The sequence below is a fragment of the Enterobacter sp. SENG-6 genome, from assembly GCF_001605945.1.
Classification (GTDB): Bacteria; Pseudomonadota; Gammaproteobacteria; order Enterobacterales; family Enterobacteriaceae; genus Enterobacter; species Enterobacter cloacae.
This window is the reverse complement of the sequence record NZ_LOMM01000029.1, coordinates 1-52,582: the sequence shown is the minus strand read 5'-3', so window position 1 is coordinate 52,582 and position 52,582 is coordinate 1. Positions and strand designations below refer to the sequence as shown.

At 54.7% G+C, this 52,582-nt stretch carries 54 protein-coding genes, 1 tRNA gene, 1 pseudogene and 1 riboswitch; of the genes and pseudogenes, 28 read left to right on the top strand and 28 right to left on the bottom strand.

Annotated features, from left to right (window positions below):
* Window positions 1-84: 84 nt before the first annotated feature.
* Window positions 85-222, top strand: a pseudogene (locus AX755_RS24650) (cytochrome b); the annotation flags it as partial.
* A 1-nt stretch (window position 223) separates the two neighbouring features.
* Entirely contained in the window at window positions 224-802 is a 579-nt protein-coding gene (locus AX755_RS15130; RefSeq protein ID WP_062857018.1) for a YceI family protein, read from the top strand.
* Between the two features lie 41 nt (window positions 803-843).
* Here the strand turns inward: AX755_RS15130 and trhO are convergent, their stop codons facing one another.
* A complete protein-coding gene (gene trhO, locus AX755_RS15125) occupies window positions 844-1,893 on the bottom strand; it encodes an oxygen-dependent tRNA uridine(34) hydroxylase TrhO (protein WP_013097157.1) in 1,050 nt (349 codons plus the stop codon).
* Between the two features lie 223 nt (window positions 1,894-2,116).
* On the opposite strand from trhO, the gene AX755_RS15120 reads away from it, so the two are divergent.
* The 3 genes from AX755_RS15120 to AX755_RS15110 all read left to right on the top strand — a co-directional run bounded on the left by AX755_RS15120 (window position 2,117) and on the right by AX755_RS15110 (window position 4,875).
* Entirely contained in the window at window positions 2,117-3,043 is a 927-nt protein-coding gene (locus AX755_RS15120) for a Kdo(2)-lipid IV(A) acyltransferase (protein WP_062857017.1), read from the top strand.
* A 142-nt stretch (window positions 3,044-3,185) separates the two neighbouring features.
* Window positions 3,186-4,403, top strand: coding sequence for a multidrug efflux MFS transporter MdtG (gene mdtG, locus AX755_RS15115; RefSeq protein ID WP_058651581.1), 1,218 nt, complete (start codon window positions 3,186-3,188; stop codon window positions 4,401-4,403).
* A gap of 97 nt (window positions 4,404-4,500) precedes the next feature.
* Window positions 4,501-4,875 (top strand): MysB family protein, encoded by a 375-nt coding sequence (locus AX755_RS15110; RefSeq protein ID WP_014831418.1) that lies wholly within the window; start codon window positions 4,501-4,503, stop codon window positions 4,873-4,875.
* A 6-nt stretch (window positions 4,876-4,881) separates the two neighbouring features.
* Here the strand turns inward: AX755_RS15110 and AX755_RS15105 are convergent, their stop codons facing one another.
* The 3 genes from AX755_RS15105 to mdoG form a co-directional block, all read right to left on the bottom strand.
* A complete protein-coding gene (locus tag AX755_RS15105; RefSeq protein WP_013097162.1) occupies window positions 4,882-5,109 on the bottom strand; it encodes a YceK/YidQ family lipoprotein in 228 nt (75 codons plus the stop codon).
* Window positions 5,110-5,193: 84 nt separating this feature from the next.
* Window positions 5,194-7,722 carry a glucans biosynthesis glucosyltransferase MdoH gene (mdoH, locus tag AX755_RS15100; RefSeq protein WP_020689626.1) on the bottom strand — a complete coding sequence of 843 codons (2,529 nt, stop codon included), beginning with the start codon at window positions 7,720-7,722 and terminating at the stop codon, window positions 5,194-5,196.
* Window positions 7,715-9,268: a glucans biosynthesis protein MdoG gene (gene mdoG, locus AX755_RS15095; RefSeq protein ID WP_020689627.1), complete on the bottom strand. Its 1,554-nt coding sequence runs from the start codon at window positions 9,266-9,268 to the stop codon at window positions 7,715-7,717. Before mdoG ends, mdoH begins: the two co-directional genes overlap by 8 nt.
* Before the next feature lie 255 nt (window positions 9,269-9,523).
* Here mdoG and mdoC point away from each other — a divergent pair, with 255 nt between their 5' ends.
* The gene (gene mdoC, locus AX755_RS15090) at window positions 9,524-10,663 is read left to right on the top strand and encodes a glucans biosynthesis protein MdoC (RefSeq protein WP_062857016.1); all 1,140 of its coding nucleotides are present in this window, start codon (window positions 9,524-9,526) and stop codon (window positions 10,661-10,663) included.
* A gap of 34 nt (window positions 10,664-10,697) precedes the next feature.
* On the opposite strand, the gene ymdB is transcribed toward mdoC, so the two are convergent.
* The 5 genes from ymdB to csgB form a co-directional block, all read right to left on the bottom strand.
* On the bottom strand, window positions 10,698-11,240 hold the full coding sequence (gene ymdB / locus AX755_RS15085) for an O-acetyl-ADP-ribose deacetylase (RefSeq protein ID WP_062857015.1): 543 nt from the start codon (window positions 11,238-11,240) through the stop codon (window positions 10,698-10,700).
* Between the two features lie 105 nt (window positions 11,241-11,345).
* The gene (locus AX755_RS15080; RefSeq protein ID WP_038985522.1) at window positions 11,346-11,666 is read right to left on the bottom strand and encodes a type 1 fimbrial protein; all 321 of its coding nucleotides are present in this window, start codon (window positions 11,664-11,666) and stop codon (window positions 11,346-11,348) included.
* A gap of 161 nt (window positions 11,667-11,827) precedes the next feature.
* On the bottom strand, window positions 11,828-12,160 hold the full coding sequence (gene csgC, locus AX755_RS15075) for a curli assembly chaperone CsgC (RefSeq protein WP_062857019.1): 333 nt from the start codon (window positions 12,158-12,160) through the stop codon (window positions 11,828-11,830).
* Window positions 12,161-12,222: 62 nt separating this feature from the next.
* Window positions 12,223-12,684 (bottom strand): curli major subunit CsgA, encoded by a 462-nt coding sequence (gene csgA / locus AX755_RS15070; RefSeq protein WP_062857014.1) that lies wholly within the window; start codon window positions 12,682-12,684, stop codon window positions 12,223-12,225.
* 41 nt (window positions 12,685-12,725) lie between these two features.
* A complete protein-coding gene (gene csgB, locus AX755_RS15065) occupies window positions 12,726-13,181 on the bottom strand; it encodes a curli minor subunit CsgB (protein WP_013097170.1) in 456 nt (151 codons plus the stop codon).
* A 744-nt stretch (window positions 13,182-13,925) separates the two neighbouring features.
* Between csgB and csgD the strand changes: the two genes are divergently transcribed.
* From csgD to csgG, 4 genes are read left to right on the top strand one after another with little or no spacing between them, the layout of a single operon-like run.
* Window positions 13,926-14,576 (top strand): biofilm master transcriptional regulator CsgD, encoded by a 651-nt coding sequence (csgD, locus tag AX755_RS15060; RefSeq protein WP_023620195.1) that lies wholly within the window; start codon window positions 13,926-13,928, stop codon window positions 14,574-14,576.
* A 4-nt stretch (window positions 14,577-14,580) separates the two neighbouring features.
* Window positions 14,581-14,970, top strand: a complete 390-nt coding sequence (gene csgE, locus AX755_RS15055; protein ID WP_023620196.1) for a curli production assembly/transport protein CsgE — start codon at window positions 14,581-14,583, stop codon at window positions 14,968-14,970.
* A gap of 23 nt (window positions 14,971-14,993) precedes the next feature.
* Window positions 14,994-15,407: a curli production assembly/transport protein CsgF gene (gene csgF / locus AX755_RS15050; RefSeq protein ID WP_013097173.1), complete on the top strand. Its 414-nt coding sequence runs from the start codon at window positions 14,994-14,996 to the stop codon at window positions 15,405-15,407.
* 26 nt (window positions 15,408-15,433) lie between these two features.
* The gene (gene csgG / locus AX755_RS15045) at window positions 15,434-16,267 is read left to right on the top strand and encodes a curli production assembly/transport protein CsgG (RefSeq protein ID WP_028027948.1); all 834 of its coding nucleotides are present in this window, start codon (window positions 15,434-15,436) and stop codon (window positions 16,265-16,267) included.
* Between the two features lie 43 nt (window positions 16,268-16,310).
* Here the strand turns inward: csgG and AX755_RS15040 are convergent, their stop codons facing one another.
* From AX755_RS15040 to ghrA, 4 genes are all read right to left on the bottom strand, one after another.
* On the bottom strand, window positions 16,311-16,793 hold the full coding sequence (locus AX755_RS15040) for a DUF1097 domain-containing protein (protein ID WP_072200468.1): 483 nt from the start codon (window positions 16,791-16,793) through the stop codon (window positions 16,311-16,313).
* A 96-nt stretch (window positions 16,794-16,889) separates the two neighbouring features.
* Window positions 16,890-17,444: a TorD/DmsD family molecular chaperone gene (locus AX755_RS15035; protein ID WP_013097176.1), complete on the bottom strand. Its 555-nt coding sequence runs from the start codon at window positions 17,442-17,444 to the stop codon at window positions 16,890-16,892.
* A gap of 20 nt (window positions 17,445-17,464) precedes the next feature.
* Window positions 17,465-18,202, bottom strand: a complete 738-nt coding sequence (locus AX755_RS15030) for a phosphatase (RefSeq protein WP_023622347.1) — start codon at window positions 18,200-18,202, stop codon at window positions 17,465-17,467.
* An 84-nt stretch (window positions 18,203-18,286) separates the two neighbouring features.
* The gene (gene ghrA / locus AX755_RS15025) at window positions 18,287-19,225 is read right to left on the bottom strand and encodes a glyoxylate/hydroxypyruvate reductase GhrA (protein WP_062857013.1); all 939 of its coding nucleotides are present in this window, start codon (window positions 19,223-19,225) and stop codon (window positions 18,287-18,289) included.
* A gap of 231 nt (window positions 19,226-19,456) precedes the next feature.
* On the opposite strand from ghrA, the gene AX755_RS15020 reads away from it, so the two are divergent.
* Window positions 19,457-19,544 (top strand) — tRNA-Ser (locus AX755_RS15020).
* A 194-nt stretch (window positions 19,545-19,738) separates the two neighbouring features.
* On the opposite strand, the gene AX755_RS15015 is transcribed toward AX755_RS15020, so the two are convergent.
* The 5 genes from AX755_RS15015 to efeU form a co-directional block, all read right to left on the bottom strand.
* Complete coding sequence (locus AX755_RS15015; protein ID WP_062857012.1) at window positions 19,739-21,244, bottom strand: alanine/glycine:cation symporter family protein; 1,506 nt, start codon at window positions 21,242-21,244, stop codon at window positions 19,739-19,741.
* A gap of 408 nt (window positions 21,245-21,652) precedes the next feature.
* Entirely contained in the window at window positions 21,653-22,444 is a 792-nt protein-coding gene (phoH, locus tag AX755_RS15010; protein ID WP_013097183.1) for a phosphate starvation-inducible protein PhoH, read from the bottom strand.
* 500 nt (window positions 22,445-22,944) lie between these two features.
* A complete protein-coding gene (efeB, locus tag AX755_RS15005) occupies window positions 22,945-24,228 on the bottom strand; it encodes an iron uptake transporter deferrochelatase/peroxidase subunit (RefSeq protein ID WP_062857011.1) in 1,284 nt (427 codons plus the stop codon).
* A 5-nt stretch (window positions 24,229-24,233) separates the two neighbouring features.
* Window positions 24,234-25,361 carry an iron uptake system protein EfeO gene (gene efeO, locus AX755_RS15000; protein ID WP_013097185.1) on the bottom strand — a complete coding sequence of 376 codons (1,128 nt, stop codon included), beginning with the start codon at window positions 25,359-25,361 and terminating at the stop codon, window positions 24,234-24,236.
* Between the two features lie 42 nt (window positions 25,362-25,403).
* On the bottom strand, window positions 25,404-26,237 hold the full coding sequence (gene efeU, locus AX755_RS14995; RefSeq protein WP_013097186.1) for an iron uptake transporter permease EfeU: 834 nt from the start codon (window positions 26,235-26,237) through the stop codon (window positions 25,404-25,406).
* 250 nt (window positions 26,238-26,487) lie between these two features.
* On the opposite strand from efeU, the gene AX755_RS14990 reads away from it, so the two are divergent.
* On the top strand, window positions 26,488-27,672 hold the full coding sequence (locus tag AX755_RS14990) for a NupC/NupG family nucleoside CNT transporter (protein WP_020689647.1): 1,185 nt from the start codon (window positions 26,488-26,490) through the stop codon (window positions 27,670-27,672).
* 70 nt (window positions 27,673-27,742) lie between these two features.
* Here the strand turns inward: AX755_RS14990 and AX755_RS14985 are convergent, their stop codons facing one another.
* Window positions 27,743-28,162: a DUF3574 domain-containing protein gene (locus AX755_RS14985; protein WP_029882759.1), complete on the bottom strand. Its 420-nt coding sequence runs from the start codon at window positions 28,160-28,162 to the stop codon at window positions 27,743-27,745.
* Window positions 28,163-28,279: 117 nt separating this feature from the next.
* Window positions 28,280-29,788: a sodium/proline symporter PutP gene (putP, locus tag AX755_RS14980; RefSeq protein WP_029882760.1), complete on the bottom strand. Its 1,509-nt coding sequence runs from the start codon at window positions 29,786-29,788 to the stop codon at window positions 28,280-28,282.
* A 422-nt stretch (window positions 29,789-30,210) separates the two neighbouring features.
* On the opposite strand from putP, the gene putA reads away from it, so the two are divergent.
* On the top strand, window positions 30,211-34,173 hold the full coding sequence (gene putA / locus AX755_RS14975) for a trifunctional transcriptional regulator/proline dehydrogenase/L-glutamate gamma-semialdehyde dehydrogenase (protein ID WP_040023863.1): 3,963 nt from the start codon (window positions 30,211-30,213) through the stop codon (window positions 34,171-34,173).
* A 101-nt stretch (window positions 34,174-34,274) separates the two neighbouring features.
* On the top strand, window positions 34,275-34,664 hold the full coding sequence (locus AX755_RS14970; protein WP_029882762.1) for a lysozyme inhibitor LprI family protein: 390 nt from the start codon (window positions 34,275-34,277) through the stop codon (window positions 34,662-34,664).
* Between the two features lie 68 nt (window positions 34,665-34,732).
* Here AX755_RS14970 and rutR read toward each other — a convergent pair whose 3' ends face one another.
* Window positions 34,733-35,371: an HTH-type transcriptional regulator RutR gene (rutR, locus tag AX755_RS14965; RefSeq protein ID WP_013097192.1), complete on the bottom strand. Its 639-nt coding sequence runs from the start codon at window positions 35,369-35,371 to the stop codon at window positions 34,733-34,735.
* A gap of 242 nt (window positions 35,372-35,613) precedes the next feature.
* On the opposite strand from rutR, the gene rutA reads away from it, so the two are divergent.
* Genes rutA through rutG form a run of 7 tightly spaced genes read left to right on the top strand, consistent with a single transcriptional unit; the run spans window position 35,614 to window position 41,054 of the window.
* Window positions 35,614-36,705, top strand: a complete 1,092-nt coding sequence (gene rutA, locus AX755_RS14960; RefSeq protein WP_062857010.1) for a pyrimidine utilization protein A — start codon at window positions 35,614-35,616, stop codon at window positions 36,703-36,705.
* Complete coding sequence (rutB, locus tag AX755_RS14955) at window positions 36,705-37,394, top strand: pyrimidine utilization protein B (RefSeq protein ID WP_062857009.1); 690 nt, start codon at window positions 36,705-36,707, stop codon at window positions 37,392-37,394. Before rutA ends, rutB begins: the two co-directional genes overlap by 1 nt.
* 11 nt (window positions 37,395-37,405) lie before the next feature.
* Window positions 37,406-37,792: a pyrimidine utilization protein C gene (rutC, locus tag AX755_RS14950; protein ID WP_013097195.1), complete on the top strand. Its 387-nt coding sequence runs from the start codon at window positions 37,406-37,408 to the stop codon at window positions 37,790-37,792.
* 7 nt (window positions 37,793-37,799) lie between these two features.
* Window positions 37,800-38,600 (top strand): pyrimidine utilization protein D, encoded by an 801-nt coding sequence (rutD, locus tag AX755_RS14945; RefSeq protein ID WP_062857008.1) that lies wholly within the window; start codon window positions 37,800-37,802, stop codon window positions 38,598-38,600.
* Window positions 38,601-38,609: 9 nt separating this feature from the next.
* A complete protein-coding gene (locus tag AX755_RS14940; protein WP_013097197.1) occupies window positions 38,610-39,200 on the top strand; it encodes a malonic semialdehyde reductase in 591 nt (196 codons plus the stop codon).
* Window positions 39,201-39,209: 9 nt separating this feature from the next.
* A complete protein-coding gene (rutF, locus tag AX755_RS14935) occupies window positions 39,210-39,704 on the top strand; it encodes an NADH-dependent FMN reductase RutF (protein ID WP_062857007.1) in 495 nt (164 codons plus the stop codon).
* Window positions 39,705-39,725: 21 nt separating this feature from the next.
* A complete protein-coding gene (rutG, locus tag AX755_RS14930) occupies window positions 39,726-41,054 on the top strand; it encodes a pyrimidine utilization transport protein G (RefSeq protein WP_013097199.1) in 1,329 nt (442 codons plus the stop codon).
* A gap of 35 nt (window positions 41,055-41,089) precedes the next feature.
* Here rutG and AX755_RS14925 read toward each other — a convergent pair whose 3' ends face one another.
* Both AX755_RS14925 and AX755_RS14920 read right to left on the bottom strand, forming a co-directional pair.
* Entirely contained in the window at window positions 41,090-41,983 is an 894-nt protein-coding gene (locus AX755_RS14925; protein ID WP_062857006.1) for a DMT family transporter, read from the bottom strand.
* A gap of 120 nt (window positions 41,984-42,103) precedes the next feature.
* On the bottom strand, window positions 42,104-42,274 hold the full coding sequence (locus AX755_RS14920) for a general stress protein (RefSeq protein ID WP_013097201.1): 171 nt from the start codon (window positions 42,272-42,274) through the stop codon (window positions 42,104-42,106).
* A gap of 391 nt (window positions 42,275-42,665) precedes the next feature.
* On the opposite strand from AX755_RS14920, the gene wrbA reads away from it, so the two are divergent.
* Together wrbA and AX755_RS14910 are read left to right on the top strand one after the other, a co-directional pair.
* On the top strand, window positions 42,666-43,262 hold the full coding sequence (gene wrbA, locus AX755_RS14915) for an NAD(P)H:quinone oxidoreductase (RefSeq protein WP_013097202.1): 597 nt from the start codon (window positions 42,666-42,668) through the stop codon (window positions 43,260-43,262).
* Between the two features lie 18 nt (window positions 43,263-43,280).
* Window positions 43,281-43,508, top strand: coding sequence for a YccJ family protein (locus tag AX755_RS14910; RefSeq protein ID WP_008499832.1), 228 nt, complete (start codon window positions 43,281-43,283; stop codon window positions 43,506-43,508).
* A gap of 32 nt (window positions 43,509-43,540) precedes the next feature.
* Here AX755_RS14910 and agp read toward each other — a convergent pair whose 3' ends face one another.
* Window positions 43,541-44,782 (bottom strand): bifunctional glucose-1-phosphatase/inositol phosphatase, encoded by a 1,242-nt coding sequence (gene agp, locus AX755_RS14905; protein ID WP_014831381.1) that lies wholly within the window; start codon window positions 44,780-44,782, stop codon window positions 43,541-43,543.
* Window positions 44,783-44,934: 152 nt separating this feature from the next.
* Here agp and AX755_RS14900 point away from each other — a divergent pair, with 152 nt between their 5' ends.
* Together AX755_RS14900 and AX755_RS14895 are read left to right on the top strand one after the other, a co-directional pair.
* Window positions 44,935-45,378, top strand: coding sequence for a winged helix-turn-helix transcriptional regulator (locus AX755_RS14900; protein ID WP_045902799.1), 444 nt, complete (start codon window positions 44,935-44,937; stop codon window positions 45,376-45,378).
* 125 nt (window positions 45,379-45,503) lie between these two features.
* Window positions 45,504-46,298, top strand: coding sequence for an SDR family NAD(P)-dependent oxidoreductase (locus tag AX755_RS14895; RefSeq protein ID WP_062857005.1), 795 nt, complete (start codon window positions 45,504-45,506; stop codon window positions 46,296-46,298).
* A gap of 1 nt (window position 46,299) precedes the next feature.
* On the opposite strand, the gene AX755_RS14890 is transcribed toward AX755_RS14895, so the two are convergent.
* Window positions 46,300-46,659, bottom strand: a complete 360-nt coding sequence (locus tag AX755_RS14890) for a winged helix-turn-helix transcriptional regulator (protein WP_013097206.1) — start codon at window positions 46,657-46,659, stop codon at window positions 46,300-46,302.
* 100 nt (window positions 46,660-46,759) lie between these two features.
* Between AX755_RS14890 and AX755_RS14885 the strand changes: the two genes are divergently transcribed.
* Window positions 46,760-47,509, top strand: coding sequence for an SDR family oxidoreductase (locus tag AX755_RS14885; RefSeq protein ID WP_062857004.1), 750 nt, complete (start codon window positions 46,760-46,762; stop codon window positions 47,507-47,509).
* A 1-nt stretch (window position 47,510) separates the two neighbouring features.
* On the opposite strand, the gene AX755_RS14880 is transcribed toward AX755_RS14885, so the two are convergent.
* The gene (locus tag AX755_RS14880) at window positions 47,511-48,014 is read right to left on the bottom strand and encodes a DedA family protein (RefSeq protein ID WP_029883255.1); all 504 of its coding nucleotides are present in this window, start codon (window positions 48,012-48,014) and stop codon (window positions 47,511-47,513) included.
* Window positions 48,015-48,170: 156 nt separating this feature from the next.
* Window positions 48,171-48,340: riboswitch (M-box (ykoK) riboswitch) on the top strand.
* A 59-nt stretch (window positions 48,341-48,399) separates the two neighbouring features.
* Between AX755_RS14880 and AX755_RS14875 the strand changes: the two genes are divergently transcribed.
* Entirely contained in the window at window positions 48,400-49,401 is a 1,002-nt protein-coding gene (locus AX755_RS14875) for a magnesium transporter (RefSeq protein WP_062857003.1), read from the top strand.
* A gap of 42 nt (window positions 49,402-49,443) precedes the next feature.
* Here AX755_RS14875 and AX755_RS14870 read toward each other — a convergent pair whose 3' ends face one another.
* Entirely contained in the window at window positions 49,444-50,520 is a 1,077-nt protein-coding gene (locus tag AX755_RS14870) for a LacI family DNA-binding transcriptional regulator (protein WP_038419069.1), read from the bottom strand.
* A gap of 269 nt (window positions 50,521-50,789) precedes the next feature.
* Between AX755_RS14870 and AX755_RS14865 the strand changes: the two genes are divergently transcribed.
* Window positions 50,790-52,055 (top strand): maltoporin, encoded by a 1,266-nt coding sequence (locus AX755_RS14865; protein WP_013097211.1) that lies wholly within the window; start codon window positions 50,790-50,792, stop codon window positions 52,053-52,055.
* 102 nt (window positions 52,056-52,157) lie between these two features.
* Here the strand turns inward: AX755_RS14865 and AX755_RS14860 are convergent, their stop codons facing one another.
* Entirely contained in the window at window positions 52,158-52,400 is a 243-nt protein-coding gene (locus tag AX755_RS14860) for a PTS transporter subunit EIIB (RefSeq protein ID WP_013097212.1), read from the bottom strand.
* Window positions 52,401-52,582 lie beyond the last annotated feature (182 nt).

The window sequence follows — 52,582 nt, the reverse complement described above, 5'->3', positions numbered from 1 at the left end:
GGGCTGGAGAAAGGGTCATTCTGAGAATGAAGATTCCGACGTTACTAACTGAGTGTTGTATCTAATCGTGGGGGCAGGTCAGTGGTGCATCTCTGGCTCGCGTGGAGCGTGGTGATCCTGTCTGTCCTGCACGGGCTTGCCGCCCTTAAACATCATTTCATCGATAAAGACGATACGTTAAAGCGCATGCTTGGCCGTTCGTCAGTTGACTCTGGAGCATAAAATGAAAAAACACCTGCTGGGTATCGCATTAGGTTCTCTGCTATTCACCACCGGTTCTGCCGTGGCGGCTGATTATAAAATTGATAAAGAAGGCCAGCATGCTTTCGTCAATTTCCGTATTCAGCACCTCGGTTATAGCTGGCTGTACGGTACCTTTAAAGATTTTGACGGCACATTCACCTTTGACGATAAAAATCCTGCCGCCGATAAGGTCAATGTGACCATTAATACGAATAGCATCGACACCAACCATGCAGAGCGCGATAAACATTTGCGTAGTGCGGAATTCCTGAATGTATCAAAATTCCCACAGGCGACCTTTACGTCGACCGAAGTGAAGAAAGAAGGTGAGAAGCTGAATATTATCGGTAATCTGACGCTCAATGGCGTCACGAAACCGGTGACCCTGGAAGCCAAATTACTCGGCCAGGGTGACGATCCGTGGGGTGGCAAACGTGCAGGTTTTGAAGCCGCAGGGAAAATTCATCTGAAAGATTTTAATATCACCACGGATTTGGGTCCGGCGTCTCAGGACGTAGAACTGATTATTTCCGTTGAAGGTGTTCAGCAGAAAGCATAATAAACACGCCCGGCAGGGTTTGACATTGCCGGGCGTCATTATCATTCCGGGTCAGGAATACCCAGTTTGGTATTCAGGCGGCCACGGGATTTATTAAAAATCTTATTGCCGTTTTCACGTCCCGCACGACGTCGGCGCTGCTCCTCTTCCGGCAGCATGCTCTCTTCACTGCACAGTTCGCTACAGCAGCCGTTAAATTTCTCTGCGCACGCCGGGCACTGAATAAACAGCAGATGACAACCGTCATTTTTGCAGTTGGTGTGGGTATCGCACGGTGCGCCGCACTGGTGGCAATGGGCAATCACGTCTTCTGAAATACGCTCACCCATTCGCTCGTCAAAGACAAAGTTTTTACCGATAAAACGCACCGGTAACCCCTGCTCACGGGCACGGCGGGCATACTCGATGATACCGCCTTCGATATGCCAGACCTTATTAAATCCGTTATGTTTCATCCACGCGCTGGCTTTTTCGCAGCGAATACCGCCGGTGCAGTACATAACGATTTTCTTATCTTTATGTTCCTGCATCATCTCAACCGCTTTCGGCAGTTGCTCGCGGAAGGTGTCGGCCGGGATTTCCATTGCGTTCTCGAAATGGCCCACTTCATATTCGTAGTGGTTACGCATATCGATGAATACCGCGTCAGGGTCATCAAGCATCGCATTGACTTCCGCCGCCTTCAGGTATTCCCCCACGTCGGCCGGGTTGAAGGCCGGGTCGTCAATGCCGTCTGCCACGATACGCTCACGCACTTTCATACGCAGCACCCAGAATGATTTACCGTCATCGTCCAGGGCGATGTTCAGGCGTAAGCCGTTCAGCGCCGGATCGAAGCCGTAAAGAAAATCGCGGAAGGCGCTTACGTTGCTTTCCGGGATGCTGATCTGGGCGTTGATACCTTCACGCGCCAGATAGACGCGCCCAAAGACGTTCAGCGCGGTGAAGGCTTTATAGAGCTCATCGCGGGTCGCTTGCGGATCGTTGATCGTGAAGTATTTATAGAATGAGATGGTCGTGCGCGGTTCGGTTTCAGCCAACATACGCGCTTTCAACATCTCATTCGATACGCGGTTGTGTAACACTGGCATGGTGTACAAGTCCTGCAATCGTTATTGAGAAAGGAAAATCGGTCGGCATCATATAGCAAACAATAACAATTTACATCCACACAATTTACGCTACATTTCTGTCAGCCTGAACTATGCGTCATAACATTTGCTGCATTAGCGCGCGTTTCGACATCAGACATTTTGGCTATGTAGTAAAAAATGAGACACTAAGACCTTCAGGACGTTAGAAAACAGGACCGACATGACCCAATTACCGAAATTTACCGTCACCCTTTTGCATCCTCGCTATTGGTTGACCTGGCTTGGCATTGGCTTTTTATGGCTTCTGGTCCAACTCCCCTACCCGGTTATTTTCCGTCTGGGCAAAAGCCTGGGTCGTCTTGCGCAAATGTTTATGAAGCGTCGCGCCAGAATCGCCTACCGCAACCTTGAACTGTGCTTTCCGGACATGAGCGAGGCTGAACGTCATGACATGGTGACCAGGAATTTTGAGTCTGTCGGCATGGGGCTGATGGAAACAGGAATGGCGTGGTTCTGGCCGGACAAACGCATGGCACGCTGGAGCGTCGTTGCCGGTACGGGGATGGCGCCGGTACATTCGCTGCAGGCGAATCAGACGGGCGTGCTGCTGATTGGCGTACACTTTCTGACCCTGGAAATCGGCGCCCGTATGTTCGGTATGCAGGCACCCGGCATTGGGGTTTATCGTCCAAACGACAACCCGGTTATTGATCTGATCCAGACCAATGGCCGTATGCGGTCCAACAAAAGCATGATCGACCGTAAGGATCTGAAGGGTATGATCCGCGCCCTCAAATCAGGTGAAGTAGTCTGGTATGCCCCCGATCACGACTACGGCCCGCAATCCAGCGTATTTGTTCCGTTCTTTGCCGTTGAAGAGGCGGCCACCACCACGGGCACCTGGATGCTGGCACGCATGTCCAAAGCCGCCATCGTCCCTTTTGTTCCGCGCCGCAAACCGGATGGTTCGGGTTACGAATTGATTATGCTGGAGCCCGAACTGGCGCCTCCACTGGATGATGCTGAAACCACCGCACGCTGGATGAACGGCATTGTCGAGAAATGCATTATGCTCGCACCGGAGCAGTACATGTGGCTGCACCGCCGCTTTAAAACGCGGCCAGAAGGCACGCCGTCCCGCTATTAATTCCCCCTGCGGCCCTTTGGGCCGCTCCCTGTTTTAGCTTTAAAAGCTCTGCCTCATTGCGGCAATCATAACCCAGGCGCATAATTAGCAGGCTTATTACTTCATGCCTTACGGTGCGCTGCACCTCATTATGCGGATTGTTATGTCACCCTCAGATGCCCCCATAAACTGGAAACGTAACCTTACGGTTGCCTGGCTTGGCTGTTTTCTTACCGGCGCGGCGTTTAGCCTCGTGATGCCCTTTCTGCCCCTGTACGTTGAACAACTGGGCGTGACGGGCCACAGTGCGCTCAATATGTGGTCTGGTCTGGTGTTCAGCATCACTTTCCTCTTCTCCGCCATTGCTTCGCCGTTCTGGGGCGGCCTTGCCGACCGTAAAGGGCGTAAAATCATGCTGCTGCGCTCGGCGCTGGGAATGGCCATCATCATGGCGTTAATGGGTGTGGCGCAGAACGTCTGGCAGTTTCTGATTTTGCGCGCGCTACTTGGCCTGCTGGGAGGATTTATTCCCAACGCGAATGCGCTGATCGCCACTCAGATCCCGCGTCATAAAAGCGGCTGGGCGCTCGGGACGCTCTCAACCGGAGGCGTCAGCGGCGCCTTGCTGGGGCCTCTGGCGGGCGGCTTGCTGGCGGACAGCTATGGCCTGCGCCCGGTGTTTTTCATTACTGCCAGCGTGTTGTTCCTCTGCTTTATCGTTACGCTGATCTGCATTCGTGAAAACTTCACCCCCGTCGCCAAAAAAGAGATGCTCCACGCACGGGATGTGCTGGCTTCACTCAAAAACCCCAGACTGGTACTGAGCCTGTTCGTGACGACCCTGATTATTCAGGTCGCGACCGGTTCGATTGCCCCTATTCTGACGCTGTACGTTCGCGATCTGGCCGGTAACGTGAGCAACATTGCGTTTATCAGCGGGCTGATTGCCTCCGTACCCGGCGTGGCGGCGCTGCTTAGCGCCCCGAGGTTAGGGAAACTGGGAGACCGCGTCGGCCCGGAAAAGATCCTGATTTGTGCGCTGGTGATCTCCGTGCTGCTGCTCATTCCCATGTCGATGGTGCAATCACCCTGGCAGCTGGGCGTTCTGCGCTTTTTGCTGGGTGCCGCCGACGGGGCGTTACTGCCCGCCGTTCAGACCCTGCTGGTTTACAACTCCACGAACCAGATCGCCGGGCGTATCTTTAGCTACAACCAGTCATTTCGCGACATCGGCAACGTCACCGGCCCGCTTGTCGGAGCCGCGGTTTCCGCCAGCTTCGGTTTTCGCGCCGTGTTTATCGTCACGGCGGGCGTAGTGCTGTTTAATGCGGTTTACTCGTGGTTCAGTTTATCCCGGACATTACGGCCGGTGGCGGAATAAGACAAATACGTGACGGCTTATTTTCGCATTCATACTTGCAGAATCAGATATTCAGCTATTCTTTCCCTGAAACCTTCTGGAAAACAGGGAGACACCAATGACCATGTACGCCACGCTGGAAGAAGCTATTGATGCCGCTCGTGAAGAGTTCCTCGCCGATAACCCCGGCGTTGATGAAGAAGATGCGGACGTGCAACAACTCAACATCCAAAAGTATGTCCTTCAGGACGGAGATATTATGTGGCAGGCCGAATTCTTTGCTGACGAAGGTGAAGAAGGCGAATGTTTGCCGATCCTGAGCGGTGAAGGAGCTCAGGCCGTCTTTGATGGTGACTATGACGAAATTGAGTTGCGTCAGGAGTGGCTGGAAGAGAACACCCTGCACGAGTGGGATGAGGGTGAATTTCAGCTCGAGCCACCGCTGGATACGGAAGAAGGTCAAACCGCAGCTGACGAATGGGACGAGCGTTAATTCCCGTTACTCATAGGGGCCGTGGCTGGCATCGATGGGCAACAACAGCGTATCGAAAATCAGCGAGAACGGCAGATCGAGCACCGTCAGGTAGCGCCATGCGGAATCCCGGACATCCCATTTCACGCCCGGATAGTACTGATTCCCGTGGCCCTGCCCCGGAATGGTGCGACTGATGATGCTGCCGCAGCCGCTCAGCAGACATGCCATCATGACGACGATGATTATTTTCATCCGTTACCTCTAAAAAAATACCGGCGTTTAAGCCGGTATTTTATCTGGCGGGTGGCACATTGCTTACCCGCCCTACGTAGCCACTTACTTCGCCTTCAGCGCCAGCGGGTTAAGCTTCAGATCGTTGTAGTAGTTCACCCACGAGGAGTAGCGCTCCGGGGAAGACCACACACGGTAGTGCAGACGCGACATAGTCACCGGATCGCTTAACAGCACCAGACGGCGGTCGCGGTTAAGTTTCTCTGGCGTCTCGTTCAGCGCCTGTTCAACGTGACGATCGCGGGCAATCTCCAGCACCTTACTGGCACGGTGACGCGCGGTAGCCATTGCCGTTGCCAGGGCGTTAAACGACGGGTTAAACACCGCGTGCATAAAGCCATCATCCAGCGTACGACGGCGGTTCTGCTCCAGATAGGTGTCAGTATCCACCAGCACCTTCGGCGGCGAATACTCTTCCGGGATCAGGAACAGCTTCCAGCGTTTGGTACGCAGGCCAACCGTTGAGCGGCTTGAAATGACCGACACAAACGGCGACAGGATCAGCGAGAAGACAATCGGCGCCAGCCAGAACAGGAAGCGCAGATCCAGCCATGCCATCCCAGCAGCCCACACCAGCCCCAGCAGCAGCTGCGAGCCGTGACGCATAAAGGCTTCACCCCACGGCGTGGAGTCATCATCACGCTGCGGTGAGTTCCAGACCACTTCCCAGCCCAGGAACGCGCTGACCACAAATACGGTATGGAACAGCATACGTACCGGTGCCAGCAGCACGGAGAACAGTACTTCCAGCAGCAGTGAAACCGTTACCCGCCAGAAACCGCCATACTCCTTCGAGCCTTTGCACCAGATCAGAATGATACTGAGCAGCTTCGGCAGGAACAGCAGCACCATGGTGGAGGCAAAAAGCGCTATCGCCAGCTCCGGGCGCCACTGTGGCCACACCGGGAACAGCTGACGCGGTTGCAGGAAGTACTGCGGCTCCGTCAGCGCATGCACCACCTGCAGAGCCGTGGACAGCGCCAGGAACATAAACCACAGCGGCGCGGAGAGATAAGACATCACGCCGGTCAGGAACACCGCACGGTGAACCGGGTGCATCCCTTTCACGAGGAACAGACGGAAGTTCATCAGGTTCCCGTGACACCAGCGGCGGTCACGCTTAAGTTCGTCCAGCAGGTTCGGCGGCAGTTCTTCATAGGATCCAGGCAGATCGTAGGCAATCCAGACGCCCCACCCTGCACGACGCATCAGCGCCGCTTCCACGAAGTCGTGCGACAGAATCGAGCCGGCAAACGAACCTTCGCCCGGCAGCGGTGCCAGCGCACAGTGCTCAATAAACGGCTTCACGCGGATAATGGCGTTGTGACCCCAGTAGTGGGACTCACCCAACTGCCAGAAGTGCAGACCGGCAGTAAACAGCGGCCCGTATACACGGGTGGCAAACTGCTGGCAACGCGCGTAAAGCGTGTCCATGCCGGACGCTTTTGGCGAAGACTGAATGATACCCGCGTTCGGGTTAGCTTCCATCAGACGCACCAGACCGCTCAGACAATCACCGCTCATCACCGAGTCGGCGTCCAGCACCACCATGTAGCTGTACTGGTTACCCCAGCGACGGCAGAAGTCATCGATGTTACCGCTTTTACGCTTCACACGACGACGGCGACGACGGTAGAAGATCTGACCTTCGCCCTGTACTTCTGCAATCAGCTCCATCCAGGCTTTTTGCTCGGCAACGCAGATGTCCGGATTGTAGCTGTCGCTCAGGATATAGACGTCGAAATGGGCGGCGTTACCGGTCGCCTTAACGGACTCCCAGGTTGCGCGCAGCCCCGCGAATACGCGGTCAACGTCTTCGTTACAGATAGGCATAATCAGCGCCGTGCGGTGCTCAGGATTCAGGGGTTCATCCCCGACCGTAGACGCCGAAATGCTGTATTTGTCTCGTCCCATCAGCAGCTGCAGGAAGCCCATCAGCGCGGTCCAGAAACCGGCCGAAACCCAGCAGAAGAGAACGGCGAACAGCAGAAGAATGCCACTTTGCAGGATATACGGCAGCAGTTGCATGAAGGAGACCCAGATATCCTGGCCCATCATGTCTGCCGGGTTGATCAGCGCCCAGCCCTGGTAAGGCAGAATCGTCTTCATGTACCAGGTTGCGACAACCGTCTGCGCCAGCGTCAGCAGCAGAAGAATGTAGCGACGGATCGTCCCCACGGTACGCCATTTCTGTTCGGAGGCCTGCTCTTCTTTTGTCAGACGCGACAGATAGCGTGGCGTCACGTCACGCCCGCGCAGGCGATCCCAGAAGCGGCCAACCGGGTTGGTACGCCAGGGGTCGGGGAACATGGAAGAACGCGTTGCTTTCGGCATCGCCTGAAGCTGATCGCGTCCTTCGTCGTCTTTAATCAACTGCCCTTCTGCCAGCGAGTCCGGCCATGCCTGCTCCAGACGTGCCTTCACTGACCCCAGCGGAGAATCGTCATCACGTGAAAACTGACGATGTTCCCCATCCAGCGCGGCATGTACCGCGCGGATGTCGCTCTCAGGCAGTGCCGCTTTTTCGATATCCGTCAGCGGCATGGCATCAATATATTCAGATGTATTATTCATTGGCAGGTAGCTGATAGCTCCAGGTTTCACTCAGCGGCTGATCGTTACTGACCAGCGCAGCGCGCATTTCAGTAGTCTGTTTCGGATCTTTCACTTTCACGCGCAGGGTCAGACGCCACCCTTTCGTTACCGGGTTGTAACGTACGGTGTTCTCAACAATCTCACCGTTATCACCGATGCTGGCCTGGGCGGTCACGGCAGTATCTGGCGCCAGTTTCTTCATGTCCTGACCGGTGAAGTCCACCACGAAAGCGACGGTACCGTCAGGCTGACGGATAAGATTAGACTGTTTCACGTCACCCGTTGAACGGCGAGTCTGCATGACATACGCGTTATCCGGCGCATGCAGTTTGTCTTCGTCACGGCTAAAGGTGATCGTGTATTTGAAGTTCATCTCTTTCCCGGCTTCCGGCAGCTGATCCGGCGTCCAGTAAGCGACGATGTTATCGTTGGTTTCATCATTGGTTGGGATTTCAACCAGTTCAACCTTCCCTTTGCCCCAGTCACCTTTCGGGGTCACCCACGCGCTTGGACGCAGGTCGTAGCGGTCATCCAGATCTTCAAAGCGAGAGAACTGACGGCCACGCTGCAGAAGGCCGAAACCTTGCGGGTTTTCCATCGCAAAGCTGCTGACAGCCAGATGTTTCGGGTTGTTCAGCGGACGCCAGATCCACTCACCGTTACCGGCATGAATAGACAGGCCGTTGGAATCGTGCAGTTCAGGACGGAAGTTGGTCGCCGGTGACGGCTGGTTCGGCCCAAACAGGAACATACTGGTCAGCGGCGCAACGCCCAGTTTACCCACTTTGTCGCGCAGGTAGACTTTAGACTGCACGTCAACCACCGTGTCACGCCCTGGCATGATCACAAAGCGGTACGCGCCCGTTGCACGCGGGGAATCCAGCAGTGCGTAGATAGTCAGACGTTTATCCGTTGGTTTTGGACGTTCGATCCAGAACTCGCGGAAACGTGGGAATTCTTCACCTGATGGCAGCGCGGTATCAATAGCCAGGCCGCGCGCAGAAAGCCCGTACACCTGTCCCGCGCCAATAACGCGGAAGTAGCTGGCGCCGAGCATGCTGACGATTTCGTCGTTTTTATCTTTGCTGTTGATCGGGTAAAGCACCTTGAAGCCTGCAAAGCCCAGATCTTTAACCGTATCTTTGTCGTGCTGCACATCGCCAAAATTGAAGTAATCCGGGCTGTATTTGATTTTACGTACCGCCGTTGCCGTGACTTCATTGATGGCAACAGGGGTATCGAAGTACATACCCTGATGATAAAACTCAAGCTTGAACGGGGTCTTAATATTGTTCCAGTACGCTTTATCGTGATTGAACTGGATCTGCTGATAGTCCGCATATTTCATGTCGCGGAAAACGGAGGGCAAGTTACTTTTCGGCGCTTCGTAGCTCTTGCCTGCCATCGATTTTGCCTGTTTTGCGACATCGTCGATGTTAAAGGCCAGTGCCGATGAGGTATACAGGGATAACACCACTGCAGCACCCAACCAACGCATTTTCATCATCTGTGGTTTATGTTTCATAATAAGTAAGCACTTCCCCCTTTGTGTGCTTATATCGATCCGATCCATTTTAATGGAAACTCAGGCAATCCGACAACATTATCACCGCTTTGTTCAGCTCGCTGGCTCAGGGATTAAGCAAATGAAAGAACCCGCTTTTCACTTTGCGTGCTTATCCTGGAGACAGGGTGTCGGTCTTGGTGTAGGGTTGGCTTCGAATGTAACCATTATGAGTCTTAGGGATAAGGCGAAAAGTCTGAGAATGCACAAAGTTATATGAGCACAACACCTGTAGAACGTGAATACTTCCTCGACTCGATCCGGGCATGGCTGATGCTATTAGGGATCCCCTTCCACATTTCACTGATTTACTCCAGCCACACCTGGCATGTTAATAGTCAAATGCCCTCCTGGTGGCTGACGCTGTTTAATGACTTTATTCACGCCTTCCGCATGCAGGTGTTTTTTGTCATTTCAGGTTATTTCTCTTATATGCTGTTTCTGCGCTACCCCATCAAGCGCTGGTGGAAAGTGCGCGTGGAGCGCGTCGGCATTCCGATGCTCACCGCCATTCCTCTGCTGACGCTGCCGCAGTTCATCATGTTGCAGTACGTAAAGGGTAAAGCGGAGAACTGGCCTAATCTGTCGCTGTACGAAAAATACAACACCCTGGTTTGGGAGCTGGTGTCCCACCTCTGGTTCCTGCTGGTACTGGTGGTCCTTACCACGGTCAGCGTGTTGATTTTTAGCCGCTTTCGCCGCCATTTAAGCGATAAAGCTAACGCCTTTTTCGCCAGTATCACCCTGGGAAAACTGTCGCTGCTCTTTTTGCTGCTGGGCATCGCCTATGCGGCAGTGCGACGGACGCTGTTTATTGTTTATCCGCCGATTCTGAGCGACGGATTATTCAATTTTGTGGTGATGCAGTCGCTGTTCTACATTCCCTTCTTTTTAATCGGGGCGCTGGCCTTTATTTATCCGAAGCTTAAATCGCTGTTTACGACGCCCTCACCGTGGTGTGCTTTTAGTGCCGCCATCGCGTTTGCGGCCTATCTGTTAAATCAGCGCTACGGCAGCGGCGATGCGTGGATGTATGAAACCGAGAGCGTCATTACCATGCTGCTGGGCCTGTGGATGGTGAATGTGGTCTTTGCGCTGGGCCACCGGCTGCTTAATTTTAAGTCCAGCCGCGTCACCTATTTCGTCAATGCTTCGCTGTTTATCTATCTGGTGCACCACCCCCTGACGTTGTTCTTCGGGGCCTATATCACACCGCATATCGCCTCCAACACGCTGGGCTTCTTTACCGGGCTGGTCTTTGTGATTGGAATCGCCATCGTGCTTTACGAAATCCATCTGCGGATACCGCTTCTGCGTTTCCTTTTCTCCGGGAAACCGCAGGTAAGAGCATCATAAAAAAACGCGGCGCACTCAGTGCGCCGCGTGTGTTTCAGATCTCTAATTCCTGTCCGCGCTGGGTCAACAGCCGCTGATAAAGATGCAGTGTCTCCTCATCGAAACAGACAAATGTCACTTTTTCGGGCATCGGTTTAAGCGACAGGTAACGATACACGGTGTCTACCGCAATCGTCGCTGCGGCAGCTTTCGGATAGCCATACACTCCGGTGCTGATGGCCGGAAACGCCATGGTTTTATAGCCATTATCAGCGGCCAGACGCAGGCAGTTTCGGTAGGCCTCTTCGAGGATACTCGCCTCGTGCCGATCGCCGCCATGCCATACTGGCCCCACGGCATGAATCACCGCTTTCGCGGGAAGATCGCCCGCAAGCGTAATAACGGCATGACCCGGTGGGCACTCCCCCTGTTGCTGACGCACAGTCTTGCAGGCTTCCAGCAGTTGCGGTCCGGCAGCCCGGTGGATAGCACCATCCACGCCACCGCCGCCCATCAGTGACGGATTGGCTGCATTGACGATCACATCAACGTGCATCGTCGTGATATCGCCATGAATAACGTCAATTTGCGGTTTCATAAATACCCTCTGCTTCCCGCCATTTTCTTAAGTGTATCGCAGAGGTACCCGAGAGAAAAAACTATCGGGAAAAACCTCTTCCGCCGTAAAGCGGAAGAGCACACATCAGCGGTACTGAATTTGTACCACCGCGAGCGTTTTTTCAGGATTGAGGTACTTCATGCTGAGGGTGGCGAGGCTGGTATCGGTCACATGGCCATTCAGTGCATCTTCATAACTGACCATGCGCGTATGAATCCGGTTATTTTCCGGGCATGACAACGCAAACTGCCGCGTTTGTGCAGTCACTTCACAGGGGTCGGCGACAATCGCGCCGCGAAAATGAATGACCCCACCCTCAACAACCGTCGCCGCAAAAACCGGGGTTACAAAAAGAGAAACGAGCAGACTAAAACCAGAAGCGAGTTGAGCGATATATTTGGTCACGTGTATGTACTCCTCAATGAAAATCGTCCTTGAGGGGTAAAAGCGCTCCATTAAAGCAAACGTAGTTTCACGTTCCGGAACTTAGTTGCTCAGTTCCTGTTATCAGCATAGCTCAACGGTGAAGGCCTGCCACATTGGCAAATCATTGATTTTATGAATGATTAAAGCCTCTTCTCCGGCGGTGACCACTGCTGTGATAAATGAAGCGATTTACCATCAGAGACGGTGACAATAATGTTCACCGTATCCCCCGTACCAATATTTAAACTCAGCCGCGTTAAATCGATCGTCTGATTAGCGGGGATAAAAAGCCTGTTTTGCTGGCGTGATGTACTTTGGCCACTCTGCCCTTCCCGTTCAGCCACGATTTGTACCAGACAATCACACGGCATTGTCAGCGTAACCTGGGGAATAATGGTGGTCATATCGCCCTGCTGCGATGTGTTAAACGTTATTTGACTGGAAAGCGCGGCAAGGAGAATTAAGGTATTCATGATGCTCTCCCGAAAAAAAAACAGGGCCTCAGCCCTGTTTTTTTGTAGCACAGATTTCAGTATTAATACTGATAAGCTGCAGCGTGGTTACCAAAACCAATCTGGGTAACATTGACCGTAGAATTAGACGCAGTCTGATCAACCATTGCGCCGTTAAATCCACCGTACTGGCTCACATTCATTGTAGAGTCGTGACTGTTCCATTGATCAAGCGTTGCGCTGTTGGCAAAACCATTCTGAGTCAGAGAGATAGTGCTGTCGTCAGAACCTTGTCCAACATCTGCGCCATTACCGCCACCGCTTTGGCTAATAGACAGCGTTGAATCTCTGGCATTGGTCTGCAAGGTGACAGCTGAGTTACCGCCACCGTTCTGGTAAATATTCAGGGTTGAATTTGGGCCATTACCGCCTTGACCATGGCCATGACCGTGTCCATGGCCCCAGCCACCTTGATCAATGAGACCGGCCATAGCACTACCAGAAACGACGATTGCTGCAAGAGCTGCCACTTTGATAAATTTCATGGTAAAACCCCCATCGGATTGATTAAAGTCGCCGCGAATAACTAACGTTGAATAACGCGAATTGCCATTTGCGACTGTTTTTGCACTACAACTGCGTTTTTCTGAGTACCGTACTGCGTGATGCTTGCCCTATTACCCGACCCTTTCTGGATAATTTTTGCACTATTACCAAATCCATCCTGCGTAATATCTGCATCATTCGCAAAGCCGCTCTGAGCAATATACGCAATATTATAAGTCCCTGATTGATCAACCCGCGCCCTGTTACCTGACCCATCCTGGGAAACGATGGACAATAATTTTGAACCGTCCTGGCGCACCTGAGCGTCATTAAGTACACCCTGTTGACCAATAATGGCTGCCTGATTTAATGATGTACGGCTTAATTCATTTACCGCAAAGTTATATTCAGAGGTAGCCAAATCTGAATTCGCCGCGGTGACAACCCCAGGCGCTCCCAGTAATGTAAACATCATAAATAACGATGTGTTTTTCATGTTGCCACCCTGGACCTGGCTGTTTTAAAAGACTTCAGGTTAGAACAACGCATATTTTGTTAACGCGTCGTTACGGTGAAGAGTATGTCTGCCGAAACACGTTAAATATCTCACCCGCGCGGCTTATTTTTATTTTTCAGGTCACCTCAAAGTAGTAATTCCTGAACAAAAATAGCGATAAGCGAAGCCATTTAATTTTTATAAAGCCTTATCCCTCGCAAATGGGTGAAACATCGCAGCGGCTGTTCCGACGCGAGAGAGGAAGGGTTAAACGTAACGACAGGATGACATTAACGTTAACGTGTGACACAAGACGCGATTTCTTAAGGCGAAGCGGCATTCATTCCATAGGTTAGATTCCTTTTGAAACTCATACTTTAAAATTTCTGAAAAAGAATAGCATAAAAACATTAAAATCAGTCACATATAAATATTTGTATGATTTTTAAAATCTGTGCATCATTATTTAGCTGTACAACTTTTTCATCAATTAAAGGCTTTCAAGAAGGCACAAATTCATAAATTAATATTGATTTTTACATCTTGTTACATGTTTAACACTTGCTTTAAACTTCGTAAAAGCTAGATTGAAATTAGATGTACGAAATTCGTTTTATATTTCCCTCCCTTGTGGAGGTTATGGTTTGATTCTACACACAGCAGCGCAACATCTGTCAGTACTTCTGGTGTCCTCTTTTCGCAGGAGGACAACTGCCAGGTGTCATAAAAAAGTGGGGTTTCATCATGTATAATGAAGTCCATAGTTTACATGGTCATACATTACTGTTGATCACAAAACCTTCTTTGCAGGCGACCGCTTTATTACAACATTTAAAGCAATCTTTATCACTGAACGGGAAATTGCATAATATTCAACGTTCTTTCGATGATATTGCACCTGGCTGCATTATTCTTTTCGATATGATGGAAGCGGATAAAAAGCTCATCCATTACTGGCAAGATACTTTGAGCAGGAAAAACAATAACATCCGCGTGTTATTATTGAATACGCCTGACGAGTATCCTTTCCGGGACATTGAAAGTTGGCCGCATATCAATGGCGTGTTCTACGTCACTGAAGAAGAGAATCGGGTGGTAGAAGGCCTGCAAGGTATCTTGCGAGGAGAGTGTTATTTTTCGCAAAAGCTGGCCAGCTACCTTATCACGCACTCCGGAAATTACCGCTACAACAGTTCAGAGTCAGCACTGCTAACGCACCGCGAGAAAGAGATCCTGAACAAATTGCGCATTGGTGCTTCAAATATTGAAATCGCCCGTTCGTTATTTATCAGCGAAAATACGGTAAAGACGCACCTTTATAATCTTTTCAAGAAGATAGCTGTTAAAAACCGAACTCAGGCGGTTTCATGGGCAAACGATAACCTCAGGCGTTAATCACATGAAACGCACCATGAGTTGGATTGCCGCAGCGGGCTTTCTGCTCGCTGCCGGGAACCTGAAGGCCGTCGAGGTCGAAGTTCCCGGATTGTTAACGGACCATACCGTCTCTTCTGTCGGACACAATTTTTATCGTGCCTTCAGTGATAAATGGGACAGTACGTATCCTGGAAATATAACAATCAACGAGCGGCCCAGTGCACGATGGGGAAGTTGGATAACAATAACGGCTAATCAGTTCGTTATTTATCAAACATTTTTATTTCCCACCAAAATAGACTTCGATAAAAACGTAGCCTTGGCGCTGGCGCAATCAGAAGACGCTATTAATCGCATGCAAATAGACAAAGCGCTATTAAGCACAAGAGATTTAGCAAAAGACGAGTTCTAGCGAACCTATATCCGGAGGCTGTCATGCGTATTGCATATGCAGTTGTTTCGATAATGCTCATCACCCCATTAAGCTGGGCCGGGAATATGACATTCCAGTTCCGTAATCCCAACTTTGGTGGTAACCCGAATAATGGGGCGTTCATGTTGAATGAAGCCCAGGCGCAAAATTCTTATAAAGATCCCAGCTTCAAGGATTTTAGCGTGGATACGCCATCTGCACTGGACAACTTCACCCAGGCGATCCAGTCGCAAATTTTGGGCGGTTTGCTGACCAATATCAACACCGGCAAACCCGGCCGCATGGTGACCAATGACTTCATTGTCGATATCGCCAACAGGGACGGGCAGCTCCAGTTGAACGTTACCGATCGTAAAACCGGAAAAACCTCAACCATTCAGGTTTCCGGTTTACAAAATAACTCGACTGACTTTTGAACAACCCCAAAATAAGGACAACGATCATGCAGCGCTTCCTGATACTTGTTGCAGTGTGCTTATTGAGCGGTTGTTTAACTGCTCCACCTAAAGAAGCTGCAAAACCGACATTAATGCCTCGGGCTCAAAGTTATCGTGATTTAACCCATTTACCTGCCCCGACAGGTAAAATATTTGTCTCTGTCTACAACATTCAGGATGAAACCGGGCAATTTAAACCTTACCCGGCAAGTAACTTCTCTACGGCCGTACCGCAAAGCGCCACCGCCATGCTGGTGACCGCGCTGAAAGATTCGCGCTGGTTTATTCCACTGGAACGTCAGGGGCTGCAAAACCTGTTAAATGAACGAAAAATTATTCGTGCGGCGCAGGAGAATGGTACCGTTGCAGATAATAACCGCATGCCGCTGCAATCTCTGGCTGCGGCGAACGTTATGATTGAAGGGTCGATTATCGGTTACGAAAGTAACGTGAAATCTGGCGGTGCTGGCGCACGTTATTTCGGTATCGGTGCAGATACGCAGTATCAGCTCGACCAAATTGCCGTTAACCTGCGTGTCGTTAACGTCAGTACCGGGGAAGTGCTCTCTTCGGTAACCACCAGCAAAACCATACTCTCTTATGAAGTGCAGGCCGGGGTGTTCCGCTTCATTGACTATCAGCGTCTGCTGGAGGGTGAAATCGGTTATACCTCTAACGAGCCGGTGATGATGTGCCTGATGTCAGCCATTGAAACCGGAGTTATCTTCCTGATAAATGATGGTATCGACCGCGGGCTGTGGGATCTGCAAAACAAAGCAGACGTGCAAAACCCGGTACTGGTGAAATACCGCGATATGTCGGTTCCTCCGGAATCCTGACAGGACGCGCATAAAAAAGGCGAGATAGTTATCTCGCCTTTTTTTATTCACTCACCGCTGGCACGTTTTGCGCTTTTTCTCGTCGTGCCGCCAGCCACAGACCACTGTTCTTCATGGCATAGCCAAACAGCAACCCCAGCGCCAGCGAGGGGACCACCAGCTTCCAGTCACCCTGCCCCGCAAAGGTGGCACACGCCCCCATAAAGGTGCCGGGTACAAACGACAGCAACAGGTGCTTTGCCTGAACGCACATCAAAAAGGCGACCACGCCCGTCATGATATAGCCGAGGATCTCCAGATGCGGAGCGAGCGCACTGCCCTTCATGATAACCAGCGCCCAGATAACGCCGCTCATCAGCGTGCAGCCAGAGATAAAAAGCCCTTTGATCCCACCCTGCGGGCAGGCGAAGTAGGCCGTGCAGCCGAGAAATCCAGCCCAGCTGAGCAGTCCGAGAGAGACGGCCACCCATCCCCAAAGTCCGGAGAGGATACCTGTTGTGAGTGCGATACAAAGTAATATGTTCATGGCGCGCATCTTAGCAGAAGCGCGCCATGGAAATGAGATCAGAAGCACATTATATGCAAGATAATGCGTTGCGTTGCAGAACTAATGTGACCGTGATCACTCTTCATTCTCTTCTTCCAGCTCATCCCACATTGCAGCGATGGCGTCACGCGTCAGGGGAGCCAGCGTTCTCCAGAATGGCGAGGTGGCATGCGCTTCAACTTTCCCAAGGAATGTCCCGACCCACGGCAGCAGGTACATTTCGAACAAGGTTTCGATGGCTTCGTTCTCATCGTCACCGGCGTGGTCCTCAATCCAGGATGCGGCCAGCAGCAGCGTACCGATATGATCGGCAGGCGTGTCGGTCAGCGGCATGCCGCGCTCTGAAAGAAAAGCGCGCACTTCCGCTTCCGTTGCCCCTTCCTGCCAGGCAGAGCGGTAAGGTGAAACACGGCACTCTTCCCCCACAAACAGCGCGTTGTAATCTGTGGAGATTTGCTGCATGTCGCAGCTTTTCTGCAGGCGCTCCAGTAAATCATCCTGTTCCAGCGGCCAGTTCTGCGCCAGTTTCCCTTCACGAATTAATGTAAAGAGCGGGACCAGCAGCGGGTCTTGAGGCTGGCGGTAGTACAGCGTACCCAGCACGCGGCAAAGGATGGAAAACTCATTCATTTTTTTATTCCATTACACAATTAAAGATCGGCAAATTCGGCAATCGGTTCCATTCCGCGCGACTCAAGGAAATCGAGCATGCGACGAGGGGTCACGTTCAGGATTTGCGCTTCCGGGAAGTTAACATCATTCAGCACTTTCAGGCACTCGCTGAAATCACCCAGTGTGAACGCAGTATGGGAATCTGAACCCAGCGCCACCATGCCGCCGGCATCACGCACTGCGGCCGCCACTTCGCGGCAGTTCGCTTCACTGCCCTTACGCGAGTGCACGAAGGAGGAGTTGTTAATCTCCAGCGCCACGCGATGCTTCGCTGCCGCCTGCGCGACAGCCTGAATATCAATTGGGTACTTCGGGTTGCCAGGGTGGCTAATAATATGCACGTTGCCGCTGGCAATGGTGGCAATCATCGCCGCGGTGTTGGTCTCTTTATCCTGGGGCGCAAAGACAGGTTCATGGAAACCGGCGAGAATAAGGTCAAGAGATGTCAGCATCGGACCGGTGCAGTCGATCTCACCGTCGGTATTTTTAATGTTCGCCTCAATGCCACGCAGTATCCCAATACCGTCCACCAGGCGTGGCCAGATCCGCATATTCACAAAATGCCAGTAGTGCGGCGCATCCGCCATATCCGGGCCATGATCGGTGATCGCAAAAAGCCTGATGCCCTTGAGCTTCGCTTGTGCAATGTAATCATGGAGGTTGCTATACGCGTGGGTGCTGGCGACGGTGTGCATATGCAGGTCAACGGGATACATCTCTCTCTCCTCTGCGGTTTTTCCAAAGGATAGCAGTTATCTGCTGCGATTATTAGCAAAAACCCGGCTAACGCCGGGTTTCACTCAGTAGCCGCGCGTTCTGTCGACCTGCCCGGTCACCGCGTTGCCCTGCTCTATCTCACTGATGGTGTGCGTAATATAGGCCACCGCCTCTGCCGGACGCGTCACGGCGGCGACGTGTGGGGTCATCGCCACGCGCGGATGTGCCCACAGCGGGCTCTCTGCCAGCAACGGCTCGCGGCTGTACACATCCAGCATCGCGCCTTTCACCTTGCCACCCTCAAGGGCTTTGAGGAGATCGGCTTCCACCAGATGAACCCCGCGCGCCAGATTCATCACGTAACTCTGATCCGCCAGCTGATTCATAAGCGCGCTATTAATAATGCCGACCGTTTCCGCCGTATTCGGCAGCAGATTGATCAGTACGCGCGTCCCCTTCAGAAACGCCGGGAGTTCATCTGTTCCGGCAAAACTCTTAACGCCAGGATAGTTCTTGCGGCTGCGGCTCCAGCAGCGCAGCGGGAAGCCCCACGGTGCCAGCGCTTCGGCCACTTTTGAGCCGAGCACGCCCGCCCCGAGAATACCGATAGTAAACTCTTCACGTTGATATTCTGGCAGCGGCTCCCAACGGGATTGCAGTTTTAAGGCCTGATAATCGTCAAAACGTCGGAACCAGTGCAGCACCTGACTCACGGCATATTCCTGCATTTGCTGACCCATGCCGGTATCTTCCAGGCGGAACAGGGGGATTTCCTCCGGCAGCATTTCAGGGTGCGCTTTCAGTTTGCTCAGAATGGAATCCACACCGGCACCGAGGGCAAAAACGGCCTTCAGCTTGCGCCCCTGGAGCATCTCGACCGGGGGATGCCACAACAGCGCGTAGTCTGCATGTTCGTTATCACCGCGCTTCCATTCACGCACGCGCGCCCCCGGTAACGCTGCCGAAAGTGCCTTAATCCAGTAAGCCGTATCAAAAGTGGGGTGATAGAAGATAATATCCATACTCATTCCTGCCTTTTTTGCGCTGTTTTATTTTCATTTTCAACTGGATTGCCAGCATAACAAATTTATCGCCGGACCGCGTTGCCGATAAAAAAGGCGCTTTCAGCACATTTAAGAATCATGTTGTTTGAAGTTTGTCTAAATGCGCTAATTTACAGAAAAAGTGTGTTGACGGCTGTTCGGCTTTTCCTTACATTAGCGCCCGTCCCGACAACAACGGGATGACAATATGGTGAGGTGTCCGAGTGGCTGAAGGAGCACGCCTGGAAAGTGTGTATACGGCAACGTATCGGGGGTTCGAATCCCCCCCTCACCGCCATATTTAAAGAAGAGCTCGCATGAAAATGCGGGCTTTTTTTTTCGCATGTTGCTCGCTTGCGGGAGGATGAGAATCCCCGACCGGGGTTCGACAAAGACAGTTCAGCAACGTAGTCGCCTTATTCGCCGGGTGGCGCTAACGCTTACCCGGCCTACAAGACCCATGGGCCCGTAAATTAATACGGGCTACCACGATTAATTGTTCAGTTTCCCTGCGTTCTGCTCTCTCACGACAGAAGTCGTCTGTTCTGGATTTGCAGCAGGTTCATCTTTACGCTCTTCCAGCCAGTAATCCGCATTTTTAATCCCCAGTCGAATCGGGTCAAAGTGCGGATCCACCCCCTGCGTATTCTGAATTTCATAATCCTTAAGGCTGGCAAACGCTTTTTTATGTAAAAGCACAATGGCAATAATGTTAAGCCATGCCATCAGCCCTACCCCAATATCCCCCAGCCCCCATGCCAGATCCGCCGTACGAACTGTGCCATATACCGTTGAAGCCATCAGGCATAATTTGAGCACGAACGTCAGCCATGGACGGTGAATTTTACGGTTGATGAAGGCGATATTAGTTTCAGCAATATAGTAGTAAGCAATAATGGTGGTGAAGGCGAAGAAGAACAGCGCAACAGCAACAAAGTAATTACCAAAGCCTGGCATCATACTTTCCATTGCCGTCTGCACATAGCCAGGCCCTGCTGCCACGCCGGAAATACCGGTGTAGAGTGCAGCACCGTCAATGCCCTGGACGTTATACAGACCGGTGATCAACAGCATAAACCCGGTCGCCGAGCAGACAAACAGCGTGTCGATATAGACCGAGAAAGCCTGAACCAGCCCCTGCTTCACCGGATGGCTCACTGCCGCCGCAGATGACGCATGCGGCCCGGTACCTTGCGCCGCCTCGTTGGAATAGACTCCGCGCTTAACGCCCCACATGATAGCCTGACCAAGAATGGCACCAAAACCAGCTTCCAGACCAAAAGCGCTTTTCCAGATCAAAAGAATCACACCAGGAAGCTCGGTAATATTAATCGCGATAATAACGCAAGCCACAATAATATAGCCGAGCGCCATAAACGGAACGACCATACTGCTAAAACTGGCGATCCTTTTCACACCACCGAAAATAATAAAGCTTAACAGTACGGCAAGTAGTGCCGCCGTGACATTTGGATCAAGCCCAAATGCAATCTCCAGGCTGGCACCAATCGAGTTTGCTTGTACCCCTGGCATTAATAAACCGCAGGAGAAAATGGTGACGATGGCAAATAACCATGCATACCATTTAACGCCTAAGCCTTTTTCAATATAAAAGGCAGGACCGCCACGATATTCACCATTGATTTTTTCTTTATAAACCTGGCCCAACGTAGATTCCACAAACGCAGAACTGGCCCCCAAAAACGCCACCATCCACATCCAGAAAAGTGCGCCCGGTCCACCGAAGGTGATAGCGGTGGCGACGCCAGCAATGTTCCCGGTCCCTACACGCCCTGCCAGCGTCATCGTCAGTGCCTGGAAAGACGATACGCCAGCATCGGTAGGACGCCCCTGGAACATTAAGGTAATCATATGTTTTAAATGACGTAACTGCAAAAAACGACTACGTAATGAGAAATAGAGACCGACACCCAGACATAAAAATATTAACGCCGGGCTCCAGATAACACCGTTAATTGCACCAACCAGTTCGTTCATGTATGACCCTCAACGTGATGTTCCAGGGAAACGGTTCCCCATAGGATTTTCTTGTTAGAATGTTGTTTGAATCAGTACGAAACATAGAGAATTCGCCACAATACACCAACTTAATTTTCACATCTTAGTAACATTATGTGACAACATTCACGTTTAAATTTGAGCGAACAATTAGCGCGATCATGATATTCATGGGTATTTTGTGGATATTATAAATACACATCACATTTCGCTGAGCGTGATAAAAAACCAGCGTCAAAAATGAATAACCGACATGATGAATTCCACAAGACAGGCAATCTTTTAAAAGACAACCAGACGCGAGTCGCGAGAAGAAATAAACGAAGCTTCCCGGCATTACGCCGGGAAGGGATGACAGGTGAGCGGTAAAACAGCGATGTTTTACCGTCAGTCGGAATAGACTTCCAGCGTGCGCTGGCACAGCGCCGACCGCACACAATCTTCTTTGGTAAAGCGTACTACCCCAATCATGTCGTCTTCCTCAAAACGTGACATGGCGTCGCTCAAGCCGGATTTCACGCCGGATGGCAGGTCGCACTGGGTAATATCACCATTGACGATAACCGTCACGTTCTCCCCGAGGCGCGTTAAGAACATCTTCATTTGCGCAGCGGTCACGTTCTGAGCCTCGTCAAGAATGACGACCGCATTTTCAAATGTACGTCCGCGCATATAGGCGAACGGCGCGATTTCCACCTTGCCAATCTCTGGTCGCAGGCAGTACTGCATAAAGGATGCACCCAGTCGCTTCACCAGCACGTCATAAACGGGCCTGAAGTAAGGGGCAAACTTCTCCGATATGTCACCGGGCAAGAAGCCGAGATCTTCATCAGCTTGCAGTACCGGACGGGTAACAATAATTCTCTCCACGTCCTTATGGATCAGGGCCTCCGCTGCTTTGGCTGCACTGATCCAGGTTTTCCCGCATCCGGCTTCACCGGTTGCAAAGATGAGCTGTTTACTCTCGATAGCATTCAGGTAGTGCGCCTGAGCCTCATTGCGCGCCACAATTGGGGAATTATCACGGCTGTCCCGCGCCATGCCAATTGCTTCTACGCCACTCATCTGCACAAGCGAGGTGACCGATTCTTCTTCACGCTGTTTATGACTACGTGAATCCCGTCTCAGCACACGTTTTGCTTCGCGACGAGCTTTGATCACTGCTTTTTGTCTTCCCATGGATAGCACCTTGAGTTGTTGGTATTCATCACACGCGCCAGTTTCGGCACGATTATGCGCACGAACATCAGAGGGTTGGCTTCCTTGTAAGCCATTGCTTGCCTTGCCGGATGACGATACAGAATAGCTACGCGCACCATTCTGCACGTCGGTAGAATCTGGTTTCTGAATAGAAGGGGAGAATTTAGTGGTGAGGAAATCGCTGCCGGAGTCTGAGCCTCCGCGCCGGGTACTGCGGTTGTTGTGTTTACCTTGTCCAGTACAGGACGATACCATTCGCGATCTCCATAGTGATTCAGCATCACTGCCGGGAACTACCGCTGTCTTATCTTAAGTACATCAGGGATTATCATAAATGCAACATTTATTTTACCTGAATGCAACTTTTAAGACTGCTCCTGCAGTTGAAAACAGTCTCATACAGGAATATTACAGAAATATAACAGAGGGATAGTCATATGAAAAAATAATGTCCCCGCGAACTATCGCAGGGACAATTATCAGGCTTCTATCAGCCCTTGCGCGAGCCAGGCGTTCGAATCGCGCACGCCGGGCAGCGCGAAGAAATAGCCGCCGCCGATAGGTTTAACGTACTCTTCCAGCGCTTCGCCGTTTAACCGCTTCTGCACGGTGAGGAACCCCTTCTCCAGATCGTGCTGATAGCAGACAAACAGCAGCCCCATATCCAGCTGACCGGAATTGGTCACCCCCAGCGAGTAGCTATAGCCCCGGCGCATCATCAGGCTTGACTGCGTCTCTTTGGTGCGCGGGTTCGCCAGCCGGATATGGCTGTCCAGCGCAATGGTATCGCCATTAGGATCGCTGTCGTAATCCGGCACATCATGCTCGTGCTTCATGCCAAGCGGCGCCCCGCTCTGCTTGTCACGGCCAAAGATCGTCTGCTGCTCTTTAAGCGGCGTGCGATCCCAGAATTCCACATGGAACTGAATCACCCGCACCGCCTGATAGCTCCCGCCGACGGCCCAGGCAGGCTCACCCTGATCGGCTGTGACCCAGACGACCTCTTTCATTAGCGCGCCGTTGCTGCTGTCCGGGTTGGCGGTGCCATCCTTAAAGCCCAGCAGGTTCACCGGCGTCTCTTTGCCTTTGCTGCGGGCAGCATGGTCAGAGATAAACCCTTCCCGCTTCCAGCGCACGCTCAACAGATCAGGCGTGTGTTTGATGATATCCCGCAGAGCGTGGATCACCGTGTCCTGCGTGTTAGCGCAAATCTGCAGGAGCAGATCGCCGTGGCAGAGAGCAGCATCCAGCGAGTCATTCGGGAAACGCGTCATTTTTTGCAGCGCTTTCGGCTTCTGTTTTGCCAGCCCGTAACGTTCATCAAACAGCGATTCGCCCAGCGACACCGTAATGGTCAGATTATCCGGGGCGATGAACGACCCTAAGATCCCCGAGTCCATTGGCGGCAGACGTGGGTTTGGCGTTTCTGGCGCCGGTCCCCCTGCAGTCAGAAACGCGATGCGGGTGGTGAGCAGGCGAAACAGGCGCTCCAGGTCAGCTTTATCACTTGCCAGCGAATCAAAGGCCACCAGCATCATGGAGGCCTGCTGTGGTGTCAGAATGCCCGCCTGATGTTCGCCATAGAAAGGCTGCGTCTCCATACGGGCATCCGGTGACAGCGTACCGGGCGCACTTTGCGGTTTTACCGCATGCGCCACCGGACACCCTCCGGCCAGGGCAAATGCGCCCCCCAGCGCCCCTACCCCTTTCAACAACCGACGACGTGACGGTTCTGCCACGTCGTATTCGTCATGCTTGTTCATCGTGCCTAGTCCAGACCCAGTACGCCACGCAGCAGGGAGAGATCTTCCGCCAGGGTGGTAATCGGGCCTTTCAGCGCGTTACGGTCGGCGTCGGTCAGTTTGTCGTAGGTTTCAAACCCGTCTTTGGTGCGGTACTTCGCCAGAATGGTGTCGACTTTCTTAAAGTTAGCATCCACTTTTGCCAGCAGCTCGCTGTTCTCTTTCTGCAGCTGTGGGCGCAGCAGGTTAACAATTTTCTGCGCGCCATCGACGTTCGCCTGGAAATCCCACAGATCAGTGTGGCTGTAGCGATCTTCTTCACCGCTGATTTTGCTGGCGGCCACTTCTTCAATCAGTCCGGCCGCACCGCCCACCACTTTAGATGGCGGGAAGGCCAGCTCGCTGATGCGCTTTTGCAGCTCCAGCACGTCGCTGTTGAGCTGATCGGCATACTTCTCCATCCCTTTGGTGGAGTTATCGCCAAACAGGGCTTTCTCCAGACGGTGGAAGCCGGTGAATTTTGGATCGGCCGCTTTCTGCTCGTAATCGTCTTCACGGGCATCAATGCTGCCATCAAGATCGGAGAACAGCTCCGCAATCGGCTCAATGCGCTCGTAGTGCTGACGGGTGGGCGCATACAGGGATTTCGCTTTGTCGATATCGCCCGCTTTCACCGCATCCGTAAAGGCTTTGGTTCCCGCAGCCAGGTCTGCCGTCTCTTTGATGACATACGCTTTATAAGCGGTGATGGCATCGCCCAGGCTCAGCAGGGCCGTGCCTTTCGCGGCATCCGCTGTGGCATTCCCCTTAACGATGAGCTTACCTTTCGGGTTGGTCAGCAGACCGCAGGTCATGTCATATTCACCCGGCTGCAGGTTAGCCGTCATTTTCTGGCTAAAGCCCGGCGCGATATTTTCGCGCTCTTCCACGACCATCACGCCTTTGAGAATTTCCCACTCCAGCGCTTTCTGGCTGTGGTTCTGAATAATAAATTGTGTCTTACCGCTGTTGACCGTAATGGTCATCGGCTCACACTGCTTATCATTCACCGTCACCTTGACCTGTGGAATATCAGCAGCCTGAGCGGCGAAGGCAGAAGCAACAAGCGCTGCCACACCAACCTGTAACGCACTACGACGAAATTGAATTGCCATGACCCTTCCCTTTTAAAGTATGTTGTAACTACAGTAAGCACATCAGGGCGCAGTACGCGACGGCTGAGCGCTGGGGCGCGATGGCATAAAGAAGAGCGCCAGCGCCGGAATAAGATAGATAAAGTACATCGCCACTTCACTGACGCTTGGCGTTTCCTGGTAGCCGAAGATCCCTTCGAGCAGCGTGCCGGTCAGTGAATGGGTAGAAAGAACATTGCTAAGATCGAACGCCACATCCTGGAAGTGGTTCCACAGACCCGCCTCATGGAAAGCGCGGATCGCCCCTGCCGCCAGCCCTGCGGCCACCAGCAAAATGAACAGGCTGGTCCATTTAAAGAAGGCCCCCAGGTTCAGGCGAATGCCACCCCAGTAGAGCAGGAAACCCAGCACCACGGCCGTTGCCAGCCCCAGCATCGCCCCCAGCGGTGGCCAGATCCCCACATCCTGCTGAAAGGCAGCCAGCAGGAAGAAAACGGATTCCAGACCTTCACGCGCCACGGCGAAAAAGACCATCATGATCAGCGCCCAGCCGTGATGATTTCCCTTCTGCAGGGCATTATCTACCGCCTGCTCCAGTTGCACCTTCACGTTACGCGAGACTTTACGCATCCAGAACACCATCCAGGTGAGGATCACCACCGCTATCACGGCAACGATACCTTCGAACAGCTCCTGCTCTTTCTGCGGGAATTCACCGGTGGTTTCATTGATCAGAATGCCCAGGCCCAGACAGAGCGCAGCGGCGAGGAAAACCCCTATCCACATCACCCCAATCCAGCGTCCGCGCTGGGTTCGCTTCAGATAACTGGCGATGAGGCTAACAATGAGGGCCGCTTCCAGGCCTTCGCGTAACATAATGAGAAATGGAACAAACATGCCGACACCTTAAATGTTTATCGCGGTCAACTGATGCAAAGAAAGGTAAATTCTTGTGATAGTGATTATCATTACGGCGATAAGAAAAACAAGCGAAATGTGTGGTTTTTGATGACGAGTTGTAAACGCATCGCGGGGTAATAGTTGCGTTCGTGACGTTCCGGTTTATAAGGTATAACGAAAATGCCCATTTACGGTTAATCAGCGCTGTGGCTAAATATCCGCCTCGCAAACTAACCGAAAATAAACCATGTTTAAGATTGTCCATTTCCTGCTGGCGCTGGTGATTATTCTTGCGCTTGCCTGGCTGGTAAGTTTTGACCGCCGAAAAATTCGCATTCGCTTTGTTTTACAGCTGATCGTTATTGAAATTGCGCTGGCGTTCTTTTTCCTGCACGCCGAAAGCGGGTTATTCCTGATTAAATACGTCTCCGGTTTCTTTGAATCACTGCTGAAATTTGCCGGCGAAGGGACCAATTTCGTCTTTGGCGGAATGGGTGAAAAAGGGCTGGCGTTCATTTTCCTCGGCGTGCTTTGCCCGATTATTTTTATCTCCGCACTCATTGGTATTCTTCAGCACTGGCGTATTCTGCCGATTTTTATTCGGCTGATTGGCACGCTGCTGTCAAAACTGAACGGCATGGGCAAGCTGGAATCCTTTAACGCGGTGAGTTCGCTGATCCTCGGACAGTCTGAAAACTTTATTGCCTACAAGGGCGTACTGGGCGATCTCTCGTCACGTCGCCTGTTCACCATGGCGGCCACGGCCATGTCGACCGTCTCCCTGTCGATTGTCGGTGCCTATATGACCATGCTCGACGCTAAATTTGTGGTGGCGGCGCTCATTCTGAACATGTTCAGCACCTTTATTATTCTCTCCGTCATCAACCCGGTTCGCCCGGAAGCGGAGCCGGATATTAAGCTCGAAAAACTGCATGAATCCCAGAGCTTCTTCGAAATGCTGGGCGAGTATATTCTGGCCGGTTTTAAAGTGGCGATGATTATTCTGGCGATGCTGATTGGCTTTATTGCGCTTATTAGCGCCATTAACGCCCTCTTCTCCAGCGTATTTGGTATGAGCTTCCAGCAGATCCTGGGCTATGTGTTTTATCCGCTGGCGTGGCTGGTGGGTATTCCGCTGAGCGATGCCTTAAATGCCGGCAGTATTATGGCAACTAAGCTGGTAGCGAATGAATTTGTGGCGATGATTGAGCTGCAAAAAATTGCGCATCAGATGTCACCGCGCGGGCTGGGGATTTTATCCGTGTTCCTGGTGTCGTTCGCCAACTTCGCCTCTATCGGTATTGTCGCAGGCGCAATCAAGGGCCTGAACGAGCAGCAGGGCAACGTGGTGTCGCGGTTTGGTCTGCGTCTGGTGTATGGCGCGACGCTGGTGAGTTTGCTGTCGGCGAGCTTTGCGGGCCTGGTGCTGTGATGTGATGCCGGGTGGCGCACAGCGATCCCGGCCTACGATACAACAACGGCGGGTTATCCCGCCGTTTTCATTAAAACTGCACACACACCGGCTGATCGACCCGCATCACCGACTCCTGCGCAAAGCGGGATTTATAGATCCCGCGTAACGCCTCAATGTTCTTCTCGCTCTGCGCATCTTTTCCGTGGATCAGCATCAAGGCCTTGCTCGGCTCACGCGCCACTTTACCGTCGTTGCCCAGCCACTGTCCGCGCGCATCAAACACCGTTAAGCCATCACGAAAACGCGGCGTCACGTCCCGGTCAACAAACTGCTGCCACTCGTCGGGGGTGATCTGCGCCCCGGCCGGACGATTTAAGCCGAAATAAAGCGTGGTCTGCTGCATCTGGTTATCCACTTTGCAGGTGTCAGTCGCCGTATGCTGCGACGGTGCCGTACAGCCAGCCAACATCAGGAATGCCACTGCCAGTAACCCTGTTTTGATTGTCATGCTTCGCTATCCTCATTGTTATAAGTGCAGCGATATCACCGTAAATTACGGATTTTGGCAAGAAAAAAGCCGGATGGCGCTGACGCTCACCCGGCTTACAGTGTGCAGGAAGAAAAATTACTCAGCCTGGAGCTTCGTCGGCGGCGCAGTGTGGTAATGGGCATCCGCTTCCGCAAAGCGTTTCTGCATGGAGGCAGACGGCGCTTTACCCAGCAGGCTAAAGACCACAATACCGAGACTGCCGAAGATGAAGCCCGGGATAATTTCGTACAGACCCAGCCACGCGAACTGTTTCCAGACGATAACCGTGACCGCACCGATAATCATCCCCGCCAGCGCGCCGTTACGGGTCATACGCGACCACATCACGGAGAACAGCACCACCGGACCAAACGCCGCACCAAAGCCCGCCCACGCGTAGCTCACCAGACCCAGCACGCGGTTTTCCGGGTTCGACGCCAGCGCAATGGCCACCAGCGCCACCACCAGCACCATGAAGCGCCCTACCCACACCAGCTCTTTCTGGCTTGCGCCTTTACGCAGGAATGCCTTGTAGAGGTCTTCGGTGATCGCACTGGAGCAGACCAGCAGCTGGCAGCTCAGGGTGGACATCACCGCCGCCAGAATAGCGGAGAGCAGAATACCGGCGATCCACGGGTTAAACAGCACCTGCGCCAGCTCGATAAACACACGCTCGGCGTTCTGGTTTACCGCGCCCGCCTGCGCCGGGTTGTTGTTGAAGTATGCAATGCCAAAGAAGCCCACCGCGCACGCCCCTGCCAGGCAGAGGATCATCCACGTCATACTGATGCGACGCGCATGAACGATGGTGTGGTGAGAATCGGCCGCCATAAAGCGCGCCAGGATATGCGGCTGACCGAAATAGCCCAGACCCCAGCCCATCAGGGAGACGATGGCAACAAAGTTCAGCCCTTTCAGCATATCGACGTTTTCAATGCTCTTCTGCTTGATCACTTCCAGCGACTCGCCAAAACCACCTACGGTGAAGATCACAATCACCGGGGTCAGGATCAGGGCGAAAATCATCAGGCTCGCCTGCACGGTGTCGGTCCAGCTTACCGCCAGGAACCCACCCACGAAGGTGTAGAGGATGGTAGCCGCCGCACCGGCCCACAGGGCGGTTTCGTAGCTCATGCCGAAGGTGCTTTCGAACAGACGCGCACCGGCCACAATGCCGGAGGCACAATAAATAGTGAAGAACAGCAGGATCACCACCGCCGAGATAATGCGCAGGATGCGGCTGTTATCTTCAAAACGGCCGGTGAAATAATCCGGCAGCGTCAGGGCGTTGTTGTTCACTTCGGTATGCACGCGCAGACGGCCTGCTACCAGCTTCCAGTTAATCCACGCCCCGAGAGTCAGGCCAATGGCGATCCAGCTTTCAGAGATGCCGGAGATGAAAATCGCACCCGGCAGCCCCATCAGCAGCCAGCCACTCATGTCCGATGCCCCCGCAGAAAGCGCAGTCACCATTGGGCCTAAACTGCGGCCACCCAGAATGTAGTCGTCAAAGTTCTTTGTAGAACGCCATGCCAAAAACCCTATCAGGATCATGCCAAAAATATAAACGAGAAATGTCACCAGCATCGGTGTGCTCATTGCCATTCAAATTCTCCAAAAGTCGAGCGACAACCGTCCGGGTTGCCTTGTTATGTCATCACCGGAACGGGGTGATGGGTATCTGTGTTTCTGTTGGCCGCGCGTATCCTGCCGTAAGCAGTGCTCGCACACAAACGATTTAACACTGCATTTACATCAAATTCATCCCCGGTTTTATATGTCTTTCCTATAGGTTGCACTTGCTCACATTTATACGGGTTGCACCTTTTAAAAGTGTTAAGTACCGCATAAAAACAGGCTTCGTATGCAGAAGCCAGCGCTTTTTTCCAGCTAACCATCCGTTAACAATCCATTCATTTTTCAGCTTGCTAGCCGGGTCACATTTAACACGGTTGCACAAAGTTGCAACATGGTGGATATTTCAGGCTAACCACCGAACACGATCAAAGAACAACAGGAGTTTTGGCATGGGCATGACCACCATGGGGGTTAAGCTGGATGACGCAACCCGCGAACGGATTAAGACCGCAGCAACCCGCATTGACCGCACGCCGCACTGGCTAATCAAGCAGGCAATTTTTAACTATCTCGAACGGCTTGAGAGCGACGAAGGTCTGCCCGAGCTGCCCGCCCTGCTGGCAGGTGCCGCCAATGAGAGCGAAGACGCGCCGGTTGCTGGCGACGAGAATCATCAGCCGTTCCTGGAGTTCGCGGAGCAGATCCTGCCGCAGTCCGTCAGCCGCGCCGCCATTACCGGTGCGTACCGCCGTGCTGAAACGGACGCCGTGCCAATGCTGCTGGAGCAGGCTCGCCTGCCTGAAGCCGTCGCCGCGCAGGCGCACAGCCTGGCGTATCAGCTGGCCGACAAACTGCGTAACCAGAAAACCGCCAGCGGCCGTGCCGGTATGGTGCAGAGCCTACTGCAGGAGTTTTCCCTCTCCTCCCAGGAAGGCGTGGCGCTGATGTGTCTGGCGGAAGCACTGCTGCGTATTCCTGATAAAGCCACCCGCGATGCGCTGATCCGCGACAAAATCAGCAACGGCAACTGGCAGTCACACATTGGCCGCAGCCCGTCGCTGTTCGTTAACGCCGCCACCTGGGGTCTGCTGTTTACCGGCAAGCTGGTCTCGACCCACAACGAAGCGAACCTCTCCCGCTCCCTGAACCGTATTATCGGCAAGAGCGGCGAACCGCTGATCCGCAAAGGCGTGGATATGGCAATGCGCCTGATGGGCGAGCAGTTTGTTACCGGTGAAACCATCGCCGAAGCGCTGGCTAACGCCCGCAAGCTGGAAGATAAAGGGTTCCGCTACTCTTACGACATGCTGGGTGAAGCGGCCCTGACCGCTGCCGACGCGCAGGCCTACATGGTCTCTTACCAGCAGGCGATCCACGCCATCGGTAAAGCGTCCAACGGTCGCGGTATTTATGAAGGTCCGGGCATCTCAATCAAGCTCTCCGCCCTGCACCCGCGCTACAGCCGCGCGCAGTACGACCGGGTGATGGAAGAGCTCTACCCGCGCCTGAAATCCCTGACCCTGCTGGCGCGCCAGTATGACATTGGCATCAACATCGACGCCGAAGAGGCAGACCGTCTGGAGATCTCGCTCGATCTGCTGGAAAAACTGTGCTTTGAGCCAGAACTGGCAGGCTGGAACGGAATTGGCTTTGTTATTCAGGCCTACCAGAAACGCTGCCCGTTCGTTATTGATTACCTGATTGACCTGGCCAGCCGCAGCCGTCGTCGCCTGATGATCCGACTGGTAAAAGGCGCTTACTGGGACAGCGAGATCAAACGCGCCCAGATGGAAGGTCTGGAAGGCTACCCGGTTTACACCCGCAAGGTTTACACCGACGTCTCTTACCTCGCCTGTGCGAAAAAGCTGCTCGGCGTACCAAACCTGATCTACCCGCAGTTCGCTACCCACAACGCTCATACCCTGGCGGCGATCTACACCCTGGCCGGGCAGAACTACTATCCGGGCCAGTACGAATTCCAGTGCCTGCACGGCATGGGTGAACCGCTGTATGAGCAGGTCACCGGTAAAGTGGCAGAGGGCAAGCTGAACCGTCCGTGCCGTATTTATGCTCCGGTGGGTACCCATGAAACCCTGCTGGCGTACCTGGTGCGTCGTCTGCTGGAGAACGGGGCGAACACCTCCTTCGTTAACCGCATTGCCGATACCACCCTGCCGCTGGACGAGCTGGTTGCCGATCCGGTGCAGGCCGTTGAGAAAATGGCGGCTCAGGAAGGCCAGATTGGTCTGCCGCATCCGAAGATTGCCCTGCCGCGCGAGCTGTACGGCAAAGGCCGCATCAACTCGGCGGGTCTGGATCTCGCCAACGAACACCGTCTGGCATCTCTCTCCTCTGCCCTGCTCAACAGCGCGCTGCAGAAATGGCAGGCCAAACCGATGCTGGAACAGCCGGTCGCAGACGGCGAGATGCAGCCGGTGATCAACCCGGCAGAGCCAAAAGATATTGTCGGCTACGTGCGTGAAGCCACGGAAGCGGAAGTGGAGCAGGCGCTGGAGAGCGCGGTAAACAACGCGCCAATCTGGTTCGCCACCCCGCCGCAAGAACGTGCCGCCATTCTGGAACGCGCCGCAGTGCTGATGGAAGATCAGATGCAGTCGCTCATTGGTATCCTGGTGCGCGAAGCGGGGAAAACCTTCAGCAACGCCATCGCCGAAGTCCGTGAAGCCGTCGACTTCCTGCACTACTACGCAGGCCAGGTGCGCGATGATTTCGATAACGAAACGCACCGCCCGCTTGGTCCTGTGGTCTGTATCAGCCCGTGGAACTTCCCGCTGGCGATCTTCACCGGCCAGATTGCCGCCGCGCTTGCCGCAGGCAACAGCGTGCTGGCCAAACCGGCGGAGCAAACCCCGCTGATTGCCGCTCAGGGGATTAACATCCTGCTGGAAGCGGGCGTACCGGCGGGCGTGGTGCAGCTGCTGCCTGGGCGGGGTGAAACAGTGGGTGCGAAGCTCACTGCGGATAACCGCGTGCGCGGCGTGATGTTTACCGGCTCGACCGAAGTGGCCTCCCTGCTGCAGCGTAACATTGCCACCCGTCTGGATGCCCAGGGCCGCCCAACGCCGCTCATCGCGGAAACCGGCGGCATGAACGCCATGATTGTCGACTCCTCTGCTCTCACCGAGCAGGTAGTGGTAGACGTGCTGGCCTCCGCCTTTGACAGCGCGGGTCAGCGCTGCTCCGCCCTGCGCGTGTTGTGCCTGCAGGACGACGTGGCCGACCACACGCTGAAGATGCTGCGTGGTGCCATGGCCGAGTGCCGCATGGGCAACCCGGGCCGCCTCACCACCGATATCGGGCCGGTGATCGACGCGGAAGCCAAAGCGAATATTGAAAACCACATTCAGGCCATGCGTGCCAAAGGCCGTCCGGTGTTCCAGGCCGTGCGCGAGAACAGCGAAGATGCCCGCGAGTGGCAGACCGGCACCTTTGTGCCGCCTACGCTTATCGAGCTGGCAAGCTTCGACGAGCTGAAAAAAGAGGTCTTCGGCCCGGTCCTGCACGTGGTGCGTTACAACCGTAACAACCTGAATGCATTGATTGAGCAGATCAACGCCTCCGGCTATGGCCTGACGCTCGGCGTGCATACCCGTATCGACGAAACCATCGCCCAGGTCACCGGCAGCGCCAAAGTGGGCAACCTGTACGTCAACCGCAACATGGTTGGCGCGGTCGTGGGCGTGCAGCCGTTCGGCGGCGAGGGGCTCTCCGGCACCGGTCCTAAAGCGGGTGGCCCGCTCTATCTGTACCGTCTGCTGGCGAACCGTCCTGAGCGCGCGCTGGGCGTGACGCTGGCACGCCAGGACGCGGACTATCCGGTGGATGTCCAGCTGAAAACCGTGCTGACGCAGCCGCTGGAAGCACTCATCAGCTGGGCGGAAAAACGTCCTGAGCTGCGCGCTGTCGCACAGCAGTACGGCGAGCTGGCGCAGGCTGGCACGCAGCGTCTGCTGCCGGGTCCTACCGGCGAACGCAACACCTGGACGCTGATGCCGCGCGAACGCGTGCTGTGCGTGGCGGATAACGAACAGGATGCGCTGGTTCAGCTGGCCGCCGCGATGGCAACAGGTTGTGAAGTGCTGTGGCCGGAAGACGGTCTGCACCGCGATCTGGCGAAGCAACTGCCGAAAGCGGTTTCTGCCCGCATTCACTTTGCGAAGCCTGATGCCCTGCTTGCGCAGCCGTTTGACGCGGTTATCTACCACGGTGATTCCGATCAGCTGCGCGAACTGTGCGAGCAGGTTGCGGCCCGCAGCGGGGCGATTGTTTCGGTGCAGGGCTTCGCCCGCGGTGAAACCAACCTGCTGCTGGAGCGCCTGTACGTGGAGCGTTCGCTCAGCGTCAACACCGCGGCAGCGGGCGGTAACGCCAGCCTGATGACAATCGGGTAATCGTGTACACTCTCCCCGGTGACGCTACGCTAACCGGGGCTACAACTTCACCTTAGGCCGGATAAGCACAGCGCATCCGGCTTTTTTACACGGAGGGGATGATGAAAAGAGTATTTCTCGCAGGCGCCGCCCTGCTGCTGAGCGCCAGCGCGCTGGCCGACGAGTGCGACAACGCCACTACGCAGCTTGAACTGAACACCTGTAGCGCGCAGCAGTACCAGGCCGCTGATAAAAAGCTCAACCAGACTTATCAGTCCGCCATTAAGCGTGCGGCGGCCCCGCAGCGTGACCTGCTGAAAAAAGCGCAGCAGGCGTGGATCGCCCTGCGCGATGCGGATTGCAATTTTATCGGTTCTGGTACCGAGGGAGGCAGCGTGCAGCCTATGATCATTAGTCAGTGCCTGACGGAGAAAACCGTGGAACGCGAGGCGTTTCTGGCCTCGCTGATGCAGTGTGAAGAGGGCAACTTAAGCTGTCCCCTCACCCCATAGGGGCGAGGGAGAAAAGACAGCACAGAACAGTCCCCTCTCCCCGTGGGAGAGGGTTAGGGAGAGGGAAACTAGCGCACGCGGATCCCTTCAATAATCATCCGCTGCACGTTTTCGAGGGTGCTCTGGAAAAACGCTTCGTCCTGCAGCGTCTTTCCGGTTACCGCTTCCACCTGGGCCGCAAAGTCTGCATAGTGCTGGGTGGCGGCCCAAATCATAAAGATCAGATGCTGCGGATCGACAGGTGCCAGTTTGCCGCTGGCGACCCACCCGGCGATGATCGCGGATTTATCGTCCACCAGCTGTTTTAAATCCCCCGTTAGCTCTGCCTTCAGCAGCGGCGCGCCCTGCAGCATCTCCAGACAGAACAGCCGGGATGCCTGCGGATAATCACGGGACACCTCCAGCTTCAGGCGGATGTACTCTTTGATCGCCACCAGCGGGGCGAACTCCTGACGAAAGGCCTTTAGCGGCGCCAGCCAGATATCCAGGATCTGCTGCATTACTGCCACATACAGCGCCTCTTTCGACGGGTAATAGTAGAGCAGATTGGTTTTGGACACCCCGGCCTGCTCCGCCACCTGTTCCAGGCGCGTGCCGTGAATGCCGAACTGTGAAAAGGTCTCCAGCGCCGCACTGAGGATGGCGTGCTTTTTGGCGCTCACCGCCTGCGAACGTTTACCTGCTGTTTTCACTGCGCCTTGTGTCATCCCGCTCTCCTTATTCTGCGTTGCCAACAGCATAGCAAAACCCCCGCCTCGCCACGACATTCTGCACTCCCATCGCGCATGAATGCCTGTTTTGTGTGCAATGTTTTTGACCAGTTAGTCCACTTTTGTCACGTTTAATTCATCAACCATTGATTAACACATTAATAACAAAGCCATTTTGAAAACTGGCACTCCCTTTGCAAAACCCTGTTCACCTGCAACGTAGTGAAGAGAGGTTCGTGATGAAAATTGGCGTATTTGTACCCATCGGCAACAACGGCTGGCTTATCTCGACCACTGCCCCGCAATACATGCCGACCTTTGAGCTGAACAAAGCCATCGTGCAAAAAGCGGAGCACTACCATTTCGACTTTGCACTTTCGATGATCAAGCTGCGCGGCTTTGGCGGCAAAACCGAATTCTGGGATCACAATCTGGAGTCTTTCACCCTGATGGCGGGCCTGGCGGCGGTGACGTCACGGATTGAGATCTACGCCACCGCCGCCACGCTCACCCTGCCGCCAGCCATTGTCGCGCGGATGGCCTCCACTATCGACTCCATCTCCGGGGGACGCTTTGGCGTCAATCTGGTCACCGGCTGGCAAAAGCCGGAGTACGACCAGATGGGGCTCTGGCCGGGAGATGAGTACTTCTCGCGCCGCTATGAGTACCTTACCGAATACGTGCAGGTGCTGCGCGATCTGTGGGGTACCGGCAAGAGCGATTTCAAAGGTGACTACTTCACCATGAATGACTGTCGCGTCAGCCCGCAGCCTTCTGCGCCAATGAAGGTGATCTGCGCCGGGCAGAGCGACGCGGGAATGGCGTTCTCGGCAAAATACGCCGACTTCAATTTCTGTTTCGGTAAAGGCGTCAACACCCCCGCCGCCTTCGCCCCGACCGCCGCCCGCATGAAAGAGGCCGCCGACAAAACCGGCCGTGATGTGGGCTCTTACGTGCTGTTTATGGTCATTGCCGACGAAACCGATGAGGCCGCGCGCGCCAAATGGGAGCGTTATAAAGACGGGGCCGACGACGAGGCCCTGAGCTGGCTCACCGAACAGAGCCAGAAAGATACCCGTTCCGGCGCGGACACCAATGTGCGCCAGATGGCCGACCCGACCTCTGCCGTCAATATCAACATGGGCACGCTCGTCGGCTCGTATGCCAGCGTTGCCAGAATGCTCGACGAAGTGGCCGCCGTTCCCGGCGCGGAAGGTGTTCTGCTGACCTTCGACGATTTCCTCACCGGCGTGGAGACCTTCGGCGAGCGCATTCAGCCGCTGATGCAGTGCCGCGCCCACATTCCTGCCATCACCAGGGAGGTGGCGTAATGACAACCCTTAATGCCCGTCCGGAAGCCATCACCTTTTCTGCACCGCAGAGCGCGCTGATTGTGGTGGATATGCAAAACGCCTACGCCAGCCCCGGCGGTTATCTGGATCTGGCGGGGTTTGACGTCTCCGCCACCCGGCCGGTGATTGAGAACATCAAAACCGCCGTCGCCGCCGCACGCGCCGCCGGGATGCTCATCATCTGGTTTCAGAACGGCTGGGACGATCAATACGTGGAAGCCGGTGGCCCCGGCTCGCCCAATTTTCACAAATCGAACGCCCTGAAAACCATGCGCAAACGGCCCGAACTGCAGGGCAAGCTGCTGGCTAAAGGTGGCTGGGATTATCAGCTGGTGGATGAACTGGTGCCGGAGGCAGGCGATATCGTGCTGCCTAAACCGTGCTACAGCGGCTTTTTCAACACGCCACTCGACAGCCTGCTGCGCAGCCGGGGCATTCGTCATCTGGTCTTTACCGGCATTGCCACCAATGTCTGCGTGGAGTCGACCCTGCGCGACGGCTTCTTCCTCGAGTATTTCGGCGTGGTACTGGAAGACGCCACTCATCAGGCGGGGCCGGAATTTGCCCAGAAAGCGGCGCTGTTCAATATCGAAACCTTTTTTGGCTGGGTCAGTAACGTCGCCGATTTTTGCGACGCCCTGAGCCCGCCGCTCGCCCGTATCGCCTGAGGAGACATACGATGCCGAAATCCGTGATTATTCCACCGGGCACCAGCACGCCGATTGCGCCGTTTGTCCCCGGCACGCTCGCCGATGGCGTGGTGTACGTCTCCGGTACCCTGCCGTTTGATAAAGACAACAACGTGGTGTTTATCAACGACCCAAAGGCGCAAACGCGCCACGTGCTGGAGACGATCAAGACCGTGATCGAAACCGCGGGTGGCACGATGGAGGATGTGACGTTCAACAGCATCTTTATCACCGACTGGAAAAACTACGCCGCGATTAACGAGATCTACGCGGAGTTCTTCCCCGGCGATAAGCCGGCCCGCTTCTGCATTCAGTGCGGGCTGGTAAAGCCGGACGCGCTGGTTGAAATCGCCACCGTTGCGCACATTGGAAAGTGAGGCTGCCATGAAGCTCTCCGTCTCACCGCCCCCGTTTGACGGCGCGCCCGTCGTGGTGCTGATTGCCGGACTCGGCGGGGGCGGCAGCTACTGGTTACCCCAGCTAGCCGCGCTGGAACAGGAGTATCAGGTGGTCAGTTACGACCAGCGTGGCACCGGCAATAACCCTGACACCCTGCCGGAAGAGTACACCCTGGCGCAGATGGCCGGTGAGCTGGCACAGGCGCTGACCGCGGTCGGCATCACCCGCTACTGTGTGGTCGGCCATGCGCTGGGGGCGCTGATCGGCCTGCAGCTGGCGCTCGACAACCCCGATGCGCTCAAAGCGCTGGTGTGCGTCAACGGCTGGCTGACGCTGAATGCCCATACCCGACGCTGCTTTCAGATCCGCGAACGGCTGCTGCATGCCGGTGGCGCGCAGGCGTGGGTAGAGGCGCAGCCGCTGTTTCTCTATCCGGCAGACTGGATGGCCGCCCGCGCACCGCGTCTGGAGGCTGAAGAGGCACTGGCGCTGGCGCACTTTCAGGGCAAAAACAATCTGCTGCGCAGGCTGAACGCGCTGAAAAAGGCCGATTTTAGTCGCCATGCCGCCCGCATCGCCTGCCCGGTACACCTTATCTGTTCCGCCGATGACCTGCTGGTGCCCTCTGTCTGCTCGTCTGAGCTGCAGGCGGCGCTCCCGCACAGCCACAGCGTGGTGATGCGCCAGGGCGGTCATGCCTGCAACGTCACCGAGCCGGAAACGTTTAATACCCTGCTGCTTAACGGGCTTGCCAGCCTGCTGAACAGCCATGAACCCGCTTTATAAGGAGTTTCGATGAGCGAAGCCATTACCTCTGCCGCGCTGGATTCACTGTTCACCGGCGCACGCACCCACAACGGCTGGCTGGACATACCGGTCAGCGACGAGACGCTGCGCGAGATCTACGACCTGATGAAATGGGGGCCTACCTCCGCTAACTGTTCCCCGGCCCGTATTGTGTTTGTGCGCAGCGCAGAGGGTAAAGAGAAGCTGCGCCCCGCACTCTCCAGCGGCAACCTGGAGAAAACCCTCACCGCACCGGTCACCGCGATTGTGGCGTGGGACACGGAATTTTATGAGCGTCTGCCTGAACTGTTCCCGCACGGGGATGCGAAGAGCTGGTTTACCACCAGCCCCGCGCACGCTGAAGAGACCGCCTTTCGCAACAGCTCCATGCAGGCCGCTTATCTCATCTTTGCCTGTCGCGCCCTGGGGCTGGACACCGGCCCGATGTCCGGTTTTGACCGGCAAAAAGTCGACGAAGCCTTTTTCACCGGCACGCTGCTGAAAAGCAATCTGCTGATCAATATCGGCTATGGCGATGTGGGCAAACTCTACGGCCGTCTGCCGCGCCTGGCCTTTGAAGACGCCTGCGGGCTGGCGTAAGGAGCCATCATGACGACACCCGATAAACAAACCTTTCGCGATGCCATGGCCTGTGTGGGCGCGGCGGTCAATATCATCACCACCGACGGCCCTGCTGGCAGAGCGGGCTTCACCGCCAGCGCCGTATGCAGCGTCACCGACTCGCCCCCGACGCTATTGGTGTGTCTTAACCGCGGCGCGTCCGTCTGGCCGACGTTTAGCGAAAACCGCACCCTGTGCGTCAACACCCTGAGCGCCGGACAGGAGCCACTCTCCAACCTGTTTGGCGGCAAAACGCCGATGGAAGATCGCTTCGCCGCTGCCCGCTGGCAGACGGGCGAGACGGGCTGCCCGCGTCTGGAGGAGGCGCTGGCCTTGTTTGATTGCCGTATCAGCCAGGTGGTCAGCGTCGGCACCCACGACATTCTGTTTTGCGACATCGTGTCCATTATCCGCCACCCCGCCCCGCAGGGGCTGGTGTGGTTTGACCGCGGCTACCACGCGCTTATGCGACCCGCCTGTTAACCCTTCTTAAGGAAGCAGCTCATGGCAATGTTCGGATTTCCCCACTGGCAGTTGAAATCGACCTCTACAGAACCTGGCGTGGTCGCGCCGGATGAACGGCTCCCGCTCGGGCAAACCCTGGTGATGGGCGTCCAGCACGCGGTCGCCATGTTTGGTGCAACGGTGCTGATGCCGATGCTGATGGGCCTTGACCCCAATCTCTCCATTCTGATGTCGGGTATTGGCACCCTGCTGTTCTTTTTTGTCACCGGCGGGCGCGTGCCCAGCTATCTGGGCTCCAGCGCCGCCTTTGTCGGCGTGGTCATCGCCACCACCGGGTTTAACGGTCAGGGGATCAACCCCAACCTCAGCGTCGCCCTCGGCGGCATTATCGCCTGTGGTCTTGTCTATACCCTGATTGGCGTCGTGGTGATGAAGATCGGAACCCGCTGGATCGAGCGAATGATGCCGCCAGTGGTTACCGGTGCGGTGGTGATGGCGATTGGCCTGAACCTGGCGCCAATTGCCGTGAAGAGTGTCTCCGGCTCGCCGTTTGAGAGCTGGATGGCGGTGATCACCGTGCTGTGTATCGGTCTGGTGGCGGTATTCACCCGCGGCATGGTTCAGCGTCTGCTGATTCTGGTCGGGCTGATTGTGGCCTGTCTGATCTACGCCCTGCTGGCCAATGTCTTTGGTTTCGGCAAGCCTGTCGACTTTACCCTGCTCCATCAGGCTGCCTGGTTCGGTCTGCCGCAGATCACGTCGCCAACCTTTAACACGCAGGCGATGATGCTTATCGCCCCTGTCGCGGTGATCCTGGTGGCGGAGAACTTAGGGCACCTGAAGGCCGTGGCGGGCATGACCGGGCGCAGTATGGATCCGTATATGGGGCGCGCGTTTGTCGGGGATGGCCTGGCGACGATGCTCTCCGGGTCGGTGGGCGGCAGCGGTGTCACCACCTACGCCGAGAACATTGGCGTGATGGCGGTAACGAAAGTCTACTCCACGCTGGTGTTCGTGGCGGCGGCGGTCATGGCGATGCTGCTCGGCTTCTCACCAAAATTTGGTGCGCTGATCCACACCATTCCCTCGCCGGTCATCGGCGGCGCATCAATTGTGGTGTTCGGCTTGATTGCCGTGGCGGGAGCGCGCATCTGGGTACAGCATCGCGTCGATCTCAGCCAGAACAGTAACCTGATTATGGTGGCGGTCACGCTGGTGCTGGGTGCAGGTGATTTTGCCCTGACGCTGGGCGGGTTTACGGTTGGCGGGATTGGTACGGCGACCTTTGGGGCGATCCTGCTTAATGCCCTGCTGAGCCGCCGGAAAGGGGATGAAGCGCAAGGGGAAGCCATCACCCCCTCCACCTGATATAAGTCCCCCTTACTTGCCGGGTGACGCTGCGCTTACCCGGCAATCGCCTTACGTCGTTTTTTGAGCTTTAGCTCACTCACCAGCACCCCAACAACGATAAACGCCGCGCCGACCAGCGCCAGCAGCGGTAAGCGTTCTCCGGCAATGCGTCCAAAAATCCCCGCCCAGACCGGCTCCCCGGTGTAGATCACCGTCGCCCGCGTCGGCGACACGCTGCGCTGTGCCCAGTTCATGGTCACCTGAATAATGGCGCTGAAAATACCCAGCCCCAGCGCCACCACCACCAGCCCGGCAGACATCGGCGGAACCGACTCCCCTGCCGGAACCATCGTCGCGAACGCCACCAGCGACGCCGTGGCAAGCTGTACCACCGTGACGCGCTTAACATCGACCTTCCCGGCCCAGGCGCTAATGAGGATAATTTCCGCGGCAATCGCAATGGCTCCCACCAGGGTAATGATCTCGCCCGGCCCCAGTGCCAGCAGGTTATTTTCCGGCCCGGCCAGCAAAATCAGGCCGATAAACGCCAGCACAATACCAATGCAGGACATTACACCCGGCAGGCGTCCCAGACACAGCCATTGCAGTAACGGCACCAGCGGCACATACATGGCGGTGATAAAGGCCGATTTACTGCTGGAGATTGACTGTAACCCCCACGTCTGCAGGCTATACCCCATGGCAATCGCCACGCCAATCGCCACCCCGGCCTTGAGCTTCTGCAGGGTCAGCCCGCGCAGGGTTTTCAACGAGATCAACCCCACGGCAATCGCTGCCGTCGCAAAGCGCAGGCCGACAAAGAAGAACGGATCGCTCAGGGTGACCGCATACTGGACGGCGAGAAAGGTTCCGCCCCAGAACATGGTGATCAGAATGAGGATCGCTTCCTGAGGTTTGACGGAGAAGGTAAAACGAGAAACAGACATGAGGCACCAGAACGTAGAATGAAGGGACTAGTGTGCGATGCCTTTGATTGCAGTTCAATGTTACAGAAATAAAAAAACCGCCGGGAGATCCCGGCGGCAGAGGTCTTTCAACCCGGCGACTTACTTATTGCCGCCATGGCTGTTTTTACCCCCTTTTTTGCCAGCCTCAGATGCGCGCTGAGGGTCATTTTTAAAATTACCCCCGCTATGCTGGCCACCTTTACGGCCTGCTTCTGATGCTCTTTCACGATCTTCGGCGAAATTACCTGAACCACCACGATGGTTTGCCATCTCTAACCTCCAGTGTGTGAAACATTAGACATCATATTGCATTCAGTAAAAGAGGATTCTTTCACCTCGCGGCTAAAGGACAGCGCCTTTATCTGTGCCGCGTGAAACTAAGCTTAGTGGACTGAGGGTATCCGGCAAGCTGTAGTTAATATTCTGCAACAAGATCTCAGTCTTTTGGGTGAGAAAACGCGGCGGTCATTCATAAGCCTTTCTTATCATTTCAAAAATCGTCGGCGGTAAAAATGTTTCATTTTGCTACAAGCCGCGATGGTCAGCATATTGTTATAAATCAAAGAAATGCCGTTCATTTTTGCAGTCTGGCTGTGATGTCATATCTTTAAATGAACGCAGCGATTCGCTGTCAGAAAAAACAAACGAGGAGTGATGCAAAATGGCTAAAGTTCTGGTGCTCTATTATTCCATGTATGGACACATTGAAACCATGGCTCACGCGGTAGCAGAAGGTGCAAACAAAGTGGACGGCGTGGAGGTTGTGGTAAAACGCGTACCGGAAACCATGCAGGCAGAAGCGTTCGCCAAAGCCGGAGGAAAAACCCAGAATGCGCCGGTCGCCACGCCTCAGGAGCTGGCGGATTACGACGCCATTATCTTCGGCACCCCCACCCGTTTTGGCAATATGTCAGGCCAGATGCGCACCTTCCTCGATCAGACGGGCGGGCTGTGGGCCTCTGGCGCACTGTACGGCAAACTCGCCAGCGTGTTCAGCTCCACCGGGACCGGCGGAGGCCAGGAACAGACGATTACCTCAACCTGGACTACCCTTGCTCATCATGGGATGGTGATTGTACCGATTGGCTATGGCGCGCAGGAACTGTTTGACGTCTCTCAGGTACGTGGCGGCACACCTTACGGTGCAACCACCATTGCCGGTGGCGATGGATCCCGACAGCCGAGCAATGAAGAGCTCGCTATCGCCCGCTATCAGGGTGAATATGTCGCGGGTCTGGCCAAAAAACTGAACGGCTAACTCAACAGGAGGACAAGCATGCCAACTCAAGAATCCAAAGCTCACCACGTGGGCGAATGGGCAAGTTTACGCAATACCTCTCCGGAGATCGCCGAAGCCATTTTTGAAGTCGCGAAATACGATGAAAAACTGGCAGAGCAGATTTGGGAAGAAGGCAATGATGAAGTGCTGGTACGCGCCTTCGAAAAAACGGACAAAGACTCGCTCTTCTGGGGTGAGCAAACCATCGAACGTAAAAACGTCTGAGCGTTTCCCCCCGCCTGCGCGGGGGGATTATCTTATTTCGCCGCGTCGTTCATCACCGTATTAAATTTATCGATCGGGCAAAAACCGTTCGCATCCACCGGACACCCCTTCAGTTCCAGCGTCACGCGCTGCGCCGGAGACTGCAGCGACAGCACGCTGGCGTTACGCAGCTGCTCTGAGCTCTGATACACATACTCAATTTTCATCAGCTCGCGGTTGGCGTTTTTGTCGTGCCAGCGCTGGAAGACAATTTTGCCGCCGATTGGGGTGCGCTCCTGCTGGTCATGCAGCTGGTACGGCTTGAAGTCCAGCGCCGTCAGCAGAGAGGCAATGTTGGAGTCATGCCCCACCAGCAGGGTGATTTTCGGCGCTTTTGCCTGATCGGTCACCAGGGCGTTATCGATATACTTCACCAGCGGTTTGGCGACGTTTTGCGCCACCTCGGTTGAGGTAAACAGCGAGTCCTGATATCCGTTTTTCAGCTTCGACAATACGCGCCACTGCTGGTCGGTTTTAATCTCTCCCCAGGCCACCTGGTCGGCCGGGAAGCCTTCGTAATACTGCAGCGTGAACGCATCCACCAGCGAGTTGCCCACTTTCAGCGGCCCGGAAACGCCCGGTTCTTTTTCGTAGTCGGCGCTGAAGGTATCTTTCGCGTCTGCCAGTGAACAGACTTTTTTCTCTTTGCATGACGGTGAATCGGCGTAGTTCGTCATCTGCTCCAGCAGCTTATAGCTTTCGCCAAGCTGCATTTTCTGGCGCTCGGACTCCATCGCCTTAAGCGCTTTTTCGCGGAATTCCGGCGAGTTATCGGTAATTACCGGATTAAAGGTTGGGTCCATGGTGCCCATTTTGTCCTGATGATGCACAGGAACATCGCACCCCGGGAACGCGCCGGTAATGAAGAACTGCGCGGTAGCCACGGTGCGCTGCAGGCTGTTGGCGTAAGCATAAACGCTCTCCGCCGGTGGACATTCTCCCGTCTTCACCATCCCCTGCTGGGCCAGCCACTCGCGCATGTAGTGCCCCATGTAAACCTCCAGCACGCCACCTTTGGTAGTGAGCTGACCGCCCGGCACTTCCCATTCAGGCCATTGCTTTGGCGTGGACTGCTCCAGCACGCTGCCGTTATTGGCGAGCGGTGCGCGCAGGTTGTGACGGCTCATAATTAAAACTTGCTCCAGCTGATACCCTTCCGGCGTCTCTTGCGCCTGCACCCCGGAGGCTGCTGAAAAGAGACCGGCTACGGCCACCGCGAGTAGTGCTTTTCTCATCCCTAATTCCTCACTCGTTTTAAAATGTCGCGTTCAGTGTGACAGATCCGTGACAATTTTCCGGGAAGCATTTCTCAAACTGATGAATAACACGCTTACCCGGTGAGCAGATTAGTTTTATAATAAAACTACATACGCCCGGAGATTTGCCTGTGAAACGCACCCGTCTTGAAGAGAGTACCTGCCCTGTCGCCCGTTCGCTGGATATCATCGGCGACTGGTGGTCGCTGCTGATTGTTCGCGACGCATTGCGCGGGATTAAACGCTTCGGCGAGTTCCAGAAAAGCCTCGGTATCGCGAAAAACATGCTGACCGCGCGGCTAAAACTGCTGGTCGATGAAGGCATCCTCCGGCTCCAGCCCGCCTCCGACGGCAGCGCCTGGCAGGAATACGTTCTGACCGACAAGGGACGCGCACTCCAGACGGTGCTGGTTGCCCTGTCCCAGTGGGGCAATGAATTTTTGTTTGCGGAAAACGAATGCGGCACCGTTCTCATTGATAGCGAACAGCGCAAACCGCTGCGTAAACTGCTGCTTATCGCCGATGATGGCCGCGAACTTACGCCTGAAGAGATCGTGGCTAAACTTCCCTCCTGATCGTACCCGACGGCAAAAGCACAAAATGACCACCAATATAGTTGCATTATAAAACCAAATAGCAGACAGTGAATTCAGTTTCATATTGAAACCAAATAACCCACTTTGCTTTGAGGTAACACACGATGACTACGCAAATCACTACCGCCCTGATTACGGGTGCCTCTTCCGGGATTGGTGCCGTCTATGCCGATCGCCTTGCCGCGCGCGGCGCTAACCTGGTCCTCGTCGCCCGCCGCGAGGATCGGCTGCAAACCCTCGCCGCCGACCTGCGCGCGCGCTATGGCGTGACCGTCGATATTCTGGTGGCCGATCTCACCGATGAAACCGGGATCCGCGCGGTAGAAGACGAACTGCGTAGCAATACCGCCATTGATGCGCTGGTTAACAACGCCGGCACCGCGCAGATGGCGCCGTTCCTCGCGGGCGATGTGGCCCAGCATCAGGCCATTAACACCCTCAATACCACGGCGCTGATGCGTCTGACCTATGCGATCCTGCCGCGCCTGGCGCAGAATAACCACGGTACGCTTATCAATATCGCCTCGGTGTTGTCCCTGCACGTACGTGCCGGCAGCGCGCTGTACAGCGCCACCAAAGCCTGGGTGCTCAGCTTTACCCGTGGGTTACAGGAGGAGTTTGCCGACAGCAATCTGCGTATTCAGGCCGTGTTACCCGCCGCAACGGCAACAGAAATCTGGCAGCATTCCGGCGTGACGGTGAACGATCTGCCGGAAGGCTCGGTGATGACCACTGACGATATGGTGGATGCTTCGCTGGCGGGTCTGGATCAGGGCGAGCTGATTACCATTCCGCCAATGCATGATGACAGCCTGTGGGATCGCTACGAAACGGCACGTCTGGAACTGTTTAACAGCGCCCGCACCGGCATCCCGGCGCCGCGCTATGTAAAACAGTAGGCTAACGCTCAAGCTGGTCGCCGTACTCACTCATCCAGGCGGCCAGCGGCGAGAGTGCCCCTTGCAGGGTCAACCCCAGCCCCGTGATCTGGTACTCCACGCGCGGTGGGATCTCCGGGTAAACCGTGCGCGACACCAGCCCGCGCTGTTCGAACAGCCTGAGCTGCTTCGTGAGTTCTTTTTGCGTGATGGGGGCGGTAGCGCGCAGCAGATCGCCAAAGCGTACCGGCGCATTGAGGATAATCAGGCGATAAAGAACAGGGATCGCCCACTTCCCGGAAATCAGGTTCACAAACTGCGTCATCGGGCAGACATAAACCTCAGAATTTTTTTCACAACGTATATCGAGCAATTCCGCCATAGCACACCTCTTGCCGCATTAGTATCCAATTGGTACCTGGTTTCCTTTCGATACTAACGTTTCTATAGTGCTTTCTCCAGAGACATTTCAGGAGAAGAACATGGGTCGTTTAGCAGGTAAATATACGCTGATTACCGGCGGAACCAGCGGCATTGGCCTTGCCACTGCGCAGGTGTTTCTCGCCGAAGGGGCGCATGTCGCCGTCACCGGTCGTAACCCGGAAACGCTCGCCGAAGCAGAGCGCATTCTGGGCGATAAGGCCTGGGTGATCCCGACCGATGCGGGAGATATTGCTTCGCAAAAAGCGCTGGCGGAGACGCTTGCCGCCCGCTGGCCACGCCTGGACGCGGTGTTTCTCAACGCCGGCGACGTGACGCACGCACCGCTGGAAGCGTGGCAGGAAGAGGCCTGGGATCGTCTGATGGGCATCAACCTGAAGGGACCGTTCTTTTTAATTCAGGCGCTGCTGCCGCTGCTGAATAATCCGTCCTCGGTGATCCTGTGCGGCTCCGTAAGCGCGCGCATCGGCCTGCCCACCAGCAGCGTGTATGCCGCGAGCAAGGCCGCCCTGCTGTCGCTGGCACGCACACTGTCGGCAGAGCTGTTACCGCGCGGCATTCGCGTTAACGGTCTGAGCCCCGGCCCGGTAGAAACCCCGGCCTTTACGAAAACGGGCTTAAGCGAAGAAACGCTTAACGCGATGATGGCGGAGATCATCAAGCTTGTGCCGCTGGGCAGAATGGGCTCGACGACGGAGCTGGCAAAAGCCGCGCTCTATCTGGCCTCCGACGAATCCAGCTACACGGTAGGAACGGAACTGCTGGTGGACGGCGGAGTGGGAAGTTTGTAACTCAAAAGGCGCTGATGCCGGTGACAATGCCGACATACAGCGCCGCCCAGACGGCGGCAGAAAACAGGCTGACCGCGTAAACCTTCACCCGGTTGAGCCTGAGCATGCCCGCCGCCAGCGGCACGATATAGCGCAGTACCGCCAGAAAACGGGCGGTGAAGAGCACCAGCACGCCGTTTTTCTGTAGCTGATGCTGCACCCGCAAAAATGTATCGGCATGTCTTGAGGTAATGCGCGTCACCAGCCGCGTATGCCCCATCAACTGACCGATATGATAGTTCAGCAGCGAACCGAGCGTGGCCCCCATTACCACCGCCAGCCACGTCAACGCCGGATGCAGGCTCGCCTGGCTGACGGTGATCCCGGTCAGCAACATCACCGAGGCGGGCGGCAGCACGGAGGAGATCAGCACCGTGGATTTACTCAAAGCCAGCACGAAGAGCAGCGCAAAGAGATGCGTCGGATAATGCGCAAAATGATTGAGCAGATTGTCAAACCACGCCACCTTGCTCTCCTCGTGAATATTTACCCTCCCATTAAAGTCGAGCAAGTTTAAATAAAGACTCAACGCGTCATGAATAATTAATACATAAACATTCCCTAAACATTTTTTAAATTCCAGAGCGGGAAAATAAAATAAGCGTATTATCCCGCTGGTTTACAACGATCTCGTTATGGCGAGGCTCCTGTACAAATATACGTTATCGCTCTGGCAGGTTCGAGAGAACCCGCACAGGGTAAAACAGGCACTGTCGAATCAAGGCTTTGTCAGTATAACTTCCCTTACGGGATACGGTGTACAGTGCTGAACCCAGGACGTGGGGATCTCCTCTTCGACATGCCCTGTCTTGCTCGCCCCTGAGAGATTTTTTATTCAAAGGGAATTCACTATGTCTTACGCTATTCACAACCAGAACCCGGTATTCAATGACAGCGCTATCGCGCAATATATGAATACCGATTTTATTGTCCTCGATATTTCATTATGCGTGGCGCTGGCGCGCGAGCAGTTTTTCGAAAAATTAAAAGACGATGATATTCCGTCGCATATTTTCATTGAAGATCAGGGTCACCTGGCAGGCATGATTGCGGTGCGCAAATTGCTGCAAACCACCGATACCGTACAGCCGGTAAAATCGCTGATGCTGTCGCAATTTCTGCAGGTCAAACCGGAAGATGAGCGGGCCGATGTCGCCGGACTGCTGGCCCACAGCGGTGCGGATGTAGTGCCTGTTGTCACCCACGGCAAGCTGGTTGGCTGCCTCACCGAGCGCGAAATGGCTCACCTGCTGGAAGACGATGTCACCGAAGATGCCCAGCGCCAGGGGGCCACGCTGCCGCTGGAAAAGCCCTATCTGGAGACCAGCGCCTTCAGCCTGTGGAAAAAACGCTCCGTCTGGCTGCTGCTGCTGTTTGTCGCGGAAGCCTACACCAGCTCGGTGATCCAGCACTTTGAAGAGGCGCTGGAGTCCGCCATTGCGCTGGCATTTTTTATCCCGCTGCTGATTGGCACCGGTGGGAACAGCGGAACGCAGATCACCTCCACGCTGGTGCGCGCCATGGCGCTGGGTGAAGTGCATCTGCGCGATGTCGGTCGCGTACTTTGCAAAGAGATGACCACCTCACTGATGATTGCCGTCACGCTCGGTATTGCCGGGTGCATCCGCGCATGGATGATGGGGATTGGGCTGGAAATTACCCTTATCGTCAGCCTGACGCTGGTGTGCATTACGCTGTGGAGCGCCATAGTCTCGTCCGTTATTCCCATGGTACTCAAGCGCTGCGGCATTGACCCGGCCGTCGTCTCCGCGCCGTTTATCGCGACGCTTATCGACGGTACCGGGCTGATTATCTACTTCAAAATCGCCCAGTATACGCTGGGGCTGGAGTAATCTTACGAGCACCTCTTTCCTGTGATTGAGGTGCTCACTCCGCTACACATCACCCAGTTGATGCGCAATCTCGCGCAGCTGCTGGGCCAGCGCCTGGAGGTTTTTTCCCTTCTCCCCTTTCGGCCCGGTGGACTGTCGCACCACCAGACGGGCAGGTAAAATCGAGGACATGCGCAGGGCACTCTCTTCGCCGCTGTCCAGAATGCGGCGCACCGCCTCTTTGCCCTGCAGATCTAAATCCAGTGAGACCGTCGTCAGCGCCGGGTAGAAGAACGAGCTTTCGTAGGTATCATCGTAGCCAATCACCGACTTCTCGCCAGGAATGGAAATCTGCTGCTGGTGGAAGGCGCTCAGTACGCCCAGCGCCATCTGGTCGTTGGCCACCAGTACGGCGGAAAACTGCGGCGTTTCGCGCAACATCTGCAGCGCACCGGCATACCCGCTCTGCGCATCCCAGTTGCCGCGGATCACCGAAGCGGGCTCCAGCCCGTAACCCTTCAGGGTTTCGATCCAGCTTTTTAGCCTCAACTGTGCCGACACAGAGGACTCCGGCCCCGCCAGCAGGGCGATGTCGCGATGGCCCAGCTCGTAAAGGTATTTAACGCTGGCGCGGGTCCCATCCGCCGGGTTAAACGAAACGTTAAACACAGAACTGTACGGGTCGACGTCCAGGAAAAGACAGACGATATCGTCGTTGTCGGTGGCGATTTTCTGCGCCTCTTCGGCCTCCAGAGGCACGTTAATGATCACCTTGCTCACCAGCTGGGACTTCAGTTCGTTGATAGAGTCCTGAATACTTTGGTTGACGTTCTCATCTATCATCGAGATCAGTACCTGGTATCCCTCCACGTTCGCATAGCGTTTTACCGCTGCCGCCACCTGAGAAGGCGCGTGCAAAGCCAGTGAAATGGTCACCAGCCCGACGGTCTGGCTCTGCTTGCCTACCAGTTGCTGGGCCAGGCGATTCGGCACATACCGCAATAACTCTATGGATTTCTCAACCTTGTGGCGCGTGGCCTCGGATACATTGGCAGATTTATTCAGTACCCTGGACACGGTCTGATAGGAGACGCCTGCATGGCGTGCGACGTCCTCTAACGTTGCGCTTTTCGACTTCATGGTCCGGTTCCTTATGTTGTTATGCGATGATTGTAACAGGGGCGCTGTAAAAAAACGCTCACCGTCCTCACTTCGCAGACATAACACCATCAAAAAGTATTACGTTCACAATGCCATAATTTGTGGCACAGCTCATCACTTGTAACAAAATTGTCTATTTTATTTGCAGTTAATCACACATTTAGGATCGTTCAATTGCCAGCCAGAAGGTTTAGGCATTTTATGACAGCGGATTTGTGAACGTATTACAAAACAATAAGAGGGTAACAATGAACACGACGATCCGCTCTGTATCCGTTGCGCTGGCTGCCGCGTTAGCGTCTCCATCGCTGTTTGCTGCGTCTTCAGTACCGATTGATTTTCATGGCTATCTTCGCTCCGGCGTGGGCGTCTCACGGGATGGTGGGATGGAGGAGTGGCAGAAGAATAAAATAGGCCGTCTGGGTAACGAAGCCGATACCTACGGCGAGCTGGAACTGGGCTCTGAGGTCTACAAAAAGAACGACGTGAGCTTTTATCTCGACAGCATGGTGAGCATGGTGTCTGACGGCTCTAACGATAACGAAACCACCTTTGGCGACGACGCTCAGTTTGGCCTGCGTCAGCTTAACCTGCAGATCAAGGGGTTGATCCCGGGCGATCCGAATGCGGTTATCTGGGGTGGGAAGCGCTATTACCAGCGTCATGATCTGCACATCATTGACACCAAATACTGGAACATCTCGGGATCCGGTGCAGGTATTGAAAACTATACGCTCGGCCCTGGCGCGGTCTCCGTGGCCTGGATCCGCGGCGATGCCAACGACGTGGACTACCGCGTTGACGGTGATAACGACGTGAACATTAATTATATCGATCTCCGCTATGCGGGCTGGAAACCGTGGGCAGGCGCGTGGACGGAAGTGGGTATTGACTATGCCATGCCAAACCCGACCAACAAACAGAAAGAGTATGGCGGGCTGTACGAGGCCGACAACGGCGTGATGGTAACCGGAGAGATCAGCCAGGACATGCTGGGCGGCTATAACAAGCTGGTGCTGCAGTATGCCAACAAAGGTCTGGCGCAGAACATGGTTTCCCAGGGGGGCGGCTGGTACGACATGTGGAACTATGTGAACGATGCCAGCGGCTACCGCGTGATTAATACCGGCTTAATTCCCATTACCGACAAGCTCTCCTTTAACCACGTCCTGACCTGGGGTTCGGCGGATGACACCACGCAGTATACCGATAAATCGCGCCTGATTTCGCTGGTGGGCCGCGCGCAGTATCAGTTCACCGAATATGTGCGTCTGATTGGTGAAGTGGGCGGGTTCTACCAGAAAGATACCTATACCGACGGTTCAAACTACAAGCAGAGCGGTGAGAAGTACACGATCGCCTTAGGTCTGGCGGACGGACCTGATTTTATGTCACGTCCCGAGCTACGGGTGTTTGCCTCCTACCTGAATGATTCCGAACATGGGAAATCCTTCGAAGACGGCACCGCCAGTAATACCTGGAATTTCGGCGTGCAGGTTGAAGCCTGGTGGTAATATTTATTTCTAAAATGCGTTAATCGTTATTGTATCTCCAACAACTGGCAGTTTATTCGCCTGTTTCGGGATAGCCATTATTTTGGCTATCCCTTTTTTTATTTATTGATTAAAATGTTCATCTAATAACTGACGTAAGGCATCAGATTGCCTGCCAAATATGGCATGCACCTGCTGGCCAATAATAATTACCCCCAGCGCCCCTTCATTCTGTAACGCCTCAGAGTCAACTTTATTTAAATCTTTTACCGTCACGCGCAGGCGGGTAATACAGGCTTCGACGTGTTCGATATTATCGTCGCCGCCAAACGCGGGAATTAAACGCTGGGTAATTTGACTGTCCATAATACGCCTCATTATATGCAGATAAAAAAATGCCTGCTCGTGGAGCAGGCGTTCTGTGCCTTTTTGCCCGGACGGTGCGGTCTGATGTCCTCACCCCAGCCCTCTCCCACAGGGCTGAGGGTTCCCCAGAAAAATGAAAAGCACGATGAAGTGTGATCTACTGGTTGCGCTAACAAATCAGA

Excerpts from the sequence above, each read along its gene's own strand:
- wrbA (WP_013097202.1), top strand. The coding sequence starts at position 42,666 with ATGGCTAAAGTTCTGGTGCTCTATTATTCCATGTATGGACACATTGAA.
- rutD (WP_062857008.1), top strand. The coding sequence starts at position 37,800 with ATGAAGCTCTCCGTCTCACCGCCCCCGTTTGACGGCGCGCCCGTCGTG.
- AX755_RS15105 (WP_013097162.1), bottom strand. The coding sequence starts at position 5,109 with ATGAAAATAATCATCGTCGTCATGATGGCATGTCTGCTGAGCGGCTGC.
- rutB (WP_062857009.1), top strand. The coding sequence starts at position 36,705 with ATGACAACCCTTAATGCCCGTCCGGAAGCCATCACCTTTTCTGCACCG.
- AX755_RS14875 (WP_062857003.1), top strand. The coding sequence starts at position 48,400 with ATGTCTTACGCTATTCACAACCAGAACCCGGTATTCAATGACAGCGCT.
- mdoG (WP_020689627.1), bottom strand. The coding sequence starts at position 9,268 with ATGAAACATAAACCACAGATGATGAAAATGCGTTGGTTGGGTGCTGCA.
- csgB (WP_013097170.1), bottom strand. The coding sequence starts at position 13,181 with ATGAAAAACACATCGTTATTTATGATGTTTACATTACTGGGAGCGCCT.
- agp (WP_014831381.1), bottom strand. The coding sequence starts at position 44,782 with ATGAGAAAAGCACTACTCGCGGTGGCCGTAGCCGGTCTCTTTTCAGCA.
- rutF (WP_062857007.1), top strand. The coding sequence starts at position 39,210 with ATGACGACACCCGATAAACAAACCTTTCGCGATGCCATGGCCTGTGTG.
- efeU (WP_013097186.1), bottom strand. The coding sequence starts at position 26,237 with ATGTTTGTTCCATTTCTCATTATGTTACGCGAAGGCCTGGAAGCGGCC.
- AX755_RS15130 (WP_062857018.1), top strand. The coding sequence starts at position 224 with ATGAAAAAACACCTGCTGGGTATCGCATTAGGTTCTCTGCTATTCACC.
- efeB (WP_062857011.1), bottom strand. The coding sequence starts at position 24,228 with ATGAACAAGCATGACGAATACGACGTGGCAGAACCGTCACGTCGTCGG.
- csgD (WP_023620195.1), top strand. The coding sequence starts at position 13,926 with ATGTATAATGAAGTCCATAGTTTACATGGTCATACATTACTGTTGATC.
- putA (WP_040023863.1), top strand. The coding sequence starts at position 30,211 with ATGGGCATGACCACCATGGGGGTTAAGCTGGATGACGCAACCCGCGAA.
- rutG (WP_013097199.1), top strand. The coding sequence starts at position 39,726 with ATGGCAATGTTCGGATTTCCCCACTGGCAGTTGAAATCGACCTCTACA.
- AX755_RS15040 (WP_072200468.1), bottom strand. The coding sequence starts at position 16,793 with ATGAACATATTACTTTGTATCGCACTCACAACAGGTATCCTCTCCGGA.
- AX755_RS14870 (WP_038419069.1), bottom strand. The coding sequence starts at position 50,520 with ATGAAGTCGAAAAGCGCAACGTTAGAGGACGTCGCACGCCATGCAGGC.
- mdoC (WP_062857016.1), top strand. The coding sequence starts at position 9,524 with ATGAGCACAACACCTGTAGAACGTGAATACTTCCTCGACTCGATCCGG.
- AX755_RS14890 (WP_013097206.1), bottom strand. The coding sequence starts at position 46,659 with ATGGCGGAATTGCTCGATATACGTTGTGAAAAAAATTCTGAGGTTTAT.
- AX755_RS14985 (WP_029882759.1), bottom strand. The coding sequence starts at position 28,162 with ATGACAATCAAAACAGGGTTACTGGCAGTGGCATTCCTGATGTTGGCT.
- mdoH (WP_020689626.1), bottom strand. The coding sequence starts at position 7,722 with ATGAATAATACATCTGAATATATTGATGCCATGCCGCTGACGGATATC.
- csgE (WP_023620196.1), top strand. The coding sequence starts at position 14,581 with ATGAAACGCACCATGAGTTGGATTGCCGCAGCGGGCTTTCTGCTCGCT.
- AX755_RS14920 (WP_013097201.1), bottom strand. The coding sequence starts at position 42,274 with ATGGCAAACCATCGTGGTGGTTCAGGTAATTTCGCCGAAGATCGTGAA.
- csgG (WP_028027948.1), top strand. The coding sequence starts at position 15,434 with ATGCAGCGCTTCCTGATACTTGTTGCAGTGTGCTTATTGAGCGGTTGT.
- phoH (WP_013097183.1), bottom strand. The coding sequence starts at position 22,444 with ATGGGAAGACAAAAAGCAGTGATCAAAGCTCGTCGCGAAGCAAAACGT.
- rutA (WP_062857010.1), top strand. The coding sequence starts at position 35,614 with ATGAAAATTGGCGTATTTGTACCCATCGGCAACAACGGCTGGCTTATC.
- AX755_RS14970 (WP_029882762.1), top strand. The coding sequence starts at position 34,275 with ATGAAAAGAGTATTTCTCGCAGGCGCCGCCCTGCTGCTGAGCGCCAGC.
- AX755_RS15120 (WP_062857017.1), top strand. The coding sequence starts at position 2,117 with ATGACCCAATTACCGAAATTTACCGTCACCCTTTTGCATCCTCGCTAT.
- putP (WP_029882760.1), bottom strand. The coding sequence starts at position 29,788 with ATGGCAATGAGCACACCGATGCTGGTGACATTTCTCGTTTATATTTTT.
- ymdB (WP_062857015.1), bottom strand. The coding sequence starts at position 11,240 with ATGAAACCGCAAATTGACGTTATTCATGGCGATATCACGACGATGCAC.
- AX755_RS15110 (WP_014831418.1), top strand. The coding sequence starts at position 4,501 with ATGACCATGTACGCCACGCTGGAAGAAGCTATTGATGCCGCTCGTGAA.
- AX755_RS15030 (WP_023622347.1), bottom strand. The coding sequence starts at position 18,202 with ATGTATCCCGTTGACCTGCATATGCACACCGTCGCCAGCACCCACGCG.
- csgC (WP_062857019.1), bottom strand. The coding sequence starts at position 12,160 with ATGAATACCTTAATTCTCCTTGCCGCGCTTTCCAGTCAAATAACGTTT.
- AX755_RS14865 (WP_013097211.1), top strand. The coding sequence starts at position 50,790 with ATGAACACGACGATCCGCTCTGTATCCGTTGCGCTGGCTGCCGCGTTA.
- AX755_RS14885 (WP_062857004.1), top strand. The coding sequence starts at position 46,760 with ATGGGTCGTTTAGCAGGTAAATATACGCTGATTACCGGCGGAACCAGC.
- csgF (WP_013097173.1), top strand. The coding sequence starts at position 14,994 with ATGCGTATTGCATATGCAGTTGTTTCGATAATGCTCATCACCCCATTA.
- rutR (WP_013097192.1), bottom strand. The coding sequence starts at position 35,371 with ATGACACAAGGCGCAGTGAAAACAGCAGGTAAACGTTCGCAGGCGGTG.
- AX755_RS14925 (WP_062857006.1), bottom strand. The coding sequence starts at position 41,983 with ATGTCTGTTTCTCGTTTTACCTTCTCCGTCAAACCTCAGGAAGCGATC.
- AX755_RS15015 (WP_062857012.1), bottom strand. The coding sequence starts at position 21,244 with ATGAACGAACTGGTTGGTGCAATTAACGGTGTTATCTGGAGCCCGGCG.
- mdtG (WP_058651581.1), top strand. The coding sequence starts at position 3,186 with ATGTCACCCTCAGATGCCCCCATAAACTGGAAACGTAACCTTACGGTT.
- ghrA (WP_062857013.1), bottom strand. The coding sequence starts at position 19,225 with ATGGATATTATCTTCTATCACCCCACTTTTGATACGGCTTACTGGATT.
- AX755_RS14940 (WP_013097197.1), top strand. The coding sequence starts at position 38,610 with ATGAGCGAAGCCATTACCTCTGCCGCGCTGGATTCACTGTTCACCGGC.
- AX755_RS15035 (WP_013097176.1), bottom strand. The coding sequence starts at position 17,444 with ATGAATGAGTTTTCCATCCTTTGCCGCGTGCTGGGTACGCTGTACTAC.
- AX755_RS14895 (WP_062857005.1), top strand. The coding sequence starts at position 45,504 with ATGACTACGCAAATCACTACCGCCCTGATTACGGGTGCCTCTTCCGGG.
- AX755_RS14990 (WP_020689647.1), top strand. The coding sequence starts at position 26,488 with ATGTTTAAGATTGTCCATTTCCTGCTGGCGCTGGTGATTATTCTTGCG.
- AX755_RS14860 (WP_013097212.1), bottom strand. The coding sequence starts at position 52,400 with ATGGACAGTCAAATTACCCAGCGTTTAATTCCCGCGTTTGGCGGCGAC.
- trhO (WP_013097157.1), bottom strand. The coding sequence starts at position 1,893 with ATGCCAGTGTTACACAACCGCGTATCGAATGAGATGTTGAAAGCGCGT.
- efeO (WP_013097185.1), bottom strand. The coding sequence starts at position 25,361 with ATGGCAATTCAATTTCGTCGTAGTGCGTTACAGGTTGGTGTGGCAGCG.
- rutC (WP_013097195.1), top strand. The coding sequence starts at position 37,406 with ATGCCGAAATCCGTGATTATTCCACCGGGCACCAGCACGCCGATTGCG.
- csgA (WP_062857014.1), bottom strand. The coding sequence starts at position 12,684 with ATGAAATTTATCAAAGTGGCAGCTCTTGCAGCAATCGTCGTTTCTGGT.
- AX755_RS14910 (WP_008499832.1), top strand. The coding sequence starts at position 43,281 with ATGCCAACTCAAGAATCCAAAGCTCACCACGTGGGCGAATGGGCAAGT.